53 protein-coding genes (2 of these 53 cut by a window edge) are annotated in these 57,671 nt (G+C 58.0%); 33 read left to right on the top strand and 20 right to left on the bottom strand.

Translation table 11 applies throughout. The features are described 5' to 3' along the window. The 8 genes from rlmB to GRX76_RS01205 form a co-directional block, all read left to right on the top strand. On the top strand, positions 1–30 hold the 3' end of the coding sequence (gene rlmB, locus GRX76_RS01240; protein WP_160151635.1) for a 23S rRNA (guanosine(2251)-2'-O)-methyltransferase RlmB. Its footprint begins 726 nt before the window's first position; the window shows 30 of its 756 coding nt (coding positions 727–756); the start codon falls outside the window, past its left edge; the stop codon is at positions 28–30. Between the two features lie 287 nt (positions 31–317). Beyond that, a complete protein-coding gene (locus tag GRX76_RS01235; protein ID WP_160151634.1) occupies positions 318–917 on the top strand; it encodes an RNA polymerase sigma factor in 600 nt (199 codons plus the stop codon). A 23-nt stretch (positions 918–940) separates the two neighbouring features. Next, entirely contained in the window at positions 941–1,501 is a 561-nt protein-coding gene (locus GRX76_RS01230; RefSeq protein ID WP_160151633.1) for a hypothetical protein, read from the top strand. A gap of 19 nt (positions 1,502–1,520) precedes the next feature. Beyond that, positions 1,521–2,192, top strand: coding sequence for a hypothetical protein (locus tag GRX76_RS01225; RefSeq protein WP_160151632.1), 672 nt, complete (start codon positions 1,521–1,523; stop codon positions 2,190–2,192). Positions 2,193–2,350: 158 nt separating this feature from the next. Further along, positions 2,351–3,652, top strand: coding sequence for a tetratricopeptide repeat protein (locus GRX76_RS01220; protein WP_160151631.1), 1,302 nt, complete (start codon positions 2,351–2,353; stop codon positions 3,650–3,652). Positions 3,653–3,816: 164 nt separating this feature from the next. After that, complete coding sequence (locus GRX76_RS01215; RefSeq protein ID WP_236250497.1) at positions 3,817–4,863, top strand: hypothetical protein; 1,047 nt, start codon at positions 3,817–3,819, stop codon at positions 4,861–4,863. Between the two features lie 20 nt (positions 4,864–4,883). After that, positions 4,884–5,480 carry a hypothetical protein gene (locus GRX76_RS01210; protein WP_160151629.1) on the top strand — a complete coding sequence of 199 codons (597 nt, stop codon included), beginning with the start codon at positions 4,884–4,886 and terminating at the stop codon, positions 5,478–5,480. Positions 5,481–5,587: 107 nt separating this feature from the next. Then, positions 5,588–7,030: a hypothetical protein gene (locus GRX76_RS01205; RefSeq protein WP_160151628.1), complete on the top strand. Its 1,443-nt coding sequence runs from the start codon at positions 5,588–5,590 to the stop codon at positions 7,028–7,030. Positions 7,031–7,290: 260 nt separating this feature from the next. On the opposite strand, the gene GRX76_RS01200 is transcribed toward GRX76_RS01205, so the two are convergent. Then, positions 7,291–8,187 (bottom strand): alpha/beta fold hydrolase, encoded by an 897-nt coding sequence (locus tag GRX76_RS01200; protein ID WP_160151627.1) that lies wholly within the window; start codon positions 8,185–8,187, stop codon positions 7,291–7,293. A 341-nt stretch (positions 8,188–8,528) separates the two neighbouring features. Here GRX76_RS01200 and rpsF point away from each other — a divergent pair, with 341 nt between their 5' ends. From rpsF to dnaB, 5 genes are all read left to right on the top strand, one after another. Then, positions 8,529–8,978 carry a 30S ribosomal protein S6 gene (gene rpsF, locus GRX76_RS01195; RefSeq protein WP_160151626.1) on the top strand — a complete coding sequence of 150 codons (450 nt, stop codon included), beginning with the start codon at positions 8,529–8,531 and terminating at the stop codon, positions 8,976–8,978. 12 nt (positions 8,979–8,990) lie between these two features. After that, positions 8,991–9,221 (top strand): 30S ribosomal protein S18, encoded by a 231-nt coding sequence (gene rpsR, locus GRX76_RS01190; RefSeq protein ID WP_066960629.1) that lies wholly within the window; start codon positions 8,991–8,993, stop codon positions 9,219–9,221. A gap of 40 nt (positions 9,222–9,261) precedes the next feature. Continuing rightward, complete coding sequence (locus GRX76_RS01185; RefSeq protein WP_160151625.1) at positions 9,262–10,104, top strand: hypothetical protein; 843 nt, start codon at positions 9,262–9,264, stop codon at positions 10,102–10,104. 34 nt (positions 10,105–10,138) lie between these two features. Next, on the top strand, positions 10,139–10,585 hold the full coding sequence (rplI, locus tag GRX76_RS01180) for a 50S ribosomal protein L9 (protein WP_160151624.1): 447 nt from the start codon (positions 10,139–10,141) through the stop codon (positions 10,583–10,585). Positions 10,586–10,757: 172 nt separating this feature from the next. Then, on the top strand, positions 10,758–12,200 hold the full coding sequence (dnaB, locus tag GRX76_RS01175; RefSeq protein WP_160151623.1) for a replicative DNA helicase: 1,443 nt from the start codon (positions 10,758–10,760) through the stop codon (positions 12,198–12,200). A 210-nt stretch (positions 12,201–12,410) separates the two neighbouring features. Here the strand turns inward: dnaB and GRX76_RS01170 are convergent, their stop codons facing one another. Beyond that, the gene (locus GRX76_RS01170) at positions 12,411–12,902 is read right to left on the bottom strand and encodes a murein L,D-transpeptidase family protein (RefSeq protein ID WP_160151622.1); all 492 of its coding nucleotides are present in this window, start codon (positions 12,900–12,902) and stop codon (positions 12,411–12,413) included. 369 nt (positions 12,903–13,271) lie between these two features. Here GRX76_RS01170 and bioD point away from each other — a divergent pair, with 369 nt between their 5' ends. Beyond that, complete coding sequence (gene bioD / locus GRX76_RS01165) at positions 13,272–13,979, top strand: dethiobiotin synthase (RefSeq protein ID WP_160151621.1); 708 nt, start codon at positions 13,272–13,274, stop codon at positions 13,977–13,979. Positions 13,980–14,126: 147 nt separating this feature from the next. Here the strand turns inward: bioD and GRX76_RS01160 are convergent, their stop codons facing one another. Continuing rightward, positions 14,127–15,674, bottom strand: coding sequence for a S8 family serine peptidase (locus tag GRX76_RS01160; RefSeq protein WP_160151620.1), 1,548 nt, complete (start codon positions 15,672–15,674; stop codon positions 14,127–14,129). Between the two features lie 30 nt (positions 15,675–15,704). Further along, entirely contained in the window at positions 15,705–16,280 is a 576-nt protein-coding gene (locus GRX76_RS01155) for a hypothetical protein (protein WP_160151619.1), read from the bottom strand. A 366-nt stretch (positions 16,281–16,646) separates the two neighbouring features. Here GRX76_RS01155 and GRX76_RS01150 point away from each other — a divergent pair, with 366 nt between their 5' ends. From GRX76_RS01150 to alaC, 5 genes are all read left to right on the top strand, one after another. After that, the gene (locus tag GRX76_RS01150) at positions 16,647–18,422 is read left to right on the top strand and encodes an acyl-CoA dehydrogenase C-terminal domain-containing protein (RefSeq protein ID WP_160151618.1); all 1,776 of its coding nucleotides are present in this window, start codon (positions 16,647–16,649) and stop codon (positions 18,420–18,422) included. Positions 18,423–18,534: 112 nt separating this feature from the next. Beyond that, positions 18,535–18,750 carry a DUF3094 family protein gene (locus GRX76_RS01145; RefSeq protein ID WP_160151617.1) on the top strand — a complete coding sequence of 72 codons (216 nt, stop codon included), beginning with the start codon at positions 18,535–18,537 and terminating at the stop codon, positions 18,748–18,750. Continuing rightward, the gene (locus tag GRX76_RS01140) at positions 18,750–19,418 is read left to right on the top strand and encodes a nitroreductase family protein (protein WP_160151616.1); all 669 of its coding nucleotides are present in this window, start codon (positions 18,750–18,752) and stop codon (positions 19,416–19,418) included. Before GRX76_RS01145 ends, GRX76_RS01140 begins: the two co-directional genes overlap by 1 nt. Positions 19,419–19,529: 111 nt before the next feature. Continuing rightward, positions 19,530–19,781 carry a hypothetical protein gene (locus tag GRX76_RS01135; RefSeq protein ID WP_160151615.1) on the top strand — a complete coding sequence of 84 codons (252 nt, stop codon included), beginning with the start codon at positions 19,530–19,532 and terminating at the stop codon, positions 19,779–19,781. 139 nt (positions 19,782–19,920) lie between these two features. After that, a complete protein-coding gene (alaC, locus tag GRX76_RS01130) occupies positions 19,921–21,168 on the top strand; it encodes an alanine transaminase (protein WP_236250496.1) in 1,248 nt (415 codons plus the stop codon). On the opposite strand, the gene GRX76_RS01125 is transcribed toward alaC, so the two are convergent. Next, complete coding sequence (locus GRX76_RS01125; RefSeq protein WP_160151614.1) at positions 21,146–21,604, bottom strand: EVE domain-containing protein; 459 nt, start codon at positions 21,602–21,604, stop codon at positions 21,146–21,148. The two genes, alaC and GRX76_RS01125, sit on opposite strands and share 23 nt — an antisense overlap. A gap of 149 nt (positions 21,605–21,753) precedes the next feature. Between GRX76_RS01125 and GRX76_RS01120 the strand changes: the two genes are divergently transcribed. The 4 genes from GRX76_RS01120 (at position 21,754) to GRX76_RS01105 (ending at position 26,268) form a co-directional block, all read left to right on the top strand. Next, positions 21,754–22,842, top strand: coding sequence for a sensor histidine kinase (locus GRX76_RS01120; protein WP_160151613.1), 1,089 nt, complete (start codon positions 21,754–21,756; stop codon positions 22,840–22,842). Positions 22,843–22,869: 27 nt separating this feature from the next. Next, positions 22,870–23,715: a LytTR family DNA-binding domain-containing protein gene (locus GRX76_RS01115; protein ID WP_160151612.1), complete on the top strand. Its 846-nt coding sequence runs from the start codon at positions 22,870–22,872 to the stop codon at positions 23,713–23,715. A gap of 66 nt (positions 23,716–23,781) precedes the next feature. Further along, positions 23,782–24,369: an HdeD family acid-resistance protein gene (locus GRX76_RS01110; RefSeq protein ID WP_160151611.1), complete on the top strand. Its 588-nt coding sequence runs from the start codon at positions 23,782–23,784 to the stop codon at positions 24,367–24,369. A 99-nt stretch (positions 24,370–24,468) separates the two neighbouring features. After that, complete coding sequence (locus tag GRX76_RS01105) at positions 24,469–26,268, top strand: PLP-dependent aminotransferase family protein (protein WP_160151610.1); 1,800 nt, start codon at positions 24,469–24,471, stop codon at positions 26,266–26,268. 50 nt (positions 26,269–26,318) lie between these two features. Here the strand turns inward: GRX76_RS01105 and GRX76_RS01100 are convergent, their stop codons facing one another. After that, the gene (locus GRX76_RS01100; protein ID WP_160151609.1) at positions 26,319–27,569 is read right to left on the bottom strand and encodes an MFS transporter; all 1,251 of its coding nucleotides are present in this window, start codon (positions 27,567–27,569) and stop codon (positions 26,319–26,321) included. Between the two features lie 271 nt (positions 27,570–27,840). Here GRX76_RS01100 and GRX76_RS01095 point away from each other — a divergent pair, with 271 nt between their 5' ends. The 4 genes from GRX76_RS01095 (at position 27,841) to GRX76_RS01080 (ending at position 34,688) form a co-directional block, all read left to right on the top strand. After that, entirely contained in the window at positions 27,841–28,695 is an 855-nt protein-coding gene (locus GRX76_RS01095) for a carbon-nitrogen hydrolase family protein (protein WP_160151608.1), read from the top strand. Positions 28,696–28,877: 182 nt separating this feature from the next. Then, positions 28,878–31,250 (top strand): TonB-dependent receptor, encoded by a 2,373-nt coding sequence (locus tag GRX76_RS01090; RefSeq protein ID WP_160151607.1) that lies wholly within the window; start codon positions 28,878–28,880, stop codon positions 31,248–31,250. 129 nt (positions 31,251–31,379) lie between these two features. Further along, entirely contained in the window at positions 31,380–32,852 is a 1,473-nt protein-coding gene (locus GRX76_RS01085; RefSeq protein ID WP_160151606.1) for a sulfotransferase, read from the top strand. Positions 32,853–32,882: 30 nt separating this feature from the next. Continuing rightward, complete coding sequence (locus GRX76_RS01080; RefSeq protein ID WP_160151605.1) at positions 32,883–34,688, top strand: serine hydrolase; 1,806 nt, start codon at positions 32,883–32,885, stop codon at positions 34,686–34,688. 68 nt (positions 34,689–34,756) lie between these two features. Here the strand turns inward: GRX76_RS01080 and GRX76_RS01075 are convergent, their stop codons facing one another. Together GRX76_RS01075 and GRX76_RS01070 are read right to left on the bottom strand one after the other, a co-directional pair. After that, a complete protein-coding gene (locus tag GRX76_RS01075; protein ID WP_236250495.1) occupies positions 34,757–37,396 on the bottom strand; it encodes a M1 family metallopeptidase in 2,640 nt (879 codons plus the stop codon). A gap of 308 nt (positions 37,397–37,704) precedes the next feature. Further along, positions 37,705–39,273 carry an alpha/beta fold hydrolase gene (locus GRX76_RS01070; RefSeq protein ID WP_160151603.1) on the bottom strand — a complete coding sequence of 523 codons (1,569 nt, stop codon included), beginning with the start codon at positions 39,271–39,273 and terminating at the stop codon, positions 37,705–37,707. A gap of 348 nt (positions 39,274–39,621) precedes the next feature. Between GRX76_RS01070 and GRX76_RS01065 the strand changes: the two genes are divergently transcribed. Then, positions 39,622–41,232 carry a hypothetical protein gene (locus GRX76_RS01065; protein WP_201276881.1) on the top strand — a complete coding sequence of 537 codons (1,611 nt, stop codon included), beginning with the start codon at positions 39,622–39,624 and terminating at the stop codon, positions 41,230–41,232. Positions 41,233–41,368: 136 nt separating this feature from the next. Here the strand turns inward: GRX76_RS01065 and GRX76_RS01060 are convergent, their stop codons facing one another. The 12 genes from GRX76_RS01060 to GRX76_RS01005 form a co-directional block, all read right to left on the bottom strand. Further along, a complete protein-coding gene (locus GRX76_RS01060; protein ID WP_160151602.1) occupies positions 41,369–41,752 on the bottom strand; it encodes a VOC family protein in 384 nt (127 codons plus the stop codon). 123 nt (positions 41,753–41,875) lie between these two features. After that, entirely contained in the window at positions 41,876–42,433 is a 558-nt protein-coding gene (locus GRX76_RS01055) for an OsmC family protein (RefSeq protein ID WP_160151601.1), read from the bottom strand. A gap of 158 nt (positions 42,434–42,591) precedes the next feature. Continuing rightward, positions 42,592–43,035, bottom strand: coding sequence for a cupin domain-containing protein (locus GRX76_RS01050; RefSeq protein WP_160151600.1), 444 nt, complete (start codon positions 43,033–43,035; stop codon positions 42,592–42,594). A gap of 44 nt (positions 43,036–43,079) precedes the next feature. Continuing rightward, positions 43,080–43,697: a DJ-1/PfpI family protein gene (locus GRX76_RS01045; RefSeq protein WP_160151599.1), complete on the bottom strand. Its 618-nt coding sequence runs from the start codon at positions 43,695–43,697 to the stop codon at positions 43,080–43,082. Between the two features lie 43 nt (positions 43,698–43,740). Next, complete coding sequence (locus GRX76_RS01040; protein ID WP_305075882.1) at positions 43,741–44,328, bottom strand: sugar O-acetyltransferase; 588 nt, start codon at positions 44,326–44,328, stop codon at positions 43,741–43,743. Then, a complete protein-coding gene (locus GRX76_RS01035) occupies positions 44,325–44,747 on the bottom strand; it encodes a MarR family winged helix-turn-helix transcriptional regulator (RefSeq protein WP_160151598.1) in 423 nt (140 codons plus the stop codon). The genes GRX76_RS01040 and GRX76_RS01035 overlap by 4 nt, the downstream gene beginning before the upstream one ends. Positions 44,748–44,851: 104 nt before the next feature. Next, complete coding sequence (locus GRX76_RS01030) at positions 44,852–45,151, bottom strand: hypothetical protein (protein ID WP_160151597.1); 300 nt, start codon at positions 45,149–45,151, stop codon at positions 44,852–44,854. 12 nt (positions 45,152–45,163) lie between these two features. Beyond that, positions 45,164–45,502, bottom strand: coding sequence for a DUF1294 domain-containing protein (locus GRX76_RS01025; RefSeq protein WP_160151596.1), 339 nt, complete (start codon positions 45,500–45,502; stop codon positions 45,164–45,166). Between the two features lie 71 nt (positions 45,503–45,573). Then, the gene (locus GRX76_RS01020; RefSeq protein ID WP_160151595.1) at positions 45,574–46,176 is read right to left on the bottom strand and encodes an FMN-binding negative transcriptional regulator; all 603 of its coding nucleotides are present in this window, start codon (positions 46,174–46,176) and stop codon (positions 45,574–45,576) included. A 224-nt stretch (positions 46,177–46,400) separates the two neighbouring features. Further along, complete coding sequence (locus tag GRX76_RS01015; protein WP_236250494.1) at positions 46,401–47,588, bottom strand: pectate lyase; 1,188 nt, start codon at positions 47,586–47,588, stop codon at positions 46,401–46,403. Between the two features lie 461 nt (positions 47,589–48,049). Continuing rightward, on the bottom strand, positions 48,050–48,295 hold the full coding sequence (locus GRX76_RS01010) for a DUF2164 domain-containing protein (protein WP_160151594.1): 246 nt from the start codon (positions 48,293–48,295) through the stop codon (positions 48,050–48,052). A gap of 183 nt (positions 48,296–48,478) precedes the next feature. Next, a complete protein-coding gene (locus GRX76_RS01005; protein WP_160151593.1) occupies positions 48,479–49,423 on the bottom strand; it encodes a LysR family transcriptional regulator in 945 nt (314 codons plus the stop codon). 150 nt (positions 49,424–49,573) lie between these two features. Here GRX76_RS01005 and GRX76_RS01000 point away from each other — a divergent pair, with 150 nt between their 5' ends. From GRX76_RS01000 to GRX76_RS00980, 5 genes are all read left to right on the top strand, one after another. Next, positions 49,574–51,019, top strand: coding sequence for an NAD-dependent succinate-semialdehyde dehydrogenase (locus GRX76_RS01000; RefSeq protein ID WP_160151592.1), 1,446 nt, complete (start codon positions 49,574–49,576; stop codon positions 51,017–51,019). Positions 51,020–51,234: 215 nt separating this feature from the next. Beyond that, on the top strand, positions 51,235–52,557 hold the full coding sequence (locus tag GRX76_RS00995; RefSeq protein WP_160151591.1) for an aspartate aminotransferase family protein: 1,323 nt from the start codon (positions 51,235–51,237) through the stop codon (positions 52,555–52,557). Between the two features lie 416 nt (positions 52,558–52,973). Further along, a complete protein-coding gene (locus GRX76_RS00990; RefSeq protein ID WP_160151590.1) occupies positions 52,974–53,708 on the top strand; it encodes a DUF6515 family protein in 735 nt (244 codons plus the stop codon). 210 nt (positions 53,709–53,918) lie between these two features. After that, the gene (locus GRX76_RS00985; protein WP_160151589.1) at positions 53,919–56,264 is read left to right on the top strand and encodes a mechanosensitive ion channel domain-containing protein; all 2,346 of its coding nucleotides are present in this window, start codon (positions 53,919–53,921) and stop codon (positions 56,262–56,264) included. 143 nt (positions 56,265–56,407) lie between these two features. Further along, positions 56,408–57,671 carry the 5' portion of a rhomboid family intramembrane serine protease gene (locus tag GRX76_RS00980; RefSeq protein ID WP_160151588.1) on the top strand. The gene runs 143 nt beyond the window's last position, so 1,264 of the gene's 1,407 nt are visible here — the first part of the coding sequence; its start codon is at positions 56,408–56,410; the stop codon falls past the right edge of the window.

The following is a 57,671-nucleotide window of genomic DNA, read 5'->3' as shown; positions in this document are numbered from 1 at the left end:
TTCGAGGCGGTGCGCCAGCGGACACGCTGAACACCCCACATTTCACAAGCGAGAAAAGCCGGCCGGAAACTCCGCCCGGCTTTTTTTGTGCCAATTTTTCAGGGTAATCACGTCAGGAAATAACTGGCAGCTCACTGCCTTTATTTTGCATTTTTTGAGACCTGTACCTGGTTTCGTCCCGCGCTCGGCCGCTCCTGCCTGCTTTAATTTTTTCAGTCTTTTCCAATTGAGTGGGAACCTTTTGGTCTCCCGCTTCGTGTATAGGTGCAGAAGCCGGCAAATTGTGGTCGCCGGTTCCAGGGCAAAGGAGTGCGGTAGTGAAGGCCTGGTTTCTGAGTCGACGGCGTGCGCAGGAAGATCGTTTTGTTGCGCTGGTATTTCCCCACCTGCGGCAATTGCATCGCGTGGCATTCCGCCTGTGCGGTAGTGCGCAGGAAGCCGAGGATCTGGTGCAGGACCTGATGCTGGGGCTGCTACCAAAGGTGGATGAGCTGGACGCGATCGAGCGGCTGGGTCCCTGGTTGGCGAAGGTTTTGTATCGTCGCTATGTGGATCTGTATCGCCGACGCCGCGCTTCGCCGGTGGACGATCATATACCTTTCAGCGACTGCGACACGGTGGATGGATGCATTGCTATCGCGGGTGGCACTGAAGAGCCTGGTAGTTGTGAATTTGCGCGTCTGGATCTGCGTCGTAGCCTGGCGGTGGCCCTATCGGCGCTCCCGGAAGGTTGGCGGGAGGTGGTGATGCTGCACGATGTTGAGGGTTATACCGCAGAAGAGGTGGCGGATATTCTCACGCTGCAGTTGGGCACGGTGAAGTCTCGGTTGCACCGGGCACGCAAAAAACTGCGTTTGCTCCTAGGGGAGTTTTCGCCGCGCCGCACTGGCGCAAGTGCATCGGTGTTGAGAGTGTGAGTATCAGAGTGCAGGAGCGAGTCATGCGGACGAAAATATCGAGTGAGCAGCTGCAGCAGGCGCTCAGAGCGTTACCTGCGCCGGATCCGGGCGAGGAGTTCGAATCGCGGCTGATGGCCAGGGTCTTCACCCATCGCGACCATGCGCGAATCGCTTCGCAGAAAGTGACAGGGAACCGGTTGCGACTGTCTGTTGCGATGGCCGCAAGCCTGTTGCTGGGCCTGTGGCTGGCGCCACTGCTGACAAGTTCTGACCACAAATCTGAAGTAATCGCTGGTGTCAGTACCGCTGGAGTTCGGCCACTGACGGTACGCCTGGACAGCCCTGTTGCGTTGAATGGCGCAATCATTCGGGTGCAACTCCCGGCGCACACCCGTATCCAGGGGTACGCCGATGTACAGCTGCTGGAATGGCAGGCGGACATTGCTGCAGGCGCCAATCAAATCACGCTGCCCCTGGAGCTAGACCCCAGTTTCGAGCGTAAAACTGCCGGGCAATTGACGGTAGAGGTGGAATACCGAGGAGCCAGAAAAACCCTGCGCTACGCGGTTCCGCCGACCAATCAGACGATGACGCAACTTTAATCCATCGAGGTAAAGGACTATGTCAAAGATTCCATCCACAACCCGTAAATCCGCTGCTTGCAACAGTGTTTTATACCCTGTGTTACTCGCCGGTTTATTGCCGCTGTCTTCAGTGGTGTGGGCACAACAGGAAATGGCCGCCGAAGCGGATCTGCAGGCCGCAGTGGAGGCTGCCGAGATGGCCGACCTGGATATTACCCTGCAAGTGATCGAAGACACCGAGAGCGCCCAGGATCTGCTCAACAACATTGAGCTGCCGGACGAGGTGCGTGAGATTGCCGAACAGAAACTGGCCGCCGCACTGGCGGCGATCAAGGCCATGCGCGAGGCGCAGCCGGGAGGCCAGGTACCCAGCGGAGATAGTGCGGCAAGCAGCGAGGCGATGCTGGCAGAAATGGCTGAGCGACGGGCAGAGCTGATGAACAATGCGCAGAACTCAGCCCTGGCAGCCAATGAGCAGGCGCAGCAAGCGGTGGAATCCGCACGCGAGGCGGTGGAAGAGGCGCTTAAAAATGGCCTCACCAATGCTGAAATGCAGGGCATGATCGAGCAGATGATGCAGGACATCCTGGGTGTGCTGCCGGAAGAGGCGCGCGGCAGTATGGGCGATGTCGATACGCTGCTGGAATCTTTGCGCGGCGACGTCGCCAGCGAGCCGGTGAGTGATGCGACAGATGGCGCCGGCGGCTAATGGCGCTGTGTGAGCGGTGACCCGGATGCCGATTATTGGGCGTCCGGGCTGGCGCCAGGTAAGAGCGCAAAGGATTTCGCGCAAGGAGTGTGCGGATGGTGCGCAGAAAGGCGGACAGAAAGTTAAGTAAGGCGAAGAGGCACGGAATGCGCGGATTTATGCACCTGATTTTTTTGCTGGTGATGCTGGTTACGATTTCTGTTTTTGGCCCAGCGCGGCTGGCAGCGGAAGAACTTCCCAGTGCGACCGGTGCTTTCAAGCGCGGCGACTACCCCAGGGCTCTGGCGCTATTTCGGGAAGCAGAGCAGAAGGGTGACGACAGTGCCAAACTCAAGTTCAACCTTGGCGTCACATTGTTCAAGCTTGGCCGCTATACGGAGGCCTCGGAATATTTCTGGCTGCTGGTGCCGGAACCTCAGTGGCGCGATCTGGCGGAGTACAACCTGGGCCTGGTGGCGCGACGGCAGGGAGATCAGCTACTAGCGGCAAAGTTTTTTCGTCGAGTGAGTGGACGCGCGGCTTCTCCACAATTACAGCGACTGGCGGCGCTGCAGCTGGGCAGCCCTGCTGTTGAGCCAGTGGCACAGGTGCGGCCCTGGCTGGCCATGGCCAGTATCAATGGTGGTCAGGATGGCAATCCCTATGCGGTAAAGACGGAGCTGCTGGGTGAAGGCGCCGTCGGCGAAGACAACTTTTTAGAGCTGTTTGGCTGGGGGCAGTACCGCCTGGCAGGCACAGAGGCTGATGGCTGGCGGTTGCAGGGCTACGGATTTACCCGGCGCTACAGCGAGCTGGATAGTTTGAATCTCGCCAGTCTCAGCACTTTACTGGTTCGCGACATCCACTGGCGAGACTGGGCGTTGGAAGCCGGTGCCGGCGCCGAGTGGGTAACCCTTGGGGGTGAAAGGGTGAGTCAGCAGCTGCAGCTGGTTGGTCGTGCAAAGCGGGATTTTGGTGCGACCAGCGTGCAGCTGTCGTATATCCCTGCCTATTACACCGGTGGCGACAATTACAGCTACCTGGACGGCTGGCGCCAGCGCTTTTCCGCGGGCGCGCGCCGAGAGACATTTGGCGCAGACTTTGGCATCTATTACCTGTACGACACCAATGATCGCGAGGATCTTCAGCAGGCCGCGGACTACTACAGTTATTCGCCGGTGCGACACGCATTTGGCAGCGATGTGCGCTGGCGTTTTCTGGGTCGCTGGGAGCTGCGCGCCGGCGTTGAGTATCGCTATAGCGTATACGGTGGACTGAACCGGGTAGTCGATGATAGTGGCAATTTGCTGGAGTTTGAGCGGGAGTCCGATCGCTTCAAATCCTGGGTCTCCACCCGCTACCGTTTGACGCCACGCCTCAGCCTTGATGGCAAGTTGTTAAACATTGATAACCGTGAAAATCGGGAGCTGTACGATTTCGATAAAACTGAAATGAGCCTGGGGGTTAGTTACGTCTTTTGAGCGGACGGATGCGTTTGCTGAGAGGGCGAATGATGAATCCTGTGCCATATCGGCGATGATGCGGATTCCTTAATGCCGATGCACAACGACTTTCTATCAAATCGTCACGGGCTGCCGTAGCGTGCATGCCTCGAAATAATAAAAAACGATTTGAGGAAAATGCGATGAATTTGAACCCATGGCGCGGCGGCTTGTTGCTGGCCGCAGCAGTGTTATTTTCATTCGGGTTGAAGGCGCAGGCCCAGTCCTGCCCTGCCAGCCACCCGCTGGCCTGCGGCGGTGCCTGTTACGCCGATGAGGCGCAGGCGGCTTCCGCCGGCTGTACGGTAGATTCCGGCAGTGGCTCCGGCGGTTCCAGCAGCTCGAGTTCCAGCTCCAGCTCCAGCAGTTCAGGTGGCAGCAGTAGCGGCGGCGCGCAGACCTGCCACAGTGATACCAATCCCTCCCATGTCATCTCCGGCCGCCGTGCGGAGTTCACCCAGTCCTGGTGCGATACCGTCTGTGTCACCTACGTGGGTAATGGCACCGGTTGCCTGAATGCCGCGGGTACTTTTGTCAGCAACGCGAGTATCTGCAGTGACCCGGCCAACGCCCGCGAGGCGATGATTGATATCGAGTACAACCTGGGCATCGAAATTGACGATGGTTTCCAGGCGTTGGCCGGATATCAGGGCGCGGTTCCGTCGATCAACCCGAGTATGTCGGTGGCCGATGCGGAGACCTATTTCAGTGCGCTGATCGGTGCGGAAAAAGGTGAGGAGTTGGTGCGCTTGCTGAACACCAATGGCGATGGGATTGTGACGCGCAACGAAGCGAGCCAGGCCAAGGGTTCAGACCCACTGCAGCTGTTGAATACCGATTTCGGTTGCGGCCTGTCCACCGATGACATCATGGCCTATGTGGGTCTGTATATGGGAGACGGTGCCATCGATAAATATGCCGGCGACTTGGATGAGTCCGTGAAAGCGGCAATGCTGGAATTTACCCGCAGCTGGCAGCCCGGAGTTTCTGCCCAGGATTGTGAATATCGCGGTGGTTGCGATGGTCAGAGCGCTCCGGCACCGCAGCCGGAACCCCAGCCAGAACCAGAACCCGAACCTGAGCCTCAGCCGGCGAACAACTGCCCGGCGTCCCACCCGCTGTTTTCCCAGCAGTGCAATCAGTGTTTCGCGGATGAATCCCAGGCAGCGTCGGCCCAGTGTGCGATCTGAAATGATCGCTGCCTAGTGTTATGAGCCGCCTGTCGATAATAGTTGCCGCAGTGGGCCTCAGTGCCGCGGCGGCGCTTTGGGTTGCGCAGCGTGCTGTGCTGGATCCCCTTGCGTCGCCGGTTGCGGTGATTACCTCGCCGGAGCGTTTGCCCGTTCACATGTCGGAGGGGGCTGTGCTGGAACCTGTGTCGGGTAATGTCGTGCAGCAAAGTGCCCCTCAAGTCGATTTGGTGTCTGTGCCTATGGGCGGCAGCGACTTCGTGGCGCTTATGCAGCGTGCCGTCGCCCAGGACCGCAACGGCAACTACTGGGTCGAACTGTCGACGGTGGGTTTTCCTTCCCGAGAGTTTCTGGTCTCAACCTGGCCGATTTTCTATCCCGACGAAACCATGCTTGCACGCGGGGTCGAAGGTTGCCCGCTCAGTGGCTATTACATCGAGCTACAGGCGCAGGCGAGCCTGCTGGTGGTGGGGGCGGGCGGCGCCCGGGAATTTCACTACCGCTGTGTATTCGACGGCGCGACTAATCAATATCTGTTGCAGGAGACTGCCGCTACCGAAGTTTTGGCCGTCAGTGTGCGGCAGCTTGCGCGCGATGTTCTTGAGGAGCGTGGTTGATGGTGGGCTGGCGAACTAGGGTGCGATGTCTTGGGGGTGACATGTTGAACGTGGGTCGTTTGTTCCAACGCTGTATGACGGCGGCCAAAAACAGGATTGCTGGCAGGGTGCATCATCGGCTCGGCTATAAGCCGCTTGTTCCCTGGTGTGTGCGGCTGCTAACAGTCGCCTGTACGCTGGTTGCGGCCGCCAGTCATGCTGCAGACACGGAGCCTTATTGCCCGGCGAGTCCCCTCGCGTTGCCGGTCGCTATCGAAAGTTTCGACCTCCCACCGCGGGCGGGCGAGCCGGAAATGACGGTGTCGGGGCTTTGGGACTTCATCCGTTCCCGCGAAATTGACAGCATTGATGAGCTGGTCGGATTTTTTCCGGATGAATACCGTCACGGGTTTTCCCTGGTGGAGCACACGCGTGCAACCGGGCAATCCAATCTCACATATCCGCGGGTTGTGCTCTTCGGCCCGGATGGCCGCTTTCTGCTGAATCTGGGTACCAAAGCGGATGACCCCAAATACGACCTGCTGGATGTGGCGCAATTGCACAGTGATAGCGGGCGCTGGGAATTCTCCGTGTTCGATTTTTCCGGCGAGGCGCCGCGCCTGGTGCGCAATGACCCCACTTGTGTGGAATGTCACGGGGATGCAGATAGCCGCCCGGTCTGGGGAACCAATCTGGATTGGCCGGGGGTGTTTGGGGACAATGTAGCGCCGGGACCTCAGGGCGAGGCGCTGGACAGTCGCCACCTGGAAAGAATGCGAGAGTTGATTGCTGGCAATGCCGGTTTACCGCGCTTTGATTTTCTGCAGTGGCGCAAAGAGCCCTTGCGCCGCGGCGGCAAGCGGCGCATTGCCCACCACGCGTTTGGTGTTGAGCTGATCCTGTCGAATATCGCCATGGGCAGTGCCAGCGCGCGCGGCGCCTACCTGCGCCTGCGGCAGGCGCGCCCGCAGGAATACCGGCGTCAGCGCTATGCCATCCTCTACGCCTACTACGCGCGCAAAGGTCATGTGGCGTGGCAGGCGCAGGTGGCGCAGTCGCTGGGGTTGGCTTCGACGATCTCTGCTGACGCTGCGCTGGATTCTCTGCTGCAGCAGCTGGGGCTGGATACCGCGGAGGCCTTTTCACTGGCCACACTTGCTTCCCGAGAGCCGCCGGATACTTCCTGGAGCATGGGCCGGGGCGACCTCTACGATATGTTGGCGCTACAGGTGCTGGACGAACTGCTGCGAGAGGACGCGGGGGTTGCGGCAATTTTATCCGGACGCACGCTGGCCGAAGGTGTGCTGGACTGTCCGCAAACGGCAAACACGGTCGCCGATGTGGTCGCTTTCAAAATGTTACACCTGTTCAGGTTGCGTGGGCGCGCACGCTACCAGGTCAATCAGCATTTTTACCCGCTGGACCTGGAGGACATCTACGCGCGGGTGTTCCTGCCGGTTACCCACGAAATGCTGGGGTATCTTTCAGGGAAACTGGCGAATCAGGCGAAACTGGCCAACAAGCTGGATCGCACGTCAGGCAGTGCTGAAGTCACAGCTGCGAAGGGCTGAGCTGATTGGCATTCTGGGGGCGGCAGTGATGTTGCTGGAGGAAGAAAAAGCGAAGGGGCGAAAGCCCCTCGGCGTAGGTGATCCCGTTTGTTGTTCTTGGGTCCCTGGGGTTTATTGTTATTGGTTGTTCGTTATTGTTGCGACCAATACACCTATGACGGCTGGGCGCCTGAACCCCTCATAATTTTTTTGCGAAGGGCATGTCAGCCTCGCTTCCTACTCTTATTCCTGCCCGCATTTCTTCCTGCCCGTCTTGCTTCCTATTTCAGCGGGGCCGTCGCTGTGGCCAGCCAGGGTTGGATCATATCCAGTACCGGCGCAGGGTTTTTGATCCAGCTCAGGTGCGGATTGCCCTTTGGGTGAGTGGCGGCGATTTCCCGGGTCTCGCCGCCAACCAGGGCCGCCAGTTTGGCGGTTGCCGCCGGTGGCGCGAAGGGGTCGCCCTGTACAGTGATGTGCAGGGAGCGCCCGGATTCCGGGGTGGCGTTTTCCAGTCGATACTCGGGCGCAAAGCGACCGCTGATGATGCCGCGCCCCCAGCCCCGCATCAGTCGTGAGGCCTCACGGCCGCCGAACTGCAATGTCTGGCCGGGGAAATAACCCAGAAGGCGGGTGCTGCCGAGGGCCGCCAGCGCGGCAATCAATACCCCCACGCGTTTGAGTCCGCGCCAGCTGCGGTGATCCAGGTGGCCGGAGGCCACGCTGACCACCCGGGTGGTGCCGAGCAGATCAGCGCGCGCCGCGAGCGTCGCGATCTGGCCGCCGATGCTGTGGCCGAGAATGAGGGTTGGCTCGCGGCCGTAGTGCTGTTTCAGGTGTGCCAGCAGCTGCGGAATCCACTGGAACACCAGGTCGCTGTAGCCGTAGTTGGCGCCGCGGCCGGGTTGCGGGTAGCTGTCGCCGGTGCCGGGCATTTCGCAGGTGGCGCAGTCGCATCCGCGCTGGGCCAGGGTTTCCAGCAGGGTGCCGTATTTACCGGCGGGCACCCCGAGGGCAGGCAGAACCAGAATGAGCGGTGCGGTCGTTGATTCGGTCTCAGGCCAGCTATCGGTGCTGCTGGTGATGGCCTGGTAGCGTGTGACCGGTACCGAAAAGACACCGAACTGGAGGTGGTCAACGGCCGGTGAGTAATGCTGGGAGTGACTGTCTGGTTTCATGTGCGGTGGGACTGCTTAGAGGGTTGTTTCAGGTGTTCCGGGGCGCAGAGCAGGCGGGGCGCGCCTTTGCATGAGCGCCTGTGCAATATAGGCAGCGGCGCAGACTGCGCCCAATGACCGATTCGCTCCAAATACTGGTTCTTTCGGCTTGTTCCGGGGCTGCGCCGGCCACGGCCCCGGATTGTCAGCTGATCAACTTGCAACCAGTTGTCAGCACGCATAGAATACGCCGCCCGCAATAGGCCCTTGGTGCCTCGTTGCGAACTCCTTGCCTCACCGGGTTGGCACTGCTAATTGGCAGTTACTTACCGGGAGGCTGTTTTAACCCGTAAGGAGCTAAAATGCGTCATTACGAAATTGTATTCCTGGTTCACCCGGACCAGAGCGAGCAGGTGCCCGGCATGGTCGAGCGCTACACTGCGACCATCAAAGAAAGCGGTGGCGACGTTCACCGTCTGGAAGACTGGGGCCGCCGCCGTCTGGCTTACCCGATCAACAAAATCCACAAAGCCCACTACATTCTGATGAATGTTGAGTGTACCGAAGAAGCGCTGGCGGAACTGACCACCAACTTCAAGTACAACGATGCGGTGCTGCGTAACCTGGTGATTCGTGAAGACGAAGCCATCACCGAAGAAAGCCCGATCATGAAGGCTGAGAAAGAGTCCCGCGAGCGCAAAGCAGCGCGCGCAGAGCGCTCTGAGCGTCGCGAGCGCGCCGAGAGGGAAGACGATTCCTCCGAGGGCGCTGAAGAAGCCGCGTCTTCCGACAACAACGAAGACGAAGAGTAAGGGGATAATCTGATGGCACGTTTTTTCCGTCGTCGTAAGTTCTGCCGTTTCACTGCCGAAGGCACCAAGCGTATCGACTACAAAGATCTCGATACCCTGAAAGCCTACGTTTCTGAAACTGGCAAAATCGTACCGAGCCGTATCACTGGCACCAAAGCCAAGTATCAGCGTCAGCTGGCCACTGCGGTCAAGCGCGCGCGTTACATTGCGCTGCTGCCGTACACGGACAGCCACGAAGCTTAATCAGCTTCGTAAGCATTGTTGTAAATAGAGAAGCTATCTAGTGCGCGCCATCGCTGAATTTGCCATGCGATCGCGCGTGCGCGCGGTGATCCTCACCCTGGTGGGAATCCCGCTGATCAGCCCCGCAGTGCTTGCACTGGTGGGGTTGCGCCGCGGCAGTAGTGACGGCCTGTTTGTTCTGGCCTGGGCAATACTGCCGCTGGTTGCCGCCGCTGGCTATATGTCGCCGTTGATGGCGGGCCTGGCAATCACCCACTTTGTGGGGGTGCTGGCCGGAGCGCTGGTACTGCGTGCCACCCGGGCCTGGAGCTGGGCTTTGGTCGCACTGACCATCGTATCGGCACTGGGCATACTGGTGACCTCACAGGCCGCCGGCGGGGTGCTTGAAACCCTGACACAGGCGATCAACGAGGCCGCCGGTGGGGCGGATACCCCCGAGGCGCAGCAGCTGAGCCAGGCATTTGCCAGCGAGGTGCAGGCCACGGGTTACCTGACCTGGGTGTCTGTAATCAGCGCGGTTCTGGCACTGTTGCTGGGGCGCTGGTGGCAGTCTCTGCTGTATAACCCCGGTGGTCTGCAGCAGGAGATGCACGCCCTGCGCATGCCGTTGCCGCTTGCGGCTGCCGGTATGTTGTTGTGGGTATACTGCCTCGTCAACGAGCACTTTGTGTTCTGGGGCGCGGTGGCGGCCTTCCCGATGATGGTGGCCGGTATCTGCCTGGTGCACTGGTTGGTCGCCCGCAAGGGCTGGGGTCGAGGACCCCTGATTGCCATGTATATAACCCTGGTGATCGCCGCCTTGCCGTTGGCAGGATTCCTGTGCGGACTGGCACTGATCGATAGCTGGATTGATATTCGCGCGCGCTCGAGCGATAACCGCTGAGCGGCGCACAAGAACTGAAACTGAGGGTTCCGAGATGGAAGTTATTCTGCTCGACAAAGTAGGTAAATTGGGCAACGTGGGCGACCGCGTTGACGTTAAAGCGGGTTTCGGCCGCAACTTCCTGCTGCCTACCGGTAAAGCCGTACTGGCCAACGCAGCAAACGTTGCTGAGTTCGAAGCCAAGCGCGCTGAGCTGGAAGCAGCTGCTGCAGCCAAGCTGAGCGAAGCTGAAAGCCGCGCAACCAAGCTGGCGGAAGTGGTAGTAACCATCGCTGCCAACGCTGGTGACGAAGGCAAGCTGTTCGGCTCTATCGGCACGCGTGACATCGCTGAAGCGATCACTGCGGCTGGCGTAGCAGTCAGCAAAGCAGAAGTGAAGCTGCCGGAAGGCGCTCTGCGTGAAGTGGGTGAGTTCGACGTGGACGTGCAGCTGCACTCCGACGTGATCACCACCGTTAAGGTTGTTGTAGAAGCCGAATAAGCTTTTGCATCAATTTTGCGATTGGCGGTAAAGGGGTTGCCTCTTTGCCGTCGAGCCGCGCACAATCAGGCGTTGGATTCCCCCGTTGTGGATTTGGGAGTTCAGCGCCTGACTTGTTTCTGAGCCCTGTAAATGGGCTCTGCGCCCGGTAAAACTGCAATAGCGCCCCAAAATGAACGAATACGCTCCCCCGGAAGAAGATACCCAAGAGACACAAGCCAACTCACCGCTGCCGCACTCGGTTGAGGCGGAGCAGTCGGTCCTCGGTGGTCTGATGCTGGATGCCTCGCGCCTGGACGCGGTGGCGGAGCAGTTGAGTGAAGAAGATTTCTTTGTAGCCAGTCACCGCACCATCTTTGGGGTGATGCTGCAACTCTCCAGCGGCGAGCAGCCGTTGGATATCGTCACCCTCGCCGAGGGCCTCGCCAGCCGCGATTTGCTGGCGGACATCGGTGGCCCCGCGTATCTGGCCGAGCTGGCAGAAAACACCCCCTCCGCCGCGAACATCGTCGCCTACGCCAAGATCGTGCGCGAGCGCTCCATGCTGCGCCAGCTGATTGCCGCCGCCGGTGAGATCAGCCGCACCAGTTTCAATCCCGGTGGCCTGGGTTCTGCGGACCTGCTGCAGATGGCCGAACGCCGGGTAGCCGAGATTGCCGAGGGGCGCGCCAAAGAGGGCGGCTTTGTCGGCGTCGATTCGCTGCTGAAGAAAACCGTCGAGCGTATCGACGAGCTGTTCAAATCCGAGGGTGACCTCACTGGTCTCAGTACCGGTCTCACCGAGCTGGACCAGCGTACTTCTGGTTGGCAGCCGGGGGAGATGATCATTCTTGCCGCCCGTCCCTCCATGGGGAAAACCGCGCTGGCACTGAATTTCGTTGAAGCGGCGATGCTCAGCCAGGAAAGGCCGACTCTGGTATTCAGTATGGAGATGCCGTCGGACAGCCTGGTAATGCGGATGCTGTCGTCCATCGGCAAGATCGACCAGGGTCGTATCCGTAACGGCAAGTTGCAGGAGGAGGACTGGCCGAAGCTGTCCAGTGCGGTGCAGAAGATGAAGGGCAAGGGCCTGTATATCGACGACACCCCGGGGCTGTCGCCTTCTGAGGTGCGTGCGCGGGTGAAGCGCACGGTGCGCGACCACACCAACAAGCTGATGCAGCAGGATCCGAAGCTGTCGCGCGAGGATGCGGAGCGCCGTGCTTTACCGGCGATGGTGATGGTGGATTACCTGCAGTTGATGCAGGTGAAGGGCAGCACTGAGGGCCGAACCCAGGAAATTTCGGAGATTTCCCGCTCGTTGAAGGCGTTGGCGAAAGAATACGAGTGTCCGGTGATTGCGTTGTCGCAGTTGAACCGGGGGGTGGAGCAACGCCCGAACAAGCGGCCGATGAACTCGGATCTGCGGGAATCCGGTGCGATCGAGCAGGATGCGGATGTGATTCTGTTTATCTACCGCGATGAGTATTACAACGAGGACAGCCCGGACAAGGGCATGGCGGAGTTGATTATCGGCAAGCAGCGGAACGGTGAGATTGGTACTTGTCGCGCGGCCTTTGTGGGTAAGTACACCCGGTTTGATGACCTGGCACCGGAGTATTATCAGGGCGAATAATTTGGCTGTGTTGCCAATTCGTGGCTCGGAACCTCGGTGGCGGCCAAGCACCGGGTGCGGGTTTTCAGGACCGAGCTAGGCGCCCCCCTGTGAATACATCCCTGTACGTTGCGTCGGCGACGTCAATGTCGCCGACGCTCCTGAAAACCCGCACCCGGTACTTGGCCTTCGATTCAAATTTCTGTGCTCCAGCTGGAAGCTGGCCAGAGATTACGGAAAAATCTCAATCGGCGTACCGGTATCCACCATCGCCCAGATCTCATCCATCTGCGGGTTGGTCACTGCAATACAGCCATCGGTCCAGTTCATACGGGTCAGGTAATCTTCGATACCTTTCCAGTGGGGCTTCTGGCCGTGGATCATGATGGCGCCGCCGGGGTTTTTGCCCAGTTTGGCGGCACGCTTGCGGTCCGTGGCATTCGGGTAGGAGACCTGGATGGCGCGGTAGTAGGTGCTGTTCTTCTTCTTCCAGTTGAGGGTATAGCGCCCTTCCGGGGTGCGCGAGTCGCCGGCGTACTGTTTGTGTCCCACCGGGTTTTTGCCAAAGACCACCTTGTAGCTTTTCACAACCTTGCCGTTGCGTTTCAGCTGCATCAGGTGCTTGGATTTGTAGACCACAACCTCGTCAACCGGTTTGATCTTGGCCAGTGCCAGGGTCGGCACCAGTAGTAGGGCAATCAGACTGAGTTTTAAATATCGCATGGCTCTCATCGGTAGTAATGGCATTTGTGGTGTCATTCCGGGGCTGCAAATCAGCTTCCGTACTTTCGCACTTCCACATCCCTGGCGTTCCCGGGGAGACTTGGCGTGGTGGCGGGGTTGAATCCGCTTTCGACTAAGCAATGTGGTTGCGCGGTGCGACTTGGTGACGCAATAGCGTTATGACAGCGCTGTCCTAGACTGTCACCCCAGACCAAGTCCGGGGCTCTTGTTAGGCAATTATCCTAATCCCGGCCTTGATTGGCGAAGTGGGTTGTACGATTACTGCTCTACGTGGTCAATTTATCAGCAAGTAGACCAAGTTTAAAGGGGCGTCAACATAAAAGATTTCAATGAGCGAGGTAAGTTTCCGTGACCCGTACGTTTTTTGTGACTGGAACAAATACTGAAGTCGGCAAGACCTATGCCACTGCGGCAATACTGGAAGCCGCCGCCGGGCAGGGTCTGAAGACCGCGGCGATGAAGCCGGTGGCGTCCGGTTGTGAGGAGACTCCGGAAGGGTTGCGCAATAGCGATGCGTTGACCCTGATTGATGCCATGACCGCGGTGATGCCCTACGAGCAGGTCAATCCCATTGCGCTGGCGCCTGCAGTAGCGCCGCATATCGCCGCGATGGCAGCGGGGCGTCGGCTGGATACGTCGCGCCTGGAAGGCATTTGTCGCGGGGTGATGAACAGTGGTGCCGATCTGGTACTGGTGGAGGGTGCCGGCGGCTGGCGGGTGCCACTGGCGCCGCGACAGTTTCTCTCGGACTTGCCGCGGGCGTTGGAATTGCCGGTCATTCTGGTGGTGGGCATGGAGTTGGGGTGCATTAATCACGCACTGCTTACGGCGGAAGCCATCCGTCGCGATGGTTTGGTGCTGGCCGGTTGGGTGGCCAACTTTGTGCGTGGAGCGCAGGGCGACATGCCGAAGGCGGAGGAGAATCTGATGACCCTGCGCGCGCTCCTTCCTGCGCCCTGCCTGGGTGTCCTGCCTCACGATGAGGCCGGTGATTACCGCCAGGGTGCCAGCCACCTGGATCTGGCGCCGCTGTTGCAGGACGGCGCCACAAACTGATCTGCCGGAAAACGAAAAAGGCAGCCTTGCAAGGCTGCCTGAATTGCGCCGTCCCTGGCGCTGGTCATGGGGATTCTCAATGGCCCCTTAGCCACTCACGGTTTCACTGTTCGCACGGTTTTACTGTTCAATAGGTGTCTGTTGGAATCAGTGGGCTCTGCCGTCGCCGCCTCGCAGGATATTGTTGGAAGACTTGCAGCCGTTGGTCGCCAGGTAGTCATACGCAGCCTTGGTCTGCACCAGCCCCCAGCCGGTGTTGTAGTCGTAGCCCGGTTGGTCCAGATCAACAGCGGAAGCGCGCAGGGCCAGGCGGATGTCGTTGGCGCTGCACTGCGGGAAGTGGCTCCACACTTTGGCAGCGATACCGGAAACGTGCGGCGTGGCCATTGAGGTGCCGGACTTGTAGTCATAGTCCGCCATGGGCTCGATGGAAATTGTGGCCCCCATACCTATCTCCAGTGCTTCAGCGTCTTCCTGGCTTAGGGATACCGCAACCAGATTGCTGGTGGTGCCTAGATCGCCGCCGAAAATGCCCGGTGCATTGTTGTAGACAATGGCGCCGACGCCGCCGCCCGCTTCACAGTTGGCGACTTTGTCACCGAAGCTGATAGCGCCGCGCTCTATCACACAGATCTTGCCGGCCGCGTCTTCACAGGCGCTGTCGCCGATGCCGCAATTTGCCAGCGAGGCACTGACAGTGCCAATGGTGCCACCCACCATGGGGATCGACTCAAACGAGGCGCCGTTCTGGGAGACTGCGCCCACACCGGTTTCACCGGTGCCGCGGGGCACGGTGGACAGAGTGCTCACACCGGGAGCGGCGATTTCCACCTGGGCAGTGCGCTGAGAGAAGGAGGCATGGTTGCCGCCGCCATCCACCGCTGCCACCGACATTACGGCGTCGTAGGAAGCGGGGTAGGAGTGCCAGGCCATTTGATCGTTACCGGCCGCGGCGATCATCAGCACGCCGTCGCGCGCCGCCTGTTTGATGGCGCGCTCTTCAATCGGGTTTTCCAGTGCGCCACCGAGGCTCATGGAAATCACGTTGGCACCCGCGTCGGCACAGTCGCTGATCGCACCCGCCAGGCTGGAGGCGTAGGCAAAGCCGCCTTCGTCGTCGAAGACACGCACAATGTGGAGCTGGATATTGCCGTCGTCATTGACGCCGACAACACCCTGGCCGTTGCCGCCCAATGCGGCGATGGTGCCAGCAACGTGGGTACCGTGACCATTGCCATCCTGGTTCCAGGGGCCAGCCAGGCCGCCTTCTTCGCCAGTCACCGCCGACGCGGGCAGGTCCGGGTGGCCGTAGTCGTAGCCGGAGTCGATGATGCACACCTTGGTGCCGCCGGCGTAATTGAGCTGGTCGGCCTGGGTCTGGGCAATACCATAAGGGGAAATTTCACCCATGGTGCCGGTGTCGAGCATCTCGCGCGGGGTATCTGCATAAATACCGACGATGCCGGAGACATCCTTCATGGCGACGAATTGTTCTTTGGTCATCTCCAGCGCCAGGCTGTCGTAGCGCTTCAGTTCGCTGTGCACAGTGACACCGCGCCCTTCCAGAGCGGTTTTGACTGCGTTTCCCTGTCCGGGCTTGTATTCCAGGACCATGCGCATGGTGTCGGCGGCGAGGGTGGGAGCGCTCATCGCGGCAGTGATGGCTGCGGCGAGCAGCGTGTTGTGTAATTTCATGAATTCACCTTTTTATTATTCTGTGGGCGATCAGCCGTTGTCTTCTTTATCGTTTTTGGCGGATGGGCATTCCTGGGTTTGCACGTTGCCACTCAGTGCACCGCGATTGGCATAGCTGGAAAATGGGCCGGTATCGACACTGATGCTGGCCATGCCATTGATGCGGTAAGACGCATTGACACCTTCGCCCCAGTCAACCATGCAGGCGACGCCGGAGCCCTCGCCAGGCAGTTGCGGGTTGGTGGAGTCGTATTCGAAGGCCACTTCGAATTCACCGGGGCCGCATCTCTGGTCACAGGACAGTGCTGCATCCCCGCTAAGGTCTACATCTTCACCGCATAAACCTGCATCTACCACGTTGGCGCGAAAACTAACGCCTCCGTCGTTTTCCCAATCGATGGCGGTTTTGTCCTGGAAATTCACCTGACCTTTGACGGGCTGTTCGTCACAGCGTTCGGCGTGGAAGGTCATAACGGCCTTGCCGGCGCCGCCCATGGAATTCATGGTGCCGCCGCCGTTTACCTTGCCGTCCATCTTTACGCAACCGGCGGAAGACAGGGCGATGGCGAGTAGTGCGGTACTGGTTTTGAGAGCTGGAAGTCTCATTGCGATATGGCTCCTTTACGGATTTTTATTTTGTAAACGCGTGAATGTGATCACGTTTGTCTGTCAACAGGCAGCCTTTCCGGATGAATCATTTGCGAGAAAAGTTGCAGCTGTAACTAAATGACGCGCCACCCAGGGTGCGCCTCAATGAAATCACCCGGGAGAACTGACCGTTTGGTCGCGGTCAAATTAACCAGAAGTCGTCCTCAAGATAACTTGACACTAATTATTAAATTTGACCATGGGGCCGCCCTGGTTGGTGCTGCGTTGACAAACAGGGAGGTTGAATCTAAATTCAAACAATTGTTTGAAACGGGTGATTGATTTCACCGCCAGATTGCCAGATTGAATGAGTGAGGCGAAAAAATGGCTGAGTACAAGGCGCCACTGCGCGAGATGAACTTCCTGCTGCATGAAGTATTCGAGGCAGACAAGCTGTGGGCGCGGCTGCCGGCGCTGGCGGACACTGCCGATCGCGAAACCGCAGATGCGATTCTGGAAGAAATGGCCAAACTGGCCAGCAACACCCTGGACCCGATCAACCGCAGCGGCGACGAAGAGGGTTGCCACTGGAACGACGGCGTTGTGACCACGCCGAAAGGTTTCCCGGAAGCCTACGCCACTTACTGTGAGGGCGGCTGGGGTGCGCTGGTGGGCAATCCGGAATTCGGTGGCATGGGTATGCCGAAAACCCTGGGTGCCCAGGTGGAAGAGATGATCTGTGCGGCGAATATTTCCTTCGCCCTCTACCCGGTGCTGACCAATGGCGCCTGCCTGGCAATCGATGCCCACGCTACCGAAGAGCTGAAGCAGAAGTACCTGCCGAACATGTACGCCGGCACCTGGGCCGGAGCCATGGATCTGACCGAGCCTCACGCCGGTACCGATCTGGGTATCATCCGCACCAAGGCGGAGCCGCAGGAAGATGGCAGCTACAGCATCACCGGCTCCAAGATTTTCATTACCGGCGGTGACCACGACCTGTCCGAGAACATCATCCATCTGGTACTGGCCAAACTGCCGGACGCACCCAAGGGCCCGAAAGGTATCTCCCTGTTCCTGGTGCCGAAAATCATGGTCAACGAAGACGGCAGCCTGGGCGAGCGCAATGCGGTCAGCTGTGGCTCCATCGAGCACAAGATGGGCATCAAGGCTTCCTCCACCTGCGCGATGAACTTCGATGGCGCCAAGGGCTGGCTGGTGGGTGAAGTGAACAAGGGCCTCGCGGCCATGTTCACCATGATGAACTACGAGCGCCTTGGTGTTGGTATTCAGGGCCTGGGCGCTTCCGAGCGTTCCTATCAGAGCGCGCTCGAATACGCCCGTGACCGCGTACAGAGCCGTTCACCGGAAGGTGTCAAGCAGCCGGAAAAGGCCGCCGACCCGATCATCGTGCACCCGGACGTACGCCGTATGCTGCTGACCCAGAAAGCCTACATTGGCGGTGGCCGTGCGCTGTCCACTTATGTGGCCAAGTGGCTGGATATTGCCAAGTTCGGCGAAGGCGAAGAGCAGAAGCACGCGGAAGCCATGGTGGCATTGCTGACGCCGGTGGCCAAAGCTTTCTTCACCGACAAGGGTCTCGAGTGTACCGTGCTGGGCCAGCAGGTGTTCGGCGGCCACGGCTTTATCCGCGAGTGGGGCCAGGAGCAGTTGGTGCGCGACGTGCGTATTACCCAGATCTACGAGGGTACCAACGGCATCCAGGCGCTGGATCTGATCGGTCGCAAGACCGTCGCCAACGGTGGCGCCTTCTTCGAGCTGTTTGCCGCGGAAATTCAGGGATTCATTGCTGAAAACGCCGATGACGAAGCAATGGCGGAATTCATCCAGCCGCTGGCGAGCGAGCTGCAGCGCCTGAAAGACGTGACCGCTGCAGTGATTGAGGCGGCCAAAACCGACCCCAACGCACCGGGCGCCGCTTCGGTGGAGTATTTGCACCTGTTCGGTTTTGTCGCCTACGCCTATATGTGGGCCAAGGTGGCCAGCGTTGCATTGCCGCAGGCGGACGACTTCTACCGCAGCCAGATCAAAACCGCGCGCTTCTTCTTCGCGCGCCTGCTGCCGCAGACCAACGCGCTGGCGGCCAGCGTACTTGCTGGCAGCGAGACGCTGATGGATATGGAAGACGAGTTGTTCTGATCCGCTACCTTCAGGGCTCGAGCAGCAAAAGCCCCGCACTCGCGGGGCTTTTTTCGTTGCACTGGATCTCCTAAACTCGGGTTATCACAATAAAAAAGATCCCGGATTAGCCATGCCGAACCCAGAGTCCGAATCCGAATTCAGCGTCCCGCCGAAGAAACTTTCCGCAGATGACCAGGCCAGGGTCGACCGCTATCTGGAAAGCGGCCACAACGACGTGGAGCGCAAGCCTTTCCGCCCTCTGTTGCTGCTGGGCATTATTCTCGTGGTACTGACGCTGTTGTCGCTGTTGAGCCTGTTCATCGCGCGTACCAAGGGGGTAGTGTAATGGCAGACTCCGGCCAGTTCGCGCCATTGCAATTCGAGCAGTTCGACGATGCGACCAAAATTGCGCGTGCGCGAACGTTTTATCATTGGATGCAGCAGCGCCGCTCGGTGCGGGATTTTTCAAATGCACCAATACCCCGTGAAGTCATCGAGCAGGCGGTGCTTACTGCGGGCAGCGCACCCAGTGGTGCCAATATGCAGCCCTGGCATTTTTGCGTGGTGGAGTCTGCGGCGGTGAAACAAGAAATCCGCATGGCGGCGGAAGCGGAAGAGCGGGAGTTTTATGAGAGGCGTGCATCGGAAGAGTGGCTGGACGCTCTCGCCCCGCTGGGAACCGACGCGCATAAGCCCTTCCTGGAAACCGCGCCCTACCTGATCGTGATTTTCCTGAAAAAGTTCTCCGAAGGAGCGGCGGGTGAGCAGCGCAAAAATTACTACACCTCCGAGTCTGTCGGTATCGCCACCGGCATGTTGCTGGCTGCACTGCACAATGCTGGCGTCGCTACCCTCACACACACGCCAAGCCCGATGAAGTTCCTGAACCAGATTCTCGGCCGCCCCGGCGACGAGCGCCCCTATATGATTGTGGTGGCGGGGCTGCCGGCGGAGGGCGCACAGGTTCCGGCAATTGGTAAAAAACCATTGGGCGAGATAGCAGAATTTATCTAGCGGAACTTTTGTTCGTGAAACTTTTGCTCCTGAAACTTTTGTCAGCAAAACTTTGTCCTATCCCTATCTCGTTAGGCGTCGACGCTGGACTCCAATAAGCAAGGAAGAATCATGCACCACAAACTCATTTTTATTCTGCTATTCATTGGCTCGGCCGCTGGCTGTGAAACGTTGACGCGCATGGCACTCGAGGGTGCCAGCAACAGCAAGGTCCGCTATGGCTCCCAGTGTCAGGCCCTGCGTATGCAGTGCCAGGATGCCAATTACAGCGAGTGGCAGACTCTGAATGGGCGCCTGGGGTGCTCCTGTGCCAAGGAGCCGACCCATTCCCGCTCCCCGGCGGACATCCAGCCGGATATCTGAAGGTTTGTGGCGCCGATCTTTGCCAATCGGCTGACTGCCCATTCTCGAAAATAAATTCTTCGCTTATGATCCCTGGGTCGCCAATCGGCGGCCTGCGTCGCTCGGACGGTTCCGGGCGCTTACGTAAACAGAGGAATTTATGAGTAAGGATATGAGTGCGCCTTCCGTGCGCCGTTTTTCCCGTATTGATCGCCTTCCCCCCTACGTTTTCAATATCACTGCCGAACTGAAGATGGCTGCGCGACGGCGCGGCGAAGACATCATCGACTTCAGTATGGGCAATCCCGACGGACCTACCCCGCAACATATTGTCGACAAGCTGTGTACTGTGGCCCAGCGCGAGGACACCCACGGCTACTCCACTTCCCGCGGCATACCCCGCCTGCGCCGGGCCATTTCGCAATGGTATGCGGATCGCTACCGGGTGGAGATAGACCCGGAAGAAGAGGCGGTGGTGACCATTGGCTCCAAGGAAGGGCTGGCGCACCTGATGCTGGCGGTGCTGGATCACGGCGATATGGTGCTGGTACCCAACCCCAGTTACCCCATCCACATTTACGGTGCAGTGATCGCTGGCGCCCAGGTGCGCTCGGTACCACTGGTGCCCGGCATCGACTTTTTTGCCGAGCTGGAGCGGGCCATTATCGAGAGTATTCCCAAGCCGAAAATGGTGATTCTCGGCTTCCCGTCCAACCCCACCGCGCAGTGTGTCGAGCTGGATTTTTTCGAGCGGGTAGTGGCGCTGGCGAAGCGCTACGGCATTCTGGTGGTGCACGATTTGGCGTATGCCGACATCGTTTACGAAGGCTGGAAAGCGCCCTCAATTATGCAGGTGCCCGGGGCCAAAGATGTGGCGGTGGAATTCTTTACCCTCTCCAAAAGCTACAACATGGCCGGTTGGCGCGTGGGTTTTATGGTGGGCAACCGCGACCTGGTGAATGCGCTGGCGCGCATCAAGAGCTACCATGACTACGGCAGTTTTACCCCGCTACAGGTGGCGGCCATTGCGGCCCTGGAAGGGGATCAGCAGTGTGTGCGGGATATCGCCGAGCAGTACCGCCAGCGCCGCGACACCCTGGTTAAGGGGTTGCACGAAGCCGGCTGGATGGTGGATGTGCCCAAGGCCTCCATGTATGTGTGGGCGAAAATCCCGGACGCTTACCGGGAGATGGGTTCACTGGAATTTGCCAAAAAGCTGCTGGCGGACGCCAAGGTGTGCGTGTCGCCGGGAATCGGTTTTGGCGACTACGGTGACGACTACGTGCGCTTTGCCCTGATCGAAAACCAGAATCGCATTCGCCAGGCAGTGCGCGGCATCAAGTCGATGTTCCGCGCGGATGGCCTGCTGGGCTCGCCCCAGACTACTAGCGCCCCAGCTGCTGAATAATGTCCCACTCTTCGCTGGTGACCGGCTGAATCGACAGCCGGCCCTGTTTTACCAGCACCATCTCCGCCAGCGCCGGGTTCTGCTTGATATCTTTCAGGGCCACGGGGCGGCGGAACTCACTCTGCCACCGGATATCCACGCAGTACCAGCGCGGTTTCTCTGCGGTGGCCTTGGGGTCGAAGTACTTGGATTCGGGATTGAATTGCGCCGGGTCCGGGTAGGCCGCCTTTGCCACTGTCGCGGTACCGGCAACGGCGGGAATCTTGCAGGTACTGTGATAGAAGAGCACGCCGTCGCCCACCTGCACCTGGTCCCGCAGGAAGTTGCGCGCCTGGTAGTTGCGGATGCCGTCCCAGCGGCCAACCTGACCAGGCTCTGCCTTCAGGTCTGCAAGTCCGTACTCGTCCGGCTCTGATTTGAACAACCAGTATTTCAAGGTACTTGTCTCCCGTTTGGCCCCAGTCTGCGGCAGTCCGTCAGATTGTTGCGTTTGGTGGTATTTCACCCACGCTTCCAGTCAATTAGGCTATTTTCCCAGATTGGCGCAGTCTTTGCGCCACGTTCGCAGGTTTATTGGGTTTATTTATGGGAACTTCGGTTTTCAATTGGCTGACGACAAAGCTGGCTTCCGAGCGGTGCCAGTACTGGGCGTTGCAGTGCAGTGGCTGGGGCGCCTATACACTGCTGACGTTCGTCGGCAGCTTCTTCTGGGTGGAGAGCCACTGGCTCCACACCGGCTATATTGCCGTGGCTACCGCCTCTGGTGTGGCAATTTCCGAGGGCATGCGCCGGGGCTTTCAGCGCCTGTGGCACAAAGCGCCGGCTGCACGACTGATGGGGTCCCTGGGGGTGATTATCCTGGGGGCGGCGCTGTGGGCGGCGATCAAGTTTGGCGGCTCCCTGTGGCTGTACGGTAAAGAGAGCGATGAGCATCCGGCGGTAGTGGCCGTCTACTGGTTCTCCTACTCCTTCCTGATCTACATGACCTGGACGGCGCTCTATTACGGCATCAAATACTATCAGGCCTCCCTGCTACAGCAGGAGAAGGCCCTCAAGGCGGAGTCCATCGCCCACCAGTCGCAGCTGAAAATGCTGCGCTACCAGCTGAATCCCCATTTTCTGTTCAATACCCTGAATGCGATTTCCACCCTGATTCTGGATCAAGACGGCAAGACCGCCAACAGCATGGTCACCCGGCTGTCCCAGTTCCTGCGCCACTCCCTGGACAATGACCCCATGCAGAAGGTCACCCTGGCCAAGGAAGTGGAGGCGCTGATGCTGTACCTGGATATCGAGAAAGTGCGCTTCGCCGATCGCCTGCAGGTCAATGTGGATCTGGAGGGCGACGCCTCGCGCGCCCTGGTACCCAGCCTGCTGCTGCAACCTCTGGTGGAAAATGCGATCAAATACGGCATCTCCCAGCGGGAGTGGGGCGGCGAGATCACCATCAAGGCGCGGGTCTTTGCCGGTGAGCTGCTGATCGAGGTCAGCGACAACGGTCCCGGCGTGCCGGAAGAAGCACTGGCGGGGCTCGGCAACGGCAGCGGTGTGGGCATTCGCAACACCTGTGAACGGCTGCGGGCCCTGTATGGCGTGGAGCAGAAGACCCGCTTCTGCAATCGCCCGGAAGGCGGCCTGGCAGTCAATCTGCGGATTCCGTTTGAGCAGGAATAGTCTGGATCCAGTAAAGAGAGCAGCAATATGAGCGGCAGTGGCGAGATTGTGGATAACAAACTTCTGAAAGTCATCATTGTGGACGATGAACCGCTGGCCCGCCGCGGCCTGCGTCTGCGCCTTGAGAACCTGGCTGACAGCGAGGGCGGGATCGAAATCCTGGCGGAGTGCGGCAACGGCCGCGAGGCGCGGGAGCAGATACTGGCACTGAAGCCGGATGTGGCCTTCCTCGATATCCAGATGCCGGGTGTCAGCGGCCTCGAGCTGGTGCAGCTACTGCCGAAAGACGAGATTCCACAGATCGTGTTTGTCACGGCTTACGACCAGTACGCGGTGGAGGCCTTCGAGGTCAACGCGGTGGACTATGTGCTGAAGCCCATCGAGGAAGACCGCCTCAACCTGGCCCTGCAGCGGGTGCGGCAAAAATTGGGCAGTGAAAATATCGCCGCCCAGCGCGAGCAGCTGCTGGAAGCGGTGGCGGACCTGACCCAGGAATCGCCCCAGGCATTGGAAGAAAAACTCGCGGCGGGCGAGCTCGGCGGCAGCCGTTTTCCGGAAAAAATTGCGATCAAGGACTCCGGCAAAATTACCCTGGTGCCGGCGCGGGAGATCGACTGGATCGACGCCGCCGGTGACTATATGTGCGTGCACGCCAATGGCGAAACCCACGTGATGCGCATCACCATGAAGGAGCTGGAGCAGCAGCTGGATCCGAAAGTGTTCCAGCGTATCCATCGCTCCACCATCGTCAACCTGAAGCGCGTGCGCGAGATCTGCGCCCACATCAATGGCGAGTACCACCTGGTCTTGAATAACGGCGAACGCCTGAAAATGAGCCGCAGTTACAAAAACAAGGTACAGCATTTCATCTGATTAGCTGTTCGCGCAACTTCACCCTATAACTCCCGACGAAATAGTCTCAATGTGTCGGGAGTTTTCATGACCAGGAATTCCATTTCCCTTTCCGATCGCCCGCTACTGCGCGCCATGGCCGACAACTGGTGGGTGGCGCTGGTGCGGGGCCTCTTCGCCATACTGTTCGGCGTGCTCACCTTTGTGTGGCCGGGCATCTCCCTGTTGAGCCTGGTGATCCTGTTCGGGGTCTATTCGCTGATGGATGGCGTTGTCGCCATTTACGGCGCAATCAAGGGGCGCGGCGAGGTGAGCCGTTCGTCCCTGTGGTGGCTCCTGTTTGTCGGTATTACGGGGATCGCCGCGGGTATTGTCACTTTCATTTATCCACAGGTTACCGCGCTGGTGCTGGTCATCTTTATCGGTGCCTGGGCACTGGTGCGTGGCATTTTTGAAATCATCGGTGCCATCCGCCTGCGCAAGGAAATCGAGCATGAATGGCTGTTGATTTTCGCCGGCATGCTGTCGGTCATTTTTGGCCTGGTGCTGTTGCTCAAGCCCGGTGCCGGTGCACTGGCGCTGCTGTGGCTGATTGGAACCTACGCGATTATTTTTGGTGTGATTCTGGTGTGGCTGGCGTTCCGGCTGCGTAAATTGGCACGTAATACGCATTAATCAGACCCAAAAGGTGGGCACTCTGGTCCCTACTTGAATGCCCGGCGTATGCCGGGCAAACTCCTTAAGCACATAATAAAAACGAAAATATAGAGCCTCATGAGCGAAGCACTGATCGTCCTTGATCCAGCTGCAGACAAAAGCCTGCAGCAGCAGATTCGGGAGAAGTTGGTCCAGGGTATTCTGTCTGGCAGTATTCCCGCGGGCCACAAAATGCCCTCGTCGCGCCGCATGGCGGAACAGCTGGGGGTGGCCCGCAATACCGTGGTCATCGCCTACCAGCAGCTGGTGGATGACGGTTTCCTGGCGACGCGAGAACGCAGTGGCTTTTATGTCAGTGATACCGTTTCCCAGCAGGGGGTGATCAGTCACGGCGGCGGCCTGCCTGCCAGTGAAGAGCACGACCGCCACTTCTGGCGCGACCATTGCAACCCGGTGTCGGTCAATCGTCGCGCCTTACAGAATCGCCCCGCCAATTGGCTCCAGTACCCCTATCCCTTTGTCAGCAATGAATACGATCCGCGCCTTTACCCCGGAGCGGAGTGGCGCGAGTGCACCCGCGATATTTTTACGGGCCGCGAAGTGGCCCAGTGGGCCACCTTGGGTAATAACGAGGATGACCGCCACTTAGTGGAGCAGATCTGCACCCGGCTGCTGCCGCGCCGAGGTATTTATGTGGATCCGGGCCAGGTACTGTTGACCAGCGGTATCGAACAGGCCTGCTATCTGCTGGGTGAACTACTGCTGGGGAGCCATCGCGCACTCGCGCTGGTAAGGCCCGCCGGTGGCGAGGTAGGCGAAATTTTCCGGCGTACCGGTGCGCGTATTTTGCCGCTGGCGCAGGATGCTGACGGCCCCCTGCTGGACGAAAATCTCAAACTGGCAGACTGCCTCTATCTGCAACCCAATGTGCACAATCCCACTGCCGTTACCTCCAGTCTCGAGCGGCGGCGCCTGCTATTGCAGCAGGCGCGGGAGCAGGGCGCGGTCATTATCGAGAACGACTGCGACCACGATTTTTGCTACCACGGAAACCCATTGCCACCGCTGAAGAGTATGTCGGGCGGTAGCTCGGTGATCTACCTGTATCAATTTCCGCGAGCCATTGACCCGGGTATGCAACTGGCGTTTGTGGTGGCGCCCAAGCCGGTGGTTCAGCGGTTGCGTGCGCTGCGCTATACCCTGCGGGAGCGTGCGCCGGCGCTCAATCAGCGGTTGTTGGCCAAATTCGTTGCCGCCGGGCACCTGGACGCGGCGCTGTTCAAAATCACCCAGCAGCTGAAAGACCGGTGGAGCGCACTGGGTGAGGCCTTGATGTACCACCTGCCGAAACTCAAAGTGCGCCGTGCCAGTTGTGGCACGGCGTGTTGGCTGGAACTGCCGAAGCATATCGATGCCATGCAATTGCTGGTAAGGGCGGAACAAAATGGCCTGTTGCTGGAAAGTGTCAGCGACGGCAGCGCGGTGCGGCTCGGCTTCTCCGCAATTGACGCGGGCAAAATTGAAGGTGGTGTGAAGATCCTCGCAAGCCTGATTAATGGTGAGCTGCAGGCGGAAGAGGAAACCCTGGAGTCCGCGAGCGGGCGACGCCTGTCTGCGGCAGAGCTGCAGCAGGAAATGCCGGGAGCGGTTTTCCTTGGTACCAATACCCTTGGGGAATCCTATCGTATTGAGCTAAAGCCGGACGGCACCATGCTGGGTTACTCGCGCAACGACGTTGAAATGGACGAGACGGATATGGGGCGCTGGTGGCTCGACGGGGACCGGTGGGTGCGCCAGTGGCGCAACTGGTCCTACGGGCGCAGGGCGAGTTTTTTTGTAGTGACTGATGGCCACCGCATCAAATGGTTCAATGACAGTGGCCTGCTGATTGATGCAGCGATTATTGCTCACGAGTAAACCGGTGTGTTGGGAGCGCCAAACCAGCAGTTTGCTGCTTTTCTGCTTTGCTATTTTGCAGTGCTACGGTCGAGTTGCCGCGCTGTGGGCACGGCAATCAGGCAGATTGCGAGCACTAGGCTTACCAGAACAATCAGCTGCGTATAACTTCCACCACCGGTAATAAAATAACCGGCAAACAAGGGGCCACAGGCAAGCCCGAGCTTGGAGGCGAAGCCACCAAAGGCTCCCATTTGCCCGGCACTGTCGAAGCGCGAAGCCATCGTCAGAAAATAGGGTACACAGAAAGCCCAGGTAATACCGGTTACCACGTTGGCTATGATAAATATTTCGCGAATACCGCTGTAAACAAACATCAGCAAACCCGCTACTGTTACGAACAGTGCCAGCGCCAGTGGCCTAGCCAGGGGGAGTCTCTGACCGGTCACCGCAGCCAGCACTGCGCCACTGATGGCAATCAGGTTGGCCCAGAACAGCGTCTGGCTGATAAAGCTGAGCGAGAGCGCAAAGGACTTCCCAAGGTCGAAGATGAATGCGAACAGCGCCATATTGGCAAACTGGAAACAGAACAGGGCAATCAGTGTGATGACAATGGGGCGAATGGGCAGTTTGTATTCGCTGCGAGTCACAGCCGTCACCGGTGCAGATTGCCGGGGCAGTGGGTAGTCTGCGATCAGCGGCAGCATCATCAGTGTGATTGTACTGAAAGTAATCAGCGCATAAAAAGGCACGTAAGGGCCGTGTTCCACAACCAGCGTTGGCAGAAAGCCCATGCCGATGGCGCCGCCGATATATTGCACCAGCAGTACCATGCTGTAACTGCGCCCGGCAATGCCACTGCGCGCGATAGCCGCAAAGCCCAACCCTACCAGTGCCCCACCAAGTATTCCGTGCACCAGGCGCAGGGGAATCAGCAGGTCCAGATTTGCAAGCCGGATCGTCAGTACGTCCATCCCGATGGAACAGCACAGCAAGATCGTTGCCGCCAGTTTCCAACGGGGAATATAGCGGATCAGCCAGGAAACCGTGAATGCGCCGATCACCGCACCAATGGTGTTGGCGAAGGTGATCTGCCCCGCCTGCTCGGCACTCAAACCGGCCCCAACCATCAGTGCATCGACGATCACCGGAAAAATGTTGACGTAATAAAGTCCGGCAGAGGACAGGAAAGCAAGAAAAATACTCGCCAGCCAGCCGTTGCTCGCCAGCAGTACAGCTTGTGTAGAGGTTTCAGAAAGTTGTTCTTCGGATGTCGAACGGCCTGGGAGCTCGGTTGCTTCGGTAGTGGATGGGCTTTGCATAAGAACTCCGGAGGTCGGGAGGCTATTGTTATATCTCTGGTGTTATATCTCTGGTGCTATTTCTCTGAGCCGGACTAAAGCTAACCTATTACAGCACTGGCGATAGTGCCAGTTTTGCCGAGCCTTTGGGGCCACTTCGCCAGTTTCCTGCCAAATTCCCCGATAACCGCCTTGTGGACTCATCGTCAGCGCTAATCTGGATCTATAGCCGAGCCGTTGGCTGGGCCAGTATTGCTCCAGCCGAGAATAATCAAGTAGGACACGGTGAGCGATGAATACCCAACCCCGCCGCTTCGGAATTGCCGCACTGCAGCTGAACCTGGATGAAACCGACAATCTGGAGTTGCTGCTGCAAAAGATCCAGCGCACCAAGCTCCGCTACCCCTGGGTCAAAATGGTGGTGTTGAGCGAGCTGGCGCTGCGCGGTGTTGGTGCCCAGCATGCGCGGGAATTGCCGTCGGCAGAAGAGGAAGCTTTTTGCCGCGCAGCGCGCGAACTTGGTATCTGGCTGGTACCGGGATCCATGTACGAAAAATACGGCAGTACGGTTTTCAATACAACGCCAGTGATCAATCCTGCCGGCGAAGTCATCGCTCGCTATCGGAAAATTTACCCCTTCCTTCCCTACGAAAAAGGCGTTACCGGTGGCGACCAGTTTGTGGTGTTCGAGGTGCCGGGAATTGGGCGCTTTGGGGTTTCCATCTGCTACGACATGTGGTTTCCGGAAACCACCCGCGCACTGGTATGGATGGGGGCAGATGTGATTATTCATCCCACCAAAACGGACACCATCGATCGCATGGATGAGCTGTCCATTGTGCGTGCCAGCGCCAGTATGAACCAGTGCTACATCGTCGATGTCAATTCGGCCGGTGCCCAGGGCGTAGGCCGCTCGATCATTGTCGGTCCCGAAGGTGAGACGATTCACGAGGCATCGGTTGAGGAAGAAATTATCAGTTTCGAGGTTGATCTGGAAAAAGTTGCCCAGGTCCGCGAGCGCGGCATAAAGGGGCTCGGCCAGACTCTGAAAAGTTTTCGCGATGGTCGGGTGCGCTACCCGCAGTACGAGCAGGGTGCTGTATCCCCGGCTCTGGAGGAGCTGGGAGAGCTGAAGATTCCTGAGTAGTCACGACTCAGGCGATTTCATTTTCGCAGGATGGAATATCGCTGGACCAGTCGTTGTAGACTAACTGGCTCTAGGTTTGAGCCAGGGTCCACAAGTAAAAATCGCAGAAAGCGAAAAGCCGGCGCAGTTTGGCCTGCATGTAACCTTTAAAAATAAGAGAACCAGACCTAGCAGAGGGCATCATGAAACAACCGATCAAACAGGGGTTTTACCGAAGCACGCTCGCCACCGCAATTGCGGCAGTTTCCGCTGGAAGTATTTTTACGGTGCCGCAGGTTTTCGCGCAAGAGAGTGGTCCGATCGAAGAGATTGTTGTGACGGCAACCAGTCGTGAGGCGTCCATGCAGGACATCCCCTACAACATCTCTGCGGTTTCCGGCGATAACATCAGTGCAGCCCAGATAACGGATCAAGCGGAGCTTATGCGTAATATTCCCGGCGTAGCCGTGGTTGACCGCGGAAGCCGCAACTCTGGTGTGATCAATGGCATCATGATCCGGGGGCTCAATGTGGATGGCGCTGCACTCGGCGACTATGCACTTGCCGCTTCCCCCACGGTGTCTACCTATGTCAACAGCACACCGGTCTATGCAAACTTCATCCTCAAAGACCTGGAACGGGTGGAAGTTCTGCGGGGTCCACAGGGAACTCTGTACGGTTCCGGTTCGCTCGGGGGTACAGTGCGTTACATCACGCGGGCACCCAGTACTGAGGCTGTCGAGGTAGAACTGAATTCCGGGGTGTCTTCTACCACTGGCTCCAGCGGCCTGAACTACTTCAGCGACGCGATAATCAATGTTCCGCTCGCCGACAATTTTGCGGTGCGCGGCTCTGCCGGTTTTGTGGATAGCGCGGGGGTTGTGGATTATGTCAATGTTTACCAGCTGGACAATGCGGGGCTGCCGGTAGCACCCAACGGCGTTCTCTCGGCGGATGCAAACTATCGCACCATAAAAGATGCCGATACGGTGGATATCAAGTATGTAAAAGTGGCCGCACTGTGGCAGCCCACCGAAAAAATCGAGGCCGTTCTGACGCACATGATGCAGCAGGACGATATCGGTGGTCGTCGCCAGCAGACCCTGGGGATGGATGGGGTCGGAAATCCTTACGGCGAATATGAAAACGGCTCGGTACAGCTGGAGCCTTCCAGTCGCGAAGCCGATTTGACGTCACTGGAAGTTGATATTGATCTGGGCTTTGCCACCCTGACGTCCTCTACCTCACAGTATGACCACAGCGGTGATTCTGTTTCTGAAAATACGGGTTTTTACGCGCAGCTGGGCTGGTTGGGGCAGTGGTACTATAACTACACCCGACCAATGGCCGAGGCGGCGCGTCAATATGAAGACAGTGCCTTTATCCAGGAGCTGCGCCTGGTGTCGAGCACCAGTGGCAATTTCGATTGGACATTGGGTGCCTTCCATATCAATCAGGATACCGCTGGTGCTCAGCAGAGTTTCCTGCGCGGCTTCGATCGTTGGGCCGCGACCGCCTGGGGTATAGACCTGGTCGCTACGGATCAGGACTGGGATTACAGCCGCATGGACGAGTTCACCGAGAATGCTGTTTACGGTGAAGCCACCTGGCACATGGACAAATTGCACTTTACTCTGGGTGCACGCTACTTCGATAACGAATATCAGTCCGACGTATTTATGGACTTGCCGCTGTGGGGGCCGGGGGTGATCGGTGATGCGGTCAACGAAAGTCGCACAACCTCTGATGACGGCACCCTGTTCAAGGGCAACCTGTCCTATGACATCAGCGAAGATACCATGGTCTACGCGACCGTCTCGGAAGGTTATCGCCGCGGTGGTACCAATGCGGTACCGCTCAGTGGAAACTTTGCGGAGAGTGATGCCTGGTTGGAGTACGGTTCCGATTCCGTGTTGAACACCGAGCTGGGTATCAAGGGCAGCCTCGGAAGTGCCCGCTACACGCTGGCGGCGTTTATGGTGGACTGGCAAGATGTGCAGATGAACACATCGACGCCAATTGGAGGTTTCTACGCCGTCGCAAATGGTGAAAGTGCCGGTACCAGTGGTCTGGAATTTGAAATCCAGGGCAGTATCACTGAAACGCTGAGTTATGGCGTAGGCTATGCCTATGTTAATGCGGAACTGGACGATGCACTGGTTTCCCCGACCGGTGGCCTTATCGCCAGTGCTGGAACCCGCCTGCCGGGAACGCCGGAGCATACGCTATCCGCGGCCCTGGATTACCGCGCACCAATCGGTAACCAGGGGCTGGCGTTGATTGCACGCCTGGCTTCCTACTATCAGTCGGATACAGAGAATGCGGCCAGCGATAGTGTGCGGTTTGCACAGACACTCGATGGCTTTGCCATTGTGGATGGGCATGTTGGGATTGCGGGCGACTGGTGGTCGGCGACGCTGTTCGCGAAAAACCTGGCCAATGAAAAAGGTTCAACCGGTATTTTCAAACAGGAGTATATGGGTACGGACCCCTCGCAAAATTATTTCGGTAACGGATCCAAGGAGTTCCTTGCGCAGCCCAGAACCATTGGTGCAAACCTGAAAGTGACTTTCTGATCGCAAAGAATCAAGTGTGAGCCTTGTCATTGTTGCTTGATTTAATTGGTGTATTTGGGGGCGCTCTGCGCCCCTTTTTTGAATGGTCGGAATGTTTGGCATACTGGTAATCCAATACAGCGAATTCAAATGACGGAACACGTGGATAAGATTGAAGCAATGCCGCAGGGTGCAATTCGGCAAGCCAATGCCGCACTTCAGGACGGAAGGTTTTTTGACGCCCTGGAAGTTCTTTCCGATGCTCGAACAAAATATTCAGATGCACTGGTGCTGTTCCCGCACACCATTCGCAGCCTCATATTCTGTGGGGAACACCTCAAGGCGCGGGCGCTGGTGCGCGAGTATCTCGATCGTGCTGTAGATATGCCCCAGCACCTCGCGGAGTGCGCCCAGTTGCTGGTTCAGTGCCAGTTGCTGGATGAGGCGGTGAGTACTTATCGGCAGCTCGCCGCGGGAGGAAGTCGCGATGGCAAGTACAACCTTGCGGTCAATCTGGTGGCCCTGGGAAAAACCACTGAAGCAGAAGAAATACTGACGGCGCTACTTGAGAAGAACCCAGCGGATGGTCAGGCTCAGCTGGTAAAAAGTGGTTTAAACAAGGCCACTACGGGATCAAATGATGTTGCGCACATTGAGTCTTTGTTGGCAGGAGAGCGGCTGTCGCCAATGGACCGGATCCAGCTGCACTATGCCGTTGCTAAAGAACTGGAAGATTTGCAAGAGTTCCCCGGTGCGTTCGCACACTTTCAGAAAGGGGCGAGCCTGCGCCGTCGGGGTATGCAATATCGAGTAGAGGGTGACCTGGAGACATTGGATTTGATCCGCCAGTGTCATGACGGTGGCGGTGAACGGGAAACGGATGCGCAAGTGGGGCAAGAGGCGGTTTTTGTATTCGGCTTGCCGCGATCGGGTACCACATTGGTCGACAGGATTCTGTCTAGCCACAGTGATTGCAGAAGCCTTGGGGAGATTACCGATTTTCCGATGTCACTGATGGTCGCTTCTGGCAGAAAGCTTACGAAGAGCGACCTGGTCAGGGAGACGGCACTTTGGGCGCCGGAAAAAATCGCGCAAAGCTACCTTAAGCGATTGCAGAATTTTCCGGGGGCACTCCCTCGGAATATTGATAAAACACCACAAAATTTTCTCTACGCCAGCCTGATCACCCGATCCATGCCAGGCGCAAGTGTCATCTGGATGGATCGCCACCCCCTGGATGCCTGCTTTGCCATGTACAAGACACTGTTCCAGATGGGGTATCCCTTTTCCTATGACTTCAGCGACCTGGGGCGCTACTACATAGGATACTGGAAGCTGAAGTCCCAATGGCAAGAGAGCTTGCAAGGCAAGGTTCGATTTCAGCGTTATGACCGGCTGGTGGAGGACTTTCCGAGGCAGGCGAGAGAGCTGGTGAGTGCTGTCAAACTCGACTGGCAGCCAGAATGTGAAGAGTTCCATCACAACCGCAGTGCCGTGGCGACGGCCAGCTCGGTACAGGTTCGGCAACCACTGTATAAATCGGCGGTAGCGCACTGGCGGCACTATGAGTATCAGCTCGAACCCCTGGCGGCCATGCTACAGCAAGCTGGTGTACCGCTATAACAAATTCCGTTGCCCGCTCGTGTATCGAAAATGACAGCAACAATAAAAGCAACAAAATCACTTGGCCTGGCACTGATGGCCCTGTGGGCTGGAGCGGCGTATGGCTGGGGGAACGCCGGCAATGAATATGCCCAGTTGACCGGCGATGGCAAGGTGTCCCGAATGTTGCTACGTGGCGAGGCGCTGTTGACTGGCGATGGCCCGAGCAGCCCGATCAATTTTTCGGGCTATGCGTTACCCGCTGCGGCAGCACACCCGCAGCAAGTTTTTTCCGGCACGCTCACCCTGTACGGCGAGGCCCACTCTGGTAACTTCAACGAAATCAAGGACACCTATAACTACACCCACACCGGTGAAGACGACAATTCCCGCAAGCATTTGCCGGAATTCGCATTCCAGTTTCTTCAAACAGGAAGCCACATTTTTCCCCTGGAGCGCGGTTCCATCGCCAGCAGTCACCCGCACTGGGAATATGTGCTGACACCCGGACGTGTGTGGCAGGAGGTTGGTGATAAGGGCTACAGCCGCGCTGCGATACCTTTTGCGCTGCAACAGCGCAATGCCAATTGTATCCACAACGGCGTGCTGAGTTTTTTGTTCAAGGGCGATGGCTCTGTTTCCAGAGTTGCCTATCAGATTAGTAGTGAAACCTGTCTGTACTTCAAGGCAGACTGGTGGGGGTTGCTCGATGCGACCTACACGCCGCAGGCCATTGCCAACCAGAAGCAGCGAATTCAGGATTATCAGGCAGAGGTGGCAGCCCGGATGCCAATCAAGGCACTGTCGGCACTGAGTGCGGATTATCCGGGCACCGATTACACGGTTTTTCAAAGCCCCGGCAGTACCGATCCCAGCCATGTCACCACCACGGGTTTTGTGATTGATGGCAACCACTACCGGGGCGATTGCGTTACCCGCCACGGGAACTATCCCTATTGTGAATCTCTGGTGTTGCCTTCTTACTCTATCGCAAAATCGGTATTTGCCGGTGTCGCGATGATGCGACTGCAACAGCAGTATCCGGGGGTGCGAGACACGGTCGTCAGTGACCATGTGCCCGCTTGTCGTAGCGGTAACTGGGGTGATGTCACCCTCGATAATCTGCTGGACATGGCTACCGGCAATTACGACAGCGCAACGTACATGGTGGATGAGGCTGCCGAGCATACCGACGGCCTGTTTCTGTCAGACAGTCACAGTGGCAAGCTCAGCTACAGCTGCGGCCATTATCCGCGCAAGGATTCCCCCGGTAGCCAGTGGGTTTATCACACCTCGGATACCTACATTGCCGGCACGCTTATGGCGGACTACCTGCGGGGTGAGCGGGGCAGTGACGCGGACTTGTTTGGAGACACGATTGTTGCCGATCTCTGGGGCCCGCTGGGAGTGAGTCCTACGGGGCAATATACCCGTCGCACCTTCGATGCCGCGGCGCAGCCGTTTACCGGTTGGGGGCTGATATGGTTGCCGGACGATGTGGCCAAAATTGGCCGCTTTGTCAGCATCGACAAGGGCAGGCTCGGCGGGCAACAGAAACTGAATCTGGGGGAACTGAATGCGGCTCTGCAACGCAACCCCATGGATACCGGCACGGTTCCACTGGCCGATTACCGCTACAACAATGGCTTCTGGGCGCACAATGTGGTGGGAAAATTAAGCGGCTGCCGCGGTAATCAATGGATCCCGTTTTTATCCGGCTTTGGTGGCATCACTGTGGTGCTGTTGCCGAACGACAGTATCTATTATTACTTCAGCGACAACGACACCTATTACTGGCTTGAGGCTCTGCAGGAGGCCCATGGTATTCGCAGCCTGTGCCAGCAGGCTCCTCGCTAAAGCACAAATACTTGGGACAAAATAAAAACGGCAGCCAGTGGCTGCCGTTTTCGAAGTGGCGCTTTGCGCTATTTCAGGCTCGCTGCCAGTGCCTGCCCTTTTTCCTTCAGGGCCATACACAGGTTGATACCTTCTTCGGTCTGGTCCAGCGCGCGCTGGTATCCGGGCACCAGTTTTTTCTGCTGGGTGAACAGCGCCTGTACCTGTTGCAGGGAGTGCTGGTCACAGAAACTTGCAGCAAAGCGCGGGGTGTTGCGGCGCCACTGCTCTGGGATCTTGTTGACCACTGCGCTGAAGTTGTCCTGCAACCACTGCCAGTTTTTTTCCTGCAGTGCGGGTTCTGCCAGTGCATTGTGGATCAGGCCGAAGGCCTCGCGGGACCCCATGTCATCGCTGAGTGCCAGGTTGTGGATGATGTGCAGTTGCGACGGGTCGGTAACGCGACCAATGGCGTCGGCACTGGCGCTATCGAGCAGCGGGTCGTCAAGCTCGCTGCGAACCTTGATCAGGTGATTGAGGAATTCCTTGCCGGAATCCTGTACCGCAACGGTCAACGCGCTGGTGTACAGATCCGAATCCAGGGCTTTAGGATCGCGCGCCTGATTGAAGCCGGTAAACTGCTCGGCCTTCTCCTGCAGCAGCTTGCGCGCTTCCGCATTTTTGCCTTCCAGCGCCAGGAAACCGATCAGCTTGCTGTACAGCAGCTGGCTTTCTGAGTCGCTACTATCTGCCAATTGCTGGGCTTTGTTCCCGTAAAGTTTGCTCAGGAACGCCTGCCAGTTTTTGCTGTGCGCTTTGTCCACATAGTGATCGGCGTATTTGCCCAGGTAACTCAGCGAAGCTTCCACCACCTGGCGCTTGTCGGAGGCGGCAGAGAGCTGGATGACCTGAGTGAGCGTCGTCGGCTTCAGCTGGCCCGCTTCAAACGCGGCGAAGGCGCTGTCGATCACGGCCAGTTGCTCGGTGGGTTCGAGTGAATCGAATTGCTTGAGCAGTGCCTGCCAGTATTTTTCTTCCATATTGAAACGGTAGTAGCCACTGCCGTTTACATTCGGCATTACCCACTCGGGGCAGCTGCCGCCGGATACCTCGATCTCCTGCTGCGCACTGGTGAGGAATTCGCATTGGCTAACGCCGGAACTGCCGCGCCCACAGAAGGGGATGCTCCACTGCTGCCCGTCGTCACTGATCGGTGAGCCCAGGGGTTTGTAGCGCTGCTGGGAGACACGGATTTTAGCTGCGTCTGGGGTACTGCAATCCACGCTCATGGTCAGCAGGGGGACGCCTTTCTGTTCCACAAAGGTGCGGAAGGTTTCGGTCAGTTGCGGGCTGTTGGTTTCATCGCCGATGACTTTATAAAAATCCGGTGAGTCGGCAACGCCATCGGCAAAGGTCTCGATATAGCGGCCCAGTGCCGGGCGGAACGTATTTGCGCCGAAATATTCATCCACCATGTGGATAACACCCAGGCTCTTGGCGTAGGTGATGGCATCGTAGGCGTTGCGGATATCGTTGTTATCGGTGATCGGCTCGCGAATGGCGCGGGTGCTGGCGAGAGAGTCCAGATTCATCGCGCGGATGGCGCTCACTGCGGCATTCAGGTCGTGGCCGCCGTCCGGTTCCATGATGGTGAGTACCAGCGGGGTACCCCAGGTGGCAAAGCCTTCCTTGAGCCACAGGTCGTCCCACCAGGGCGGGGTGACCAGGTTGCCAAACCACATATGCGCAATTTCATGGGCGTGTACGCCGAGCAGTGCCAGGCGCAGGCCGGGTGCCGGCTCGTCACCTTCTACCAGGATACGTTGCTCGCGGTAAGTGATGGCGGCGGAGAGCTCGGTGGCGCCGCTGGGCCACTGGGGCGCGGCGACAATGTCGAGCTTCTTGAACGGGTAGGGGCGCTGCAGCTGCTCTTCAAAAATGCGCAGCATTTGTGGAGTCACATCGAGAATATATTTCAGGTCCTTGCCGCGGCCTTTGCGGGCAAAGCCGCGCAGCGGCAGTTCTTGCTTGCGGTATTTGTTCGCGGGAATCGCCGGGCGCTCCACCACATCGAACGGGCCCACGGCGAGTGACAGCAGGTAGGTGGGCATCGGGCGGGTCTGGGCAAAGGTGACTTTTTCCATGCCGTCGCCCGCATCGCTGCGGCCCATTTCCGGTGCATTGCCGATGGCCACGTAGCCTTTGGGGATCGTCAGGTTGATGTCGTAAGTGGCTTTGAGGCCGGGTTCGTCAAAGCCTGGCAGGAAACGTCGCGCCTGGATGGATTCGGACTTGGCGAGTGCATAGGCCTCGCCCTTTTCCTCGACCTTGAACAGTCCGGCGAGATTTTTATCAAAAGGCGCACTGTATTTGATGCGCAGGGTGATTTTGCCGGCAGGTACACCGCCGGCGAAGTCCACGCGCACCACGCCGCTTTCCAGCATCTGGCGGTAGTGGGCGGCGACGACCTTGTCCTCGGCTTTCTGTTTGTCGGCGGCGCCGGGGATCAGGGCCTCGATGTGGGCGACGTCGATATTGTTGCCGTGCATCCAGATATGGTCGGTGGGCTTGTCCAGCTCGATGTCGATCTCCACCTGGCCGTCGAAGCGGTCCTGGCGCGGGTCAAGGTTCAGGTCCAGGCGGTAGGCGGTGGGGCGCACGCCGTCGGGCAGTTTGCCCGCCGGGGGTTGCTCTTCTGCGGAGGCGCCTGCTTCCGTAGCGGGGTGCATACCAGCTTTGGCGGAGTCCTGGGGTGCACTTTCTGTCGTAGCCGGTTTATCTGTATCAGCGCCGTCAGGTGCGTTTTTATTCTGGGTATCGCAGCCGGCAAAGAGTAAAAGTCCAGCCAAGAGTGTTGGTAGGGCAAGTTGTCGCATAATTACTCGATCTTTTGGGAAATTCGCGGTCAGAAGTGCCCCAATTGTAGCGGTTTACGTGTAAGAACCCGAAAGGTGGAAGGGTTAGAAGGGATAAATGGGGTGGGAAAAGCGCCGGAATGAATCCGGCGCCGGAGCAGTCCTATTCAGGGGAACCGGTATTACAGGTGAGGAATCGTCAGCACCGATTGCCGGCTGCTGCGATAGGGCACCTCGATTTCGTAATTGGTATCAGCAGGCTTCTGATAGATGGCGCCCTGGGTGTCGATGGCGAGGGTAACCACATGCCCGGGCGGTACGTCGTAGGAGGTGGTGAAGAGTTCCAGGGAAACTTTCTGCGCCTGGCCCACCGCAGCATCGTGCAGGGTGAGCGGGGCGTGGGTGATCAGGCGGCCGAGGCCAAGTGGACCCGTGTCGTAGAGGTGTACCTGGAGTTGCACTTCGGGCTTGCTGGGTTTGATCCACATCTCCAGTGTCGGAGTGCCGCGGATTTTGAAGGTGCTCCAGTGCACCGGTGAGTTGTATTCGATGGCGTAGTAGCCGTTGATGCCGGTCATGTTGGTGTACACCGGAATGCCAAAACCTTCCAGCGCATCGGAAATCACGGGGATGCCGGTACCGGCTTTGGTGTCGGCGCCGCCGTGGAAGTCGTTGCTCCAGCCCCAACCGTTGTAGGGGCTGGTTTTCATACTGGCGTTATTGAAGTAGCTGAGCCTGGGGTGCAGGTGGTAGCGGGTGGTTGTGTCGGTTACCGGGAAGTCGTCGAACTGTTCGATCTCGTTGCTGATGCGCACGGTCATGTCGACCTTGGGTTCGCTGTCGATGCCGTTGGCGTCGCCCTTGAGGTAGTGATCAAACCAGCGAAAGGTAGTGGCCCAGATGTGGCCGTTGTTGCCGCCGAGGGTTTCGGTGACGGCGTGGGTGCCCGGGTTGAGGAGCAGTTTTTTGGGACCGTCCAGCAGGCTGTAGAGCCGGGTCATGCTGTTGGGTTTGAACAGGTAGTCGGCGAAGTTGTTGGACATGAGCACGGCGGTGCCGTTGCTGTTCAGTTCCGGTACGTAGGAGAGTGCGGAGCGGGGGGCGGCGAATTCTTTTACACCCTGGATATTTTCAGTGGCGCGCAGGTTGGCCCAGATGGTGTCCACTTCCGGATCGAGGTTGAACGCGGTGGTGGTGAGGATGGTGCCCCACACTAGGTTGACGGTGTTGCCCGGGTAGAGCCCTTCGATGACGTCGGACCAGCCGGAGAGCGCCGCCACCGCATCCACCCGCGGATCCTGTGCGGCGGTGATCAACGAGACACCGGCGCCATAGGAAATGCCGGCCATGCCCAGTTTGCCCACCGGATAATGGTCTTCCAGCCAGTCGATCAGCACACGGGCATCGGTGATGGTGTTGTCACCGGCGACATCCACCAGTCCTCCGGAGGCACCAAAGCCACGGGTGGAGTAACTCATCACCAGATAGCCATTCTCGGCCAGTGCTTTTGCCTGCAGCAGGTACTGATGCTTGTCCAGCACCCAGCTGTTGGTGAACAGCACTGTGGGGTAACCGCCGGCGGGCGCCGGGGTCTCGGGGATAAACAGGTTGGCGTCTAGCTCGGTGCCGTCGAAGCTGGTGATATCCAGGTCGGCAACAAAGGTCGGGGCCGCCTGGGCGGCAGGGCTAAGGGGAATAAAAGTGCAGGATAGGGCAGCGGCCAACAGCGCCGGCAGGGCGATTGTCTTCATGGTTTTCTCTCTGATTATTGCTTTTATATTTGTGACCCGGTGAGAGTGCTTGTTCACGGGCGGATTCATTCTAGGAGGGCAAACCGGGGCGAATCTGACCATTTTTACCAACCGGGATGGCATTCCCGGCCACTGGCGGGGACTTAAACGCGAAACCTGCCGGTCATGCCGGGACTAGTACGGACTTAACAGTCGGTACTGTTTGGTCCCATATAACGGGATGAACTTAACCCTCAAATTGAAATTGCTCTTTTTTTAACCAGTGAAAACAGGTAATGTGGCAATTCGCGCAATGCTGTACAAAAAGCAGTCAGTTGCTTCGAGAACCCTGAACCAGGTGGCCAGAATATGTTTTCACGATTCATCGCTTCCATAGTCCTTCTTTCCAGTGCGCTGCTGTACGCCGGCGGAGCCATGGCCGACAACCTGGCCAAAGACACCTGGTACAAAATTGACAGCGCTAACTTCCAGATCATCACCAACGGCGACCCCCAGGCGGTGCGCACCCTGGCGGCGGATCTGGAGCGCTACCGTGCCGTGTCCCTCGCCCTGCTGGGCTCCGAGGGTGACGACACCAAGCTGACCATCTATGCCGCCGCCGACCGCGAGAGTTATGCGGGACTGGTGGGTGAGGATCTGTCGGAAATGACCAATGGTCTTTTCGATACCACCGCCGAGGGCAGCTATGCACTGGTGAACCTGGACGGCCGCACCGGCGAGCGCCAGCTGGCGGCGCGGGAGTTCCTGTTCCACGAGTACACCCACTTCCTCAGCTACAACGGCACCACCACGCACTACCCCTACTGGTACAGTGAGGGCTTTGCCGAATTCATGTCCACCATGACCTTTGGCCCGGGCAACACCTACAAGCTGGGCGCCATTCCCAGTGAACGTGCCATGACCCTGCTGTACACCAGCCCCATGCCGCTGCAGGAACTGTTGCGGGCCACGGTGCACAACACGCCGGATGAAGAAAAAGGCCGTGTGTATGCCAGTGGCTGGATGCTGGCCCATTGGCTGGTGATGAAAAGCGGCAAGACTGAGGCCTTCAAAGGCTATGTGAAGGACTACAACAATGGCGCCGACCCGGTGAAAGCGCTGGCGAAAAACCTGGGCATGTCTATCGCGCAGCTGGAAAAGGTCTACAACGACCAGTTTGCCAGCGGCCAGTTTGACCTCGCCAGTGGCAAGGTACCTGCGAGCTTCAAGCCGGTGACCCCGAAATTGGCGACCCTGAGTGGCAAGCAGACCGTTGTTGAGCTAGCGCGCTTCCTGGTGAAGTCCGGTTACAACATGCAGAACCTGGATGCGATGGTGAAGTACGCGGAGAAAGAAGGTATTTACAGCTCGGAACTGACTGCTGTACAAGCCGATGCAGCTACTCGTATGGGTGATTTTGACAGCGCTGCCATTTTGCTGGGCCGCGTTGCCCCCTCGGATCGGGACAACGCCTGGTACAAAAAAGCCCAGGCCTGGTTGTGGCTGAACCGCGAGATCAACACCATGGGCCGCGACCGCAGCAAAACCCTGCTGAAGAAGGCGCGTGACCAATTTGTTGAGCTGGTAAACACCCGCGCGGAAGAGGCGATGAACTGGTACGGGCTGGCGATTACTCTGGAGATGCTGGGCTACCCGAAAAAGCAGTACACCGACATGCTGGAGCAGGCTTACCTGCGCGCACCGCGGGAACTGCACATCGCCCAGTGGTGGGCACAGGAACTCTACAACCGTAAAGATGCGGAGTACTTTGCCCAGGTAGCACAACCGCTGATGCTGGAACTCACCAGCGAGGCGGAATACAACCAGATGAAGATGATGCTGGCGGAACTGAAGCCGAAGGCGGCGCAAATGGCGAAAGGTGTCACCAAAAAAGAGACCACCCACAACCACGCCCATGCGGCAAAGCCGGACAGTGCCGCAGGCGCGACTGGCAAAGGGGTTGCGGCCTCGGCACCTTAAATGGCCGCGAAAATATAAAGACCTATCAGACCTGAAAGGGGGAGCTTTGCTCCCCCTTTTTTATTGATCGCGACAAAACACTGGTTTATATGCTGTACCACCGTTACGGATAGCCGGTAAAAAAATAGTAGGCCGGCTACTGCTCGTACAACTCCAGTGGCAATCCGTCCGGGTCGCTAAAGAAGGTGAAACGCTTACCGGTGTATTCGTCCACCCGCACCGGTTCCACCGCTACCCCGCGCACCTCCAGTTGCGCTTTCACATCGTCCACGGAGTCCACCACAAACGCCAGGTGCCGCAAGCCTTGGGCCTCCGGGTAGCTCGGCCGTGCCGGTGCCTCGGGGAAGGAAAACAGCTCCACCTGGCCACCATTTGGCAGCAGTAGGTCTAGTTTCCAGGAATTGCGCGCGGCACGGTAATTTTCCGCGAGTACTTCCAGTCCCAGAATGTCGGTGTAGAACAACTTTGAGCGCTGGTAATCGGAGCAGATGATGGCGGCGTGGTGCAGGGCTTTCAGCATTTTGGTGCCAGTAGAAAAAATTTGGCACAGGTTAACCGGGCGGGCGCCAATGTCCAGTGACTACCCGCGTACATTGCCAAATCCGTATTTTCATTCTGGCGATTGTCGCCACCGACAATGCTGCTAGCTGTCCAGTAAAACGGACACAGGAACCGGTTTCGCAATGCTATTGAAAACTGGTGAGTATTTCTGAGCCATCTGAATCAGCTCTTCTTTCTGTGCTTGCGACAGATCGGCATCGATTTTGAAATATATCCGAATATCTTTGTAGCCAACGGGGACATCCTCCGACACCCCGAGAAATCCCTGAAGGTCCAGGTCGCCCTCATAGCGGGGCTCTACCTTGTGGATTTCAATCCCCCGAGCGGCTGAGTGGGCAATAAGACTGGTGGTCAGGCAGCCGGAAAGGGCGACAAGCAGGTACTCCACCGGATTGGCCCCCAGATTTTTGCCACAGAGTACCGGTGGTTCGTCGATCTCGAAGACCAGTGGGTCTCGAGAGTCATCTTCCTGTAGCGCGCCATAGAAACTTTTCACGGTCGCGCGATTGTGCGTGCCGCCCAACCAGGTGTTGGTTGCGCGAAACTGGAACTCGGCGATTTTCGGGTTTTCCTTGACCTGTTCTATGGTGCTGGACAGCTGGTCGACATCGATCCCATTAATTAGGTTTTCTTGTGCCATATTGTCTCTCCTCGCGGCATAAAAAGGTGAGGACAGATCGGGCGGATTGCCCGGTCTCGAATGCGCGAAGCCTCATTCTAGTGTGGCTTGCTAGAGGCCGCTTAGGTCGGTATCGGCACGGCTCATCTGGTCCTGCAGGGCCGGGGCCTGGCGGGTCTTCATGATGGTTCTGCCACTGCCGAGGGCGTGCACAGTGCGTGACTCGAATCACTGCCTGCCATTACCGTTGTGGGAATACCCTCGGCGCCGGCATAGAAGACGATAATTTCCACATCGCCATTTACCGCGGTACCGCGGTGCAGGGTTTTCAGTACCTCGACGGCAGACTCGCCCTGTTTTAGCAGCGTTTTATTACCGTCTTTGGTTTCCACCTGCACATCGCCCTTGAGGATATACCCCATGGTGGGCACCGGGTGGCAGTGGAACGGCGAAGTTTTGCCGGCGGGAATGCGCAGTTTTTCGGAGTTAATTTGAGCCTGTCCGTCGGGATATGCCAGCTTCTCGCCAGCCCAAGTGGTGGAAGTCTGCAGGAGTTGATCACCAAAGCAGCTGGCACTGCAGGTGAGTGCGAGGGTAAAACCGTATAAAGTCCTGATTTTCATGGTGCGTTCCTTCGTGATGCGTCGTCAAGCGACGGTATTCTGATTCAGCATGGTTGTTGGTTCACATAGGTTTCCGGATGCGTGTTGGTGTGCCATTCATATTCCATTTGACGGGCGGTCAGTTTCGCGAGCTCGGGTGACGCGAGCCGGGCTACCAAGTGCAGGCTCATATCAATACCGGCGGAAATACCGCCGGAAGTCACAAACTTGCCCTGATCCACCCAGCGTTGATTGGCGATGACATTGAGGTCGGGAAACGTTGTTTGCAATGCCTGCTGATCCTCCCAGTGGGTAGTCACATCCAGTCCGGTCAGCAAGCCCGCCTGCGCGAGGATAAAAGCACCGGTACACACCGAAGTAACCAGCTTGGTGTTTTTTGCTGTACGTCTAACCCAGTCAATTACGGCCGGCTTTGTCAGTTCGTTGGTGTGAACACCGCCGACCACAATGAGCAGGTCCAGTGCGGGGTGATTGTCGATACTGCAGTGGGGGACCACCGGGTAGCCGCCTCTGGCATTTACTGTGCGCGCTTCTTCTGCGATCAAAAATACCTTGAACTGCCCGGCCGGTGCACTCAGTCGGCTGGCTGTTGAAAACACTTCAAACGGGCCGGAAAAATCCAGCACCTCGGCATCGTCGTAGATATAAATTCCGATATTCAACGGTGGTTCTCCCGGGGAGTGGCGGTGAAGGGTTAATGATCGGTTATGTGTTCGGTTCGATTTTTGGTTCGATTTTCGGCTCGATGGTACGAATCACTCTGGCTGGGTTGCCTGCCAATACCACGTTATCGCCAAAACTCTTGGTCACCACCGCACCGGATGCGACTACCACGTTATTGCCGAGGGTTACCCCGGGATTGATCACCGCCATACCACCGATCCAGCAGTCGTTGCCGATGGTGATGGGTTTGGCGTACTCCAGCCCACTTCGTCGTTCCACCGGATCCAGCGGGTGAGTAGCGGTGTAGATGCCGACCTGTGGTGCCAGCATGCAGTTATCCCCAAAGCGCACCTCTGCCACATCCAGAATGACGCAGCCAAAATTGGCAAAGAAGTTCTCGCCGACGTGGATGTTTTCCCCGTAGTCGCAGTAAAAGGCGGGCTCTATGACAATATTCTCGCCACAGCTGCCGAGCAGCTCGCGCAATAGGACCGATCGCTCTTCGCTGCTGTCGATCCCCGTGCGGTTGTAGGCTTCGAACAACTGGCGGGCCCGGGTGCGCAGTGCCGTCAGCTCCGGATCGGCAGGGGCATACATTTCCCCCGCCAGCATTTTCTGTTTTTCGCTCACAGCAATCTCCCCAGTAGCTCGACCAGTTTGGTTTGCTGACTCTGGCTCAGTTTGTCGGTGAGGTCACTGGAAATATGTCCAAAGCTGACACTGGCTTCTGCAAACAGCTTGTGGCCGGTAGCGGAAAGCTTCACCAAGCTCTGGCGGGAGTCGCGCGGGTTTTTGAAGGTTTCGATGATGCCGGTTTTCTCCATCGGCGCGAGCAGGCGGGTCACCCCGGAAGCGCTCATGCCGAGATGCTCGGCCAGTTCAATTCTGGATGGCTCGCCGTGGGCCGTCTGGCTCAGGTAATCCATCACTAGGTATTCTGTCAGGCTGATACCGTGCACACTGAGCCGATTGGTCATCTTCCGCGCGAGCCGGGTGGCCAACAGGGCATTCTGGGTAATGACCAGGGAACTGATGGACTGCTGAGACATAAAAACCTCTTCACATATGCTTGATTAAGCAAGTATATGTGAAGGAGGTGAGGGGTCAACCCCGGAATCGTGTATCCGCTTGGCTGGGAGCAGGCAGTGAGAATCTAATAGCGCCGCTCATAGGCTGGGGTCTCGTACAGACTGTAGTCCGTCTCCTCGTAAATCCACGACACCGGCGTGTCCAGTTTTCGCTCTTCAATGGTCTTGCGAAATATCGCGAGATGCGTTTTTTCCATAATGGCGTTGAGTTCAATGCGATTGCACAGGTTCATGAACACGCCCGCCTGCATAAAACCCTGCAGGCGGTGGCGTTCCGCTGGCGGTATCGCATAGCCACCCTTGGAGGCCTTGAATAACTGGGTGAATCGCCGTTCGACTTCATTGAGAAAGGTAGGTTTATCCATTTTTATCCCCATTCAGAAAGGAAGCGCTGACAGCAAACTGTGAAGAAAGGCGTTGCCCTCGGGCGTGAGCAGGAAGAGAAGGATGGCGATATTGGCAATCACCGTGATCCAGAATAGCGACCGGAATGGTTGCTTGCGCGTCTTGTGGCGCAGCCGGTGCCTGGCGATGAGCGCGGCGGGCCAGCCTCCGGCGAGGGCGAGTGTATGCAGGGTGTTTTCCTTGATTCGCCAGGCGCCTCTGCGTGCTGCGGATTTATCCCAGGCGTAGAGTCCGTAGGTCAGCAGGTTCAAAAGGGCCAGATAACCCAGCAGCGGCAGTGCCATCTGTGCGAACGCAGTATCACCAAGCATGCCGCCCCCGGTGGTTCATGCGCGGAGACATTGTTGGGAAGTCTGAGTTGGGAAGTCTGACCGCATCAGTGTCACGGCTCCATTTTCTCGCTTAGCGCCACTTTCTCCATGGCCGCAGCCAGATCGTTGGCGTTTATGGCTTTCAGTTGATCAATCACCTGGCGCCGGTCCTGCGCCGGACGATTTTGGCTCAGCTTGTACTGCCCCTGAATTTCGGAAATGGTGATTTCCACACCGACAATGGCATTCAGCATTGCGTCTCTGTAGCTTGGTTGCCAGGGGTTGGGGAAGCCCGATTCGTATTTGTGCGTCAGCGCGTCGACGATGTGCTTGAGTTGCCCTGGATCCGTAATCAAGGCACAGCGGCCGTAAACATGGACTGCTTGATAATTCCAGGTGGGAACGCCGGGGCCCGAATACCAGGAGGGGGAAATATAATCGTGAGGTCCCTGAAAAGTGACAAGCGCTTCCTGATTGCCAAGTTCACGGTGCTGCGGATTTATTTTCGCGAAATGCCCAAGGAGTTTGCATCCATCGTCTGAGACCAAAAATGGCATATGCGTGGCAACCGGGCGGCCGTCCACCGTTGAAATCAACTGCCCAAATGCATTTTTCGCGATGAACGCGAGGAGTTCATTGTTGTCGGTGACAGAAAAGTGTTTCGGGGTATGCACTATCTTCCCTATGGGTTATAAACCTGTGCCGAGTGAAAAATTGTCTGGCACATAGTTTTCCACAAGGATTGCGCAATGGACAGTGAAATGCACGGAGAATTGATTAATAACGTGGCTAAGGAATTCGCTAGAGAAGTAGCTAGATAAGCAGCTAGAGAAATCGGTAGCGCGATTTGTGGTCGGGTGAGGGGCCGGGCATTACGCCCGGTCCCTGCGGTCAGCGATCAGTAGACACTGACGTCGGAAGTGGATACATCACAGTTAGCGGTGTTCCAGTATTCTCCGTATTTGGTCGAGGAGCTGCCTTTCTGTACGCCCTGGTACTCGTCACATACGTGTGGGCTTCCCTGGCTGTAGTTCTTGATACGCAGATTGCGGATAGTGGCCACGTCACCGTAATTGCGGTTTACACCGACGATGGAGCCAATATCGGCATTGATGTTTACATCGTAGATCAGCACATTACGCGGGCCACCGTTATTGGTGCAGTTGCCACAGGAGCGCCACAGTTTGCCGTGAGTGCCGGTGGCCATGAAGCCACCGGAAATGATGGTGGTACTGTTTTTGGAATTGTGCTGGAAGATTTTGTCCGGGGTACCGCCATAGCCACCGGTGCTGTTGTAAGCGGAGCCGCCAACAATCGTCATGGTACCGCCTTCGGACTTATTGGTGGCCGCATCTTCACAGATATCGTTCCACACCACATCGGCGAGCGTACAGTTACCGCCGTTACAGTGGATGCCATCGGAACCGCCGTTAGCCGCGAGTTTTACATTGCGGATGGAAGCGTTGTTCAGTGAGAGTACTGCAGGCTGGCTCTCGCTGTCACCGGAACAACTGAGCCCGATGGTTTTGCCTCCGCAGTCCACAAAGCGGTTGGAGAGAGAAGCACCGGCATAGCATTCACTGGAACTGCCCACTTTCTGGAAGGTCCACAACTGGCCTGGACCTCCCCAGTAGGTGTAAAGCCGCGCGTCGGCGCCCGCGTACATGCTCACACCCCAGACATCGATGGCCTTATTACTCAGCTTGGAAGTGATCGAGTAATAGTTGCCGCCCTGGCTGTCGATCCACCAGCGCTGGTTGTCGCCTCCGGTATAGGTCCACTGGCGCAACTCTGCGCCATCATTGGTGTTCCACTCCCACACATCCAGCGACTTGCCACTGTGTACCGGACGTATGGAGTAGCTGCCATCGCTGAGCTGGGTGATATCGAACTGCTGGTTGTTGTATCCGAGCGTAAACCAGGTCATCACATTGGCACCGTCAGTGGTGTCAAAACTGTTTACGTCCAGGGCGTTGCCGTTGAGCTTCGAGACAATCACATAGCGACCGGAATCCAGAGCGGTCGCATTCGTACAGAGCACCAGCAGTGCAAGGGAAATAAAAGAAAAATAGATTTTTCTCATCATGCAGTCCTTATCTTATTGATTATTTTCGGCTTCAGCTTTGCATCAAGGCTGATCCGCAGTGGGGCCACAAGACTTCAACGTCAACCGGGTGCCAGTACTGCATGGCGTTAGGAGGGGCTACAGCGCGTTACAGGTAGCGAGTTACCGGGCAAGAGAAATCCCGGCGGGCGGCAGTTTAGCTCATATTATATTTTGGTACTACAAAATGGTGGATTTTGGTAAAGCCAAACACCTGCCGTATTTCGACATAGGTCTGGCCGTGCGATTTGTGTGGAATTTGCTGCCAGTTCTGGGCGCTAAACAGCAAAAGATGAAAGGAACAAAGCGGTTAGTACGATCGTTTTGTTTTGGTACGATGGTCGGCGGTGAGCGGGTCTGGCAGTTACTCGGGCACTGTCAGACCGCTACTCGCAGTCGCTGCGGCAGAGTGAGTAAAGGGGCATCTTGAAGAGAAGCGACGCTCAGATTTCTGGCTTTTCCAGTTCGTGGATGGTGTAACTGAACTCTTCCATTTTTTCGTTCAATATCTGCTGCGCGTCGAACAGTCCGCGATTGTAGAAAGTGGGTCCGATTTCTCTGGCAAGAAAATCCAGCAGAAACTCCGCCTCAAAACCACCGATATCCTGCTGTAGCTCTTCCTCAAAATAAGATTTGATTTTCTCTACGGCTCTTTCTTTCTGGTCTTTCGAAAGTGTGATTTCGGTCATGGGGCAAGTAATCCTGCTGTTGATTCCTTCGGTTTTCACTTCAATGGTGTTCGGTGCAGCGAGCTCTATTCCAGCTGTATGCGACCGTTAAAAAGTAAGCCCCAAAGATTGAAAATAAGAATTTCAGATTTACACATAATGCCTGTAATTGGCTATCCCGGCCAACACTCACCATTTTTCTAGCTACCCATTTACCACTAACACCTCCAGAAACAATCGCACGGCTGGTTGCTCCGCAGCGCTGCTTTTGAACGTCAGTGCGTTCTGAATCTGGTAGCGGAACCGTTCGGGGTCGAGTGCCACCAGTTCTTTCCGCTGCACATACTTCGCCGCCAGGTACTCCGGCAGAAAGCCGATAAATTTTCCGGACAGAATCATCGCCAGCCGCGCCGCCATATGGTTGGCGATACTTTTGTGGGGGAACAGACGGTAGAGGTGGGCAGCACCGGACAGCACGGCGTGATCGGGGGCGGCAAGCTCCTGCTGTGTGAGCTGTTCTTCATCGGCTTCTGTCCGGTTGGCGCAGGGGTGATGCGCGGCGCCGTAAAGCAGCGACTGGTGGCTGAACAGCGGCTGGTAGCTGAGGCCGGGACGACGGGAGTGCAGGGGGTTGATGCCCACATCGGCGCGGCCGCCGAGGATTTCCAGCTCCAGTTCGTGGGGCGCGGCCAGTTTGATATCCAGTTGTAACTGGGGCGCGCGCTCGCGCAGTCGCGCAATGGTGGCAGGCATATCCAGTTGGGGCATGGCCAGCATGTCGTCCGGCAGGACGATGCGCAGTTTGCCGGTGAGCTGCGACTGGATGGCGTTGACTTGGCTGCGGAAGCTGGCCAGGTGGCCGTCGAGTTCTTCGATGGCCTGGTAGAGGGCCTCGCCCTCGCGGGTCAGCTTGAAGTCAGCGCGGCCGCGGGAGCGGATGCACAGTTGCATACCGAGCCGGGTTTCCAGGTCCGACAGGTGCACACTGATGGTGGAACGGCTGATATTGAGTGCCACTTCCGCCGGCGCCAGACCGCCGGCCTGCACCACCTCGCGGAAGACCCGCAGCAGGCGCAGGTCCATATCGCTGAGGCGCCCGGAGAGGGGCTTTTTTGGTGGCTTTTGTGGCTTTTGCGGCGTAGAGGGCATGGGGGTTACCTGTTGGGCGGCTCCGGCGGCGGTGTCTGCAGTAAAGTTTGATGGATCCGAACTTTAGTTGCAAAGATCTTACTATTCGCCAGCGGACTGCTTGTCCAGAATCCATGAAAAGCTCAGTATGCATTGGTCAGGGAGTATTCGATGGAACTAAACAATAAGCAGTTATTACAGACCCGCAACTATATAAACGGCGCATGGCGGGAAGCGGCCAGTAAGTTGGTGGTTACTGACCCGGCCAATGGCGCGGTGCTGGCAGAGATTGCCGATGGCTCTGCCGCGGATGCCGCCGATGCGGTTGCGGCGGCCCACACGGCGTTCCCGGCGTGGAGCCGCAAGACGGCATCCGAGCGCGCCGCGGTGCTCAAGCGCTGGTACCAGCTGATTGCGGACAACCGCGAAGATCTGGCGCGGCTGCTGACCCTGGAGCAGGGCAAGCCACTGGCGGAGGCGATGGGCGAGATTGACTACGGCGCTTCCTACATCGAGTGGTATGCCGAGGAGTGCCGCCGCGCCTACGGCCAGACAATCCCAACCCACAACCCGGCAATGCGTCTGCAGACCATTCGCCAGCCGGTGGGCGTGGTGACCTGTATCACGCCGTGGAATTTCCCCAATGCGATGATCACCCGCAAGGCGGCGCCGGCACTTGCCGCTGGCTGTACGGTGGTGATCAAGCCGGCCTCGGAGACGCCGCTGTCGGCACTGGCGCTGTGTGCCCTGGCCGAGGAGGCGGGCCTGCCCGCTGGTACCTTGAATGTGGTGGTAGGCAGTGACTCTGCCGCCATCGGCAAGGTACTGACCCAGGATCCGCGGGTGTCGAAGTTTACCTTTACCGGCTCTACCCCGGTGGGCAAGCTGCTGATGGCGCAGTGTGCCAGCACGGTGAAAAAGATGTCGATGGAGCTGGGGGGCAATGCGCCGTTTATCGTGTTCGATGATGCGGACATCGATGTGGCGGTGACCGCCTGTGTGGCTACCAAAATGCGCAATGCGGGCCAGACTTGTGTGTCTACCAACCGGATTTATGTGCATGAGGCGGTGCACGACGAGTTTGTGGCGAAGCTGCGTGCGCAGATGGAGAAGTTACAGTCGGGCCACGGTCTGGATGAGGGGACGACCTTTGGTCCTTTGATCTTCCGTCGTGCAGTGGATCGGGTGCACGGTCTGGTGGAGGAGGCGGTGGCCAATGGCGCGCATCTTGAACTGGGCGGGGATTTTCTGTCGCATGGTGAAAACTTTTATGCGCCGACGCTGCTGACCAATGTGCACGATGAGATGCGTATTGCTCAGGAGGAGATTTTCGGGCCGCTGGCGGTGGTGCAGAAATTCTCGGATGAGGAAGACGTGATTGCGCGCGCCAATAATACGCCGTTCGGGTTGGCGGCCTATGTGATGAGTGAAAACATTCGTCGGGCGAACCGGGTGGTTGAGGCGCTGGAGTACGGCATGGTGGCCTGTAATGCGGGCGTGTTTTCGACCACGGTGGCGCCCTTTGGCGGCTGCAAGGAATCCGGTATCGGACGCGAGGGCGGCGTCGAGGGTATGGCGGAATTCTACGAGACAAAATACTGCTGCTACGGAGTCTAGCCAGGGCCTGCTGTTTTAAGAGGTTTGTTTTGACTCTGTGGCGGCAGGGTACCGGGTGCGAATTTTCAGGACCGCTGTGAATACATCCCTGTACGCTGCGTCGGCGACGTCCATGTCGCCGACGCTCCTGAAAATTCGCACCCGGTACTCTGCCTTCGCATCTGAATTATTTACTACGTTAGAAAGATTCTAATTTTTAAGACTTGGAGAAAACCATGTCCGAACTGAAAAACGATTTAAAAACCAGTGCTTTCTGGATGCCCTTTACCCCCAACCGCTCCTTCAAAGCGGCGCCGCGTATCGTTGAGAGCGCGGAGGGGATTTACCTGCACGAAAAGTCCGGCCGTAAGATCATTGATGCCACGGCGGGGCTCTGGTGTTCCAATGCCGGTCACTGTCGTACGGAGATTGCGGATGCCATTTCTGCGCAGGCGCGCAAGCTGGACTACAGCTCGATTTTTAATTTCGGTCACGAGCTGAGTTTTGAATACGCGGAGCGTCTGGTGCAGTACACGCCGGATCCGCTGAATCATGTATTTTTTGGCAACTCCGGTTCCGAGGCGGTGGAGTCGGCGCTGAAGATTGCGCTGCAGTATCAGCGCGCGCGGGGCAAGGGTAGTCGCACCATGTTTATCGGCCGTGAGAAGGGTTATCACGGGGTGAACTTCGGCGGTATCTCTGTCGGTGGTATTGCGCCGAATTACCAGAGCTTTGGTCAGCCGGTGAAGGCGAATCATATGCGCCACACCCTGGATATCGAGCGCAATGCGTTTTCCAAGGGCCTGCCGGAGCACGGTGTGGAGCTGGCAGAAGATCTGGAGCGTCTTGTTGCTTTCCACGGCGCGGATCAGATTGCGGCGGTGATTGTGGAGCCTTTCTCTGGCGCCGGCGGTGTGGTTTTGCCACCCAAGGGATACCTGCAGCGCCTGCGGGAGATTTGTGACAAGCACGATCTGTTGTTGATTTTTGATGAGGTGATTTCCGGCTGGGGCCGCACCGGTTCGCCGTTTGCTGCACAGGAATTCGGTGTGACGCCGGATATGATTACCTCCGCCAAAGGCATCACCAATGCGACGGTGCCCCTGGGGGCAGTGTTCGTCAGCGACAAGATTTACAACACGGTGATGGATGCCGCCGGTGAGGGGATGGTGGAGTTTTTCCATGGCTATACCTATTCCGCGCACCCGGTGGCCTGCGCCGCGGGTATGGCGACGCTGGATATTTACGACCGTGAGGGCTTGCTGACCCGCGCCGCCGGGGATATTGGCAAGCACTGGGAAAATGCACTGCACTCGCTGGCGGATATGGATCAGGTGATTGATGTGCGCAACTACGGGCTGGTGGGTGCCATTGAGCTGAAAGCGCCGGATAATCTCAAGGGCAAGTTCGGGGCCAAGGCGTCGGCACTGGCCTGGGAAGCGGGTGTGATGGCGCGGGGTATCGGCGATGCGCTGTGCATGTCGCCGCCGCTGATTATCGAGGCCCACGAGATCGATGCCATCGTCAGCAAGTTGCGCGAGGTCATCGCAAGCCTGTAACGGGTTTTGTTGGGAATTGCCGCTGGCGACACTACACTTTAGATGTAGTCGGCCGTGTAGCAAAAGCGCGGGGCCGAGAGGTCTGAGCGCTCTGCTGCGTTCGCCACTCAGTATGGGAGGGTGGCGCCTCCGGCTACCGTGTCGCACGCGGCTGCTGGCCGTCTCTCTTGTCGTGACTGACGGCGGAGAAGGCGGCGGCGCCGTGTGTGGCTGTCTGTTGGGTTCCGCTATTTGATTTTTTAGTCTGATGAATTGCTGGTATTCATCGGTCGGTCGGGGGGCTTGTTGTGAGGTAAGTCATGCCCCGGTTGTGTCTGGGACCTTCGCGGTTCTCCTTTGGGTTCTTTTTCCCTCTGTCTTCTATTTTCCCCGCCTGCCTCTTATTCGCTGCTGTACTTGTTCCTTTTGACGCTTCGATGGCGCAGGGTGCGCCGCCGGACCAGTCCAGTGGTGAGGCCGCTGACGATTACCGGCGTGACCCCAACCGGCAACGCCAGCTGTCGACAGACGCGATCCAGCTTACCCTGAGCGGCAATATCTACTATTACCAGGGCGGCTATTTTTACCGTCGCGAAGACGATGGCTATCTGCGGGTGGAGCCGCCCCTGGGGGCGGAGCTCAGTTTTGTGCCACTCGGCAGCACCGGCTTTGATATCGATGGCCAGCGCTTTTTCTACAGCGCCACCGGTACCTTTTTCCGCTTCGAGCCACGCAACCGCACCTATGTGGTGACCACGCCGCCGTACAACTGGCGCCGTTATTACGGTGGAGATCTGGTGGGGGCTAATGAGGATCGCCTCTACGGCTATCCGGATGCAGACCTGGATGACCTGCGCGACCGCTCCGGTATTCCCCGCGCCTACCCACCGGATGCCCTGGATCCTGACACTCTGGATGGTGAAGGGATGCCGCTGTTTGAGGCCGACCGCTATCGTGACCCGCGTCGGCGCGCGCCGCGTCCCTATGCCAATATTCGCCCGCCCTATGATTCCAGTGGTGAGCGCTACGACAATCGGGTACTGGCGGAGTCTGCCTGCCGCCAGGATGCGTCGGATGCTGCGCGCCGGGGAAGCAGCCTGGACAGCCAGCGACTGCGGATCTACCAGCGGGAATACCGCGACTGTATCCAGCGTTACGATCGCCGCCGCTAGCGGCTATGGCTTGACGACTTCGTAAAAGCGCTTTTTTGTAAAAGGCCTTTGTTGCGTGCTATTGCGGCGGGGCGTCGGTCGGTCTCATCTACACTAAAGCCAATGCGCTCAACCCAATGCACGAATGCCATCGCGCGTCGCTCGCTTTCGTGGCGCTTATCCAAACCTCGGTTACGGCAAAGAGATAAAAGGACAGGGATCGCCTCCGGCATGGCCGCCATAAGTTCCTCGCTTGATCATCGCTGGCTCGCACCCTTGTGGCTGCGGGTGCGGTCGTGGCTGTTGTTTTTGCTGTGTCTCTCGTTTTGTCTCTCGCTATTTCTGCCGCTGCTGGCGTTCGCCCAGTTGCCATCTACCAAGCCGAAAGAGTTTTCCCCGGTTATTCCGGACTTCAATAACCTTGCTGCGGATTGGTGGACCCAGTGGCCAGATATCACCAGCGACCAGCGCAAACAGTGGCTGACGGATGTGGAAGCCGCCTGGAAAGAATGGAATACCCTGTTGCCGGAGGAAGCAGAGCTTGGTGACAAAGTGAAGGCCATCAACCTACGCTTTGACGGTATTCGCAAAACCTGGGGTAAACATGAGGAGCTGAAAAAAGTCGGCGTTTTGCCGAAAGTGACATTTCCCAAAGACCCGACCGTATTGCAGTGGGCCGAAGCGGACGCGGGTGTAGCGCGGGGGCAGCAGCGGTTTGACGGGCTGAAGCTGGAAATGTCGCAGATGGACGACAGTGTCGGCCAGTCGCTCAAACGATTGCGGGAAAAGGTGACGGCACTGAAAGAAAGGCCTCGGGCGGATGCTCGCCATCTGGACGCAACCGTCGATCTGTTTCTGGCGCAAATCAGCCACCTGCAAATACTGGAAGAACAGCGCATGCTGCACGAGCAGCTGAATGCTTGGGGCGAGGAACTCGACTACGCCGATGCCGAGTTGACCCGCATGCTCAAGCAGCTGCAGTACAGTGCCGATGTGACAAAAAAGCTGATGGCCGCAAGCACCGAGGAGAAATCCAACCTGGAGGACCTGGCGCGGGCCCGCAGCGATTCCCAGAATCTGGTTTTTGAAAGTTCCAGCGCCGTGGTCACCATGGAGCAGCAGATCAAGATGATGAATTACAGTGTCGAGGCACTGGAAAATCGTCTGCAACTGCGCAAGCAGGAATTGCTGTCTGCAATGAACAGCGTTCTGCAGCCCGACGGCGAGGCGCAGAAAATGTCGATCAGCAAAGACCTGGTGGCGAATGCGGAAACCGTCCGCGAAAATCTCACCCGCCAGTTGAATGTGCGCCAGCGTCAAATTGTCGCCTGGGTGGGAGAGGATCCCAAAGCCATGCGCAGCTGGTGGCAGCGGTTCGAAAAGGTCAACAGTGCCCTGGGGCGGGCCGGTGACCTGATTGAAGATGTGAAGCGCTATGAGACAGCGCAGTTGCTGGTTTACCGCCGCGCCCAGGGGTGGTGGCGCACCATGGGGGAAAGAATCCAGCATCAGTTTCAGGAGGTGCACGTCGGTTGGCGCAATCTCGCCAATTACGAACTCTTTGCGGTCAGTGAGCACCCGATCACTCTGAAAGACATAGCGCAGATGCTGCTGGTGATCCTGGCGGCCTGGGGCTGTTCGCGCGCTCTGAACTGGGTGTTGCGGCGCATGGTGCGCAAAAACCGCACTAGCGAACAGGCTTCCTACACCCTGTGGCGCATACTGAATTACTGCATCGTCCTCATCACCCTGATCATCATTCTCACCATGGTAGGGCTGGATACCTCCAAGCTGACGCTGATCGCCGGTGCCCTGTCCGTGGGGATCGGCTTCGGGATGCAGGCGATTTTTTCCAACTTTATTTCCGGGATCATCCTGTTGTTTGAGCAGCCACTGCGGGTGGGGGACCTGGTGGAGCTGGAGTCCGGCGTGTTTGGTCGCATCCGCGATATCAATGTGCGCTCCACTCGTATTACCACCCGCGACAATGTGGATATTCTGGTGCCCAATTCAGAGTTCGTTACCGGGCGGGTCACCAACCACACCCTGGAAGACCCGGTGCGGCGAATCCACGTGACCTTTGGTGTAGCCTACGGCACCGATCCGGAAGTGGTGCGGGAGGCGGCGATGGCCGCGGCAGAGCATGTGCCAGTCACCTTTACCAACTGGCAGCGCAAGACCGAGGTGTGGCTCACCGGGTTCGGCGACAGTTCACTGGATTTCAAACTGGTGGTGTGGGTCAACAGCAACGCGGTGTCCTCGCTGGGCGACCTCAATGCGCTGTACAACATCGAGCTGCTGCGGGAGTTCAGTCAGCGCAGTATCGAAATTCCCTTCCCGCAGCGAGACCTGCACGTGCGCAGCTGGTCGGAGTCACCGCTGCCGGCGACGGAACTGCATTCGGCCCCGGTGGGCGGTGAGCAGGGGCCTGTGGCCGAGGAGCGGCGCGGTTCCGCGGGTATCGAAGACTGGTCGGGCAATGACGACGGTGGTTCGGGTGACGGCGGTGAGGGCGATGGCAATGGCTCCGACAATGGTTCCGGCAATGGTTCCAGTAATGGCTCGGGCAACCAGTGACGCCAGAGTCAACTCGGGCCAGCCCGTAACCCCGGACAGCCGCCGGCTTCGGCCGTCAGGGGGCTGGCCTTATTCTGCAACCCCTGTATTCTGGAGAGCTTGAATCCGCCAACTCCAACCGCAACCGAGCCGCAGGTCCGCCCTTGCTGATCATCCCCATCCAGAACCGGCCCGACTGGCGCCGCCCACCGCTGGTCTGCTTTGCTCTGATCCTCATCAACCTGCTGGTGTTCCTGCTCTACCAGAGCGGCGACGAGACGCGCTGGCAAGCGGCCGAAGACTTTTACTTCGCCAGCGAATTGCCGGCCCTGGACGAGGAGCGTTTCTACGAATATGTGGAAACGCAAAAGCCTGAATGGCGCACCCTGGCCATGGGCGCCGGGGAAGAATTCATCTACGAGCAACTGCTGTGGAGCCGGGAGTTCCACAACTGGCTGTTACCGCAGTTGGCGCAGGAGGGGGAGCAGACCTGGCTGCAACAGCGGCGCCAGTTTGGTGAGCTGCGCGACAGCCTGTCGAGCTTTGCCTACGGCCTGACACCGGCCGCACCGACACTGCAGGGGTTATTCGGGCATATGTTCTTGCACGGCGGCTGGGACCACCTGCTGGGCAATATGATTTTCCTGCTGCTGTTTGGGCTTTCCGTTGAGCTGGCGTTGGGGGCAGCCTGGTTTCTGGGTCTCTATTTACTGGGAGGGATTGCCGCCGCCGCCCTGCACCTGGGCGTGGAAGCGGGCAGTCTGATGCCGGTGATCGGTGCCTCCGGCGCTGTCTCTGCGGTAATGGGAATGTTCGTGGCGGTCTACGGCATTCGCCGGCTGCGCTTTTTCTACACCCTCGGTTTTGCCTTTGGCGAATTTACCGCACCGGCGCTGCTGGTATTGCCCCTGTGGCTGGGCAAGGAAGTATTCGGCTACTTCTTCGGTAGCGACAACATTGCCTACTGGGCGCACTTTGGTGGGCTGGTCGCCGGGGTTATCTGCACCCTGGCATTGATCCGGCTGCGCCCAAGCAGTGAGATCCACGTGGAAGAGGACCTGCCGCCGACCCCGGAACAGCTGGCGCTGGCACGGATCGAATCCCTACAAAACAGCGGCAAATTGCTGGAAGCCGGCGAGGCCGCAACCAATGCCCAGCGCCAGCACCCGGAATCCCTGCCGCTGATCCACAAGGCGATCGAGCTCACTGCCCTGGCGCCAGACAGCGAGGGGCACCACCGCGCCTGGCTGGCCCTGTTCGCCCTGGCGAAAAAACCGGAGCAGGACTTTGCGCCTATTGTCCGCGGGGTGGAAGATTACCTGAGCCGCGGTGGTGAGCCGCGAGCGCTTACCAGCCAGGTGTGCCTGCTGCTGGCCCAGCGCGCCGGTCGTGAAAAGCAGTGGGGATTGGTGGAAACGCTGCTGTTAC

It is taken from the genome of Microbulbifer sp. ALW1, from assembly GCF_009903625.1.
Taxonomy (GTDB): Bacteria; Pseudomonadota; Gammaproteobacteria; order Pseudomonadales; family Cellvibrionaceae; genus Microbulbifer.
Note: the sequence above shows the minus strand (reverse complement) of the source record. Positions and strands in the feature narration are given on the sequence as shown.

Bases quoted from the DNA above. Each gene is read 5' to 3' on its own strand.
- GRX76_RS00995 (WP_160151591.1), top strand. From the start codon at position 51,235: ATGTCCGAACTGAAAAACGATTTAAAAACCAGTGCTTTCTGGATGCCC.
- GRX76_RS01150 (WP_160151618.1), top strand. From the start codon at position 16,647: ATGGCTGAGTACAAGGCGCCACTGCGCGAGATGAACTTCCTGCTGCAT.
- GRX76_RS01210 (WP_160151629.1), top strand. From the start codon at position 4,884: ATGAGCCGCCTGTCGATAATAGTTGCCGCAGTGGGCCTCAGTGCCGCG.
- GRX76_RS01105 (WP_160151610.1), top strand. From the start codon at position 24,469: ATGAGCGAAGCACTGATCGTCCTTGATCCAGCTGCAGACAAAAGCCTG.
- GRX76_RS01200 (WP_160151627.1), bottom strand. From the start codon at position 8,187: ATGAAACCAGACAGTCACTCCCAGCATTACTCACCGGCCGTTGACCAC.
- GRX76_RS01140 (WP_160151616.1), top strand. From the start codon at position 18,750: ATGGCAGACTCCGGCCAGTTCGCGCCATTGCAATTCGAGCAGTTCGAC.
- GRX76_RS01030 (WP_160151597.1), bottom strand. From the start codon at position 45,151: ATGGATAAACCTACCTTTCTCAATGAAGTCGAACGGCGATTCACCCAG.
- GRX76_RS01025 (WP_160151596.1), bottom strand. From the start codon at position 45,502: ATGCTTGGTGATACTGCGTTCGCACAGATGGCACTGCCGCTGCTGGGT.
- GRX76_RS01060 (WP_160151602.1), bottom strand. From the start codon at position 41,752: ATGCTGAAAGCCCTGCACCACGCCGCCATCATCTGCTCCGATTACCAG.
- GRX76_RS01010 (WP_160151594.1), bottom strand. From the start codon at position 48,295: ATGACCGAAATCACACTTTCGAAAGACCAGAAAGAAAGAGCCGTAGAG.
- GRX76_RS01015 (WP_236250494.1), bottom strand. From the start codon at position 47,588: ATGATGAGAAAAATCTATTTTTCTTTTATTTCCCTTGCACTGCTGGTG.
- rpsR (WP_066960629.1), top strand. From the start codon at position 8,991: ATGGCACGTTTTTTCCGTCGTCGTAAGTTCTGCCGTTTCACTGCCGAA.
- dnaB (WP_160151623.1), top strand. From the start codon at position 10,758: ATGAACGAATACGCTCCCCCGGAAGAAGATACCCAAGAGACACAAGCC.
- GRX76_RS01155 (WP_160151619.1), bottom strand. From the start codon at position 16,280: ATGAGACTTCCAGCTCTCAAAACCAGTACCGCACTACTCGCCATCGCC.
- GRX76_RS01035 (WP_160151598.1), bottom strand. From the start codon at position 44,747: ATGTCTCAGCAGTCCATCAGTTCCCTGGTCATTACCCAGAATGCCCTG.
- GRX76_RS01095 (WP_160151608.1), top strand. From the start codon at position 27,841: ATGAATACCCAACCCCGCCGCTTCGGAATTGCCGCACTGCAGCTGAAC.
- GRX76_RS01100 (WP_160151609.1), bottom strand. From the start codon at position 27,569: ATGCAAAGCCCATCCACTACCGAAGCAACCGAGCTCCCAGGCCGTTCG.
- GRX76_RS01085 (WP_160151606.1), top strand. From the start codon at position 31,380: ATGACGGAACACGTGGATAAGATTGAAGCAATGCCGCAGGGTGCAATT.
- GRX76_RS01005 (WP_160151593.1), bottom strand. From the start codon at position 49,423: ATGCCCTCTACGCCGCAAAAGCCACAAAAGCCACCAAAAAAGCCCCTC.
- GRX76_RS01050 (WP_160151600.1), bottom strand. From the start codon at position 43,035: ATGAAAATCAGGACTTTATACGGTTTTACCCTCGCACTCACCTGCAGT.
- GRX76_RS00985 (WP_160151589.1), top strand. From the start codon at position 53,919: ATGGCCGCCATAAGTTCCTCGCTTGATCATCGCTGGCTCGCACCCTTG.
- rpsF (WP_160151626.1), top strand. From the start codon at position 8,529: ATGCGTCATTACGAAATTGTATTCCTGGTTCACCCGGACCAGAGCGAG.
- GRX76_RS01070 (WP_160151603.1), bottom strand. From the start codon at position 39,273: ATGAAGACAATCGCCCTGCCGGCGCTGTTGGCCGCTGCCCTATCCTGC.
- GRX76_RS01115 (WP_160151612.1), top strand. From the start codon at position 22,870: ATGAGCGGCAGTGGCGAGATTGTGGATAACAAACTTCTGAAAGTCATC.
- GRX76_RS01220 (WP_160151631.1), top strand. From the start codon at position 2,351: ATGCACCTGATTTTTTTGCTGGTGATGCTGGTTACGATTTCTGTTTTT.
- GRX76_RS01135 (WP_160151615.1), top strand. From the start codon at position 19,530: ATGCACCACAAACTCATTTTTATTCTGCTATTCATTGGCTCGGCCGCT.
- GRX76_RS01120 (WP_160151613.1), top strand. From the start codon at position 21,754: ATGGGAACTTCGGTTTTCAATTGGCTGACGACAAAGCTGGCTTCCGAG.
- GRX76_RS01230 (WP_160151633.1), top strand. From the start codon at position 941: ATGCGGACGAAAATATCGAGTGAGCAGCTGCAGCAGGCGCTCAGAGCG.
- GRX76_RS01225 (WP_160151632.1), top strand. From the start codon at position 1,521: ATGTCAAAGATTCCATCCACAACCCGTAAATCCGCTGCTTGCAACAGT.
- GRX76_RS01080 (WP_160151605.1), top strand. From the start codon at position 32,883: ATGACAGCAACAATAAAAGCAACAAAATCACTTGGCCTGGCACTGATG.
- GRX76_RS01145 (WP_160151617.1), top strand. From the start codon at position 18,535: ATGCCGAACCCAGAGTCCGAATCCGAATTCAGCGTCCCGCCGAAGAAA.
- GRX76_RS01065 (WP_201276881.1), top strand. From the start codon at position 39,622: ATGTTTTCACGATTCATCGCTTCCATAGTCCTTCTTTCCAGTGCGCTG.
- GRX76_RS01215 (WP_236250497.1), top strand. From the start codon at position 3,817: ATGAATTTGAACCCATGGCGCGGCGGCTTGTTGCTGGCCGCAGCAGTG.
- GRX76_RS01110 (WP_160151611.1), top strand. From the start codon at position 23,782: ATGACCAGGAATTCCATTTCCCTTTCCGATCGCCCGCTACTGCGCGCC.
- alaC (WP_236250496.1), top strand. From the start codon at position 19,921: ATGAGTAAGGATATGAGTGCGCCTTCCGTGCGCCGTTTTTCCCGTATT.
- GRX76_RS01160 (WP_160151620.1), bottom strand. From the start codon at position 15,674: ATGAAATTACACAACACGCTGCTCGCCGCAGCCATCACTGCCGCGATG.
- rplI (WP_160151624.1), top strand. From the start codon at position 10,139: ATGGAAGTTATTCTGCTCGACAAAGTAGGTAAATTGGGCAACGTGGGC.
- GRX76_RS00990 (WP_160151590.1), top strand. From the start codon at position 52,974: ATGGCGCAGGGTGCGCCGCCGGACCAGTCCAGTGGTGAGGCCGCTGAC.
- GRX76_RS01090 (WP_160151607.1), top strand. From the start codon at position 28,878: ATGAAACAACCGATCAAACAGGGGTTTTACCGAAGCACGCTCGCCACC.
- GRX76_RS01170 (WP_160151622.1), bottom strand. From the start codon at position 12,902: ATGCGATATTTAAAACTCAGTCTGATTGCCCTACTACTGGTGCCGACC.
- GRX76_RS01055 (WP_160151601.1), bottom strand. From the start codon at position 42,433: ATGGCACAAGAAAACCTAATTAATGGGATCGATGTCGACCAGCTGTCC.
- GRX76_RS01075 (WP_236250495.1), bottom strand. From the start codon at position 37,396: ATGCACCCCGCTACGGAAGCAGGCGCCTCCGCAGAAGAGCAACCCCCG.
- GRX76_RS01000 (WP_160151592.1), top strand. From the start codon at position 49,574: ATGGAACTAAACAATAAGCAGTTATTACAGACCCGCAACTATATAAAC.